53 protein-coding genes and 2 pseudogenes (1 of these 55 cut by a window edge) are annotated in these 55,931 nt (G+C 64.3%); 20 read left to right on the top strand and 35 right to left on the bottom strand.

What is annotated here, in order from left to right; all coding sequences use genetic code 11:
• Window positions 1-121: 121 nt before the first annotated feature.
• From ABLE85_RS01900 to ytfQ, 9 genes are all read right to left on the bottom strand, one after another.
• The gene (locus ABLE85_RS01900) at window positions 122-940 is read right to left on the bottom strand and encodes an ABC transporter permease (RefSeq protein WP_348790984.1); all 819 of its coding nucleotides are present in this window, start codon (window positions 938-940) and stop codon (window positions 122-124) included.
• Window positions 941-946: 6 nt separating this feature from the next.
• Entirely contained in the window at window positions 947-2,185 is a 1,239-nt protein-coding gene (locus tag ABLE85_RS01895) for an ABC transporter permease (protein ID WP_348790983.1), read from the bottom strand.
• Between the two features lie 3 nt (window positions 2,186-2,188).
• Entirely contained in the window at window positions 2,189-3,337 is a 1,149-nt protein-coding gene (locus tag ABLE85_RS01890) for an ABC transporter ATP-binding protein (RefSeq protein WP_348790982.1), read from the bottom strand.
• A gap of 112 nt (window positions 3,338-3,449) precedes the next feature.
• On the bottom strand, window positions 3,450-4,493 hold the full coding sequence (locus ABLE85_RS01885; RefSeq protein ID WP_348790981.1) for an ABC transporter substrate-binding protein: 1,044 nt from the start codon (window positions 4,491-4,493) through the stop codon (window positions 3,450-3,452).
• A 246-nt stretch (window positions 4,494-4,739) separates the two neighbouring features.
• Window positions 4,740-5,501, bottom strand: coding sequence for a FadR/GntR family transcriptional regulator (locus ABLE85_RS01880; RefSeq protein WP_348790980.1), 762 nt, complete (start codon window positions 5,499-5,501; stop codon window positions 4,740-4,742).
• Window positions 5,498-6,478, bottom strand: a complete 981-nt coding sequence (gene yjfF / locus ABLE85_RS01875; protein WP_348790979.1) for a galactofuranose ABC transporter, permease protein YjfF — start codon at window positions 6,476-6,478, stop codon at window positions 5,498-5,500. The genes ABLE85_RS01880 and yjfF overlap by 4 nt, the downstream gene beginning before the upstream one ends.
• Window positions 6,479-7,486 (bottom strand): ABC transporter permease, encoded by a 1,008-nt coding sequence (locus ABLE85_RS01870; RefSeq protein ID WP_348790978.1) that lies wholly within the window; start codon window positions 7,484-7,486, stop codon window positions 6,479-6,481. It abuts the gene before it with no gap.
• Entirely contained in the window at window positions 7,483-8,994 is a 1,512-nt protein-coding gene (gene ytfR, locus ABLE85_RS01865; RefSeq protein ID WP_348790977.1) for a galactofuranose ABC transporter, ATP-binding protein YtfR, read from the bottom strand. The genes ABLE85_RS01870 and ytfR overlap by 4 nt, the downstream gene beginning before the upstream one ends.
• Before the next feature lie 86 nt (window positions 8,995-9,080).
• Window positions 9,081-10,046 carry a galactofuranose ABC transporter, galactofuranose-binding protein YtfQ gene (gene ytfQ, locus ABLE85_RS01860; RefSeq protein ID WP_348790976.1) on the bottom strand — a complete coding sequence of 322 codons (966 nt, stop codon included), beginning with the start codon at window positions 10,044-10,046 and terminating at the stop codon, window positions 9,081-9,083.
• A 141-nt stretch (window positions 10,047-10,187) separates the two neighbouring features.
• Here ytfQ and ABLE85_RS01855 point away from each other — a divergent pair.
• Window positions 10,188-10,286: pseudogene (locus tag ABLE85_RS01855) on the top strand (IS6 family transposase); the annotation flags it as partial.
• A gap of 55 nt (window positions 10,287-10,341) precedes the next feature.
• On the opposite strand, the gene ABLE85_RS01850 reads toward ABLE85_RS01855, so the two are convergent.
• The 5 genes and pseudogenes from ABLE85_RS01850 to ABLE85_RS01830 form a co-directional block, all read right to left on the bottom strand.
• Entirely contained in the window at window positions 10,342-11,292 is a 951-nt protein-coding gene (locus tag ABLE85_RS01850) for a polysaccharide deacetylase (protein WP_348790975.1), read from the bottom strand.
• Between the two features lie 60 nt (window positions 11,293-11,352).
• Entirely contained in the window at window positions 11,353-12,450 is a 1,098-nt protein-coding gene (locus ABLE85_RS01845) for a hypothetical protein (RefSeq protein WP_348790974.1), read from the bottom strand.
• Between the two features lie 20 nt (window positions 12,451-12,470).
• Window positions 12,471-13,034: an Isoquinoline 1-oxidoreductase subunit gene (locus ABLE85_RS01840; protein WP_348791439.1), complete on the bottom strand. Its 564-nt coding sequence runs from the start codon at window positions 13,032-13,034 to the stop codon at window positions 12,471-12,473.
• Between the two features lie 57 nt (window positions 13,035-13,091).
• Complete coding sequence (locus ABLE85_RS01835) at window positions 13,092-13,607, bottom strand: 2Fe-2S iron-sulfur cluster-binding protein (protein WP_348790973.1); 516 nt, start codon at window positions 13,605-13,607, stop codon at window positions 13,092-13,094.
• Window positions 13,608-13,620: 13 nt separating this feature from the next.
• Window positions 13,621-16,396, bottom strand: a pseudogene (locus ABLE85_RS01830) (molybdopterin cofactor-binding domain-containing protein).
• Between the two features lie 450 nt (window positions 16,397-16,846).
• Between ABLE85_RS01830 and ABLE85_RS01825 the strand changes: the two are divergent.
• The 4 genes from ABLE85_RS01825 (at window position 16,847) to ABLE85_RS01810 (ending at window position 20,771) form a co-directional block, all read left to right on the top strand.
• Window positions 16,847-17,509, top strand: a complete 663-nt coding sequence (locus tag ABLE85_RS01825) for a response regulator transcription factor (protein ID WP_348790972.1) — start codon at window positions 16,847-16,849, stop codon at window positions 17,507-17,509.
• A gap of 66 nt (window positions 17,510-17,575) precedes the next feature.
• A complete protein-coding gene (locus ABLE85_RS01820) occupies window positions 17,576-18,082 on the top strand; it encodes a thioredoxin family protein (protein ID WP_348790971.1) in 507 nt (168 codons plus the stop codon).
• 76 nt (window positions 18,083-18,158) lie between these two features.
• Window positions 18,159-19,961, top strand: a complete 1,803-nt coding sequence (gene dsbD / locus ABLE85_RS01815; RefSeq protein WP_348790970.1) for a protein-disulfide reductase DsbD — start codon at window positions 18,159-18,161, stop codon at window positions 19,959-19,961.
• A 9-nt stretch (window positions 19,962-19,970) separates the two neighbouring features.
• Window positions 19,971-20,771 carry a TlpA disulfide reductase family protein gene (locus ABLE85_RS01810; protein WP_348790969.1) on the top strand — a complete coding sequence of 267 codons (801 nt, stop codon included), beginning with the start codon at window positions 19,971-19,973 and terminating at the stop codon, window positions 20,769-20,771.
• Between the two features lie 9 nt (window positions 20,772-20,780).
• Here the strand turns inward: ABLE85_RS01810 and ABLE85_RS01805 are convergent, their stop codons facing one another.
• Window positions 20,781-22,151: an ATP-binding protein gene (locus ABLE85_RS01805; RefSeq protein WP_348790968.1), complete on the bottom strand. Its 1,371-nt coding sequence runs from the start codon at window positions 22,149-22,151 to the stop codon at window positions 20,781-20,783.
• Between the two features lie 311 nt (window positions 22,152-22,462).
• On the opposite strand from ABLE85_RS01805, the gene ABLE85_RS01800 reads away from it, so the two are divergent.
• Window positions 22,463-23,083: a DsbA family protein gene (locus tag ABLE85_RS01800; protein WP_348791438.1), complete on the top strand. Its 621-nt coding sequence runs from the start codon at window positions 22,463-22,465 to the stop codon at window positions 23,081-23,083.
• Window positions 23,084-23,099: 16 nt separating this feature from the next.
• Window positions 23,100-23,810: a L,D-transpeptidase gene (locus ABLE85_RS01795; RefSeq protein ID WP_348790967.1), complete on the top strand. Its 711-nt coding sequence runs from the start codon at window positions 23,100-23,102 to the stop codon at window positions 23,808-23,810.
• 176 nt (window positions 23,811-23,986) lie between these two features.
• Here ABLE85_RS01795 and guaA read toward each other — a convergent pair whose 3' ends face one another.
• From guaA to ABLE85_RS01775, 4 genes are all read right to left on the bottom strand, one after another.
• Window positions 23,987-25,549: a glutamine-hydrolyzing GMP synthase gene (gene guaA / locus ABLE85_RS01790; protein WP_348791437.1), complete on the bottom strand. Its 1,563-nt coding sequence runs from the start codon at window positions 25,547-25,549 to the stop codon at window positions 23,987-23,989.
• Between the two features lie 112 nt (window positions 25,550-25,661).
• Window positions 25,662-26,294 carry a 5'-methylthioadenosine/S-adenosylhomocysteine nucleosidase gene (locus ABLE85_RS01785; protein WP_348790966.1) on the bottom strand — a complete coding sequence of 211 codons (633 nt, stop codon included), beginning with the start codon at window positions 26,292-26,294 and terminating at the stop codon, window positions 25,662-25,664.
• A 3-nt stretch (window positions 26,295-26,297) separates the two neighbouring features.
• Window positions 26,298-26,756 (bottom strand): PaaI family thioesterase, encoded by a 459-nt coding sequence (locus tag ABLE85_RS01780; protein ID WP_348791436.1) that lies wholly within the window; start codon window positions 26,754-26,756, stop codon window positions 26,298-26,300.
• A gap of 118 nt (window positions 26,757-26,874) precedes the next feature.
• A complete protein-coding gene (locus ABLE85_RS01775; protein WP_348790965.1) occupies window positions 26,875-28,164 on the bottom strand; it encodes an RsmB/NOP family class I SAM-dependent RNA methyltransferase in 1,290 nt (429 codons plus the stop codon).
• A gap of 623 nt (window positions 28,165-28,787) precedes the next feature.
• Here ABLE85_RS01775 and ABLE85_RS01770 point away from each other — a divergent pair.
• The gene (locus ABLE85_RS01770; RefSeq protein WP_348790964.1) at window positions 28,788-28,994 is read left to right on the top strand and encodes a hypothetical protein; all 207 of its coding nucleotides are present in this window, start codon (window positions 28,788-28,790) and stop codon (window positions 28,992-28,994) included.
• A 73-nt stretch (window positions 28,995-29,067) separates the two neighbouring features.
• Here the strand turns inward: ABLE85_RS01770 and ABLE85_RS01765 are convergent, their stop codons facing one another.
• The 6 genes from ABLE85_RS01765 to ABLE85_RS01740 all read right to left on the bottom strand — a co-directional run bounded on the left by ABLE85_RS01765 (window position 29,068) and on the right by ABLE85_RS01740 (window position 34,837).
• Complete coding sequence (locus ABLE85_RS01765) at window positions 29,068-29,817, bottom strand: hypothetical protein (protein ID WP_348790963.1); 750 nt, start codon at window positions 29,815-29,817, stop codon at window positions 29,068-29,070.
• A gap of 251 nt (window positions 29,818-30,068) precedes the next feature.
• Window positions 30,069-30,770, bottom strand: coding sequence for an ATP phosphoribosyltransferase (gene hisG / locus ABLE85_RS01760; protein WP_348790962.1), 702 nt, complete (start codon window positions 30,768-30,770; stop codon window positions 30,069-30,071).
• Window positions 30,767-31,888 (bottom strand): ATP phosphoribosyltransferase regulatory subunit, encoded by a 1,122-nt coding sequence (locus ABLE85_RS01755; RefSeq protein ID WP_348790961.1) that lies wholly within the window; start codon window positions 31,886-31,888, stop codon window positions 30,767-30,769. Before ABLE85_RS01755 ends, hisG begins: the two co-directional genes overlap by 4 nt.
• Window positions 31,889-31,895: 7 nt before the next feature.
• Window positions 31,896-33,401: a histidine--tRNA ligase gene (hisS, locus tag ABLE85_RS01750; protein ID WP_348790960.1), complete on the bottom strand. Its 1,506-nt coding sequence runs from the start codon at window positions 33,399-33,401 to the stop codon at window positions 31,896-31,898.
• 137 nt (window positions 33,402-33,538) lie between these two features.
• Window positions 33,539-34,105, bottom strand: a complete 567-nt coding sequence (locus ABLE85_RS01745; RefSeq protein ID WP_348790959.1) for a hypothetical protein — start codon at window positions 34,103-34,105, stop codon at window positions 33,539-33,541.
• A gap of 93 nt (window positions 34,106-34,198) precedes the next feature.
• Window positions 34,199-34,837: a DNA-3-methyladenine glycosylase I gene (locus tag ABLE85_RS01740; protein ID WP_348790958.1), complete on the bottom strand. Its 639-nt coding sequence runs from the start codon at window positions 34,835-34,837 to the stop codon at window positions 34,199-34,201.
• A 216-nt stretch (window positions 34,838-35,053) separates the two neighbouring features.
• Between ABLE85_RS01740 and ABLE85_RS01735 the strand changes: the two genes are divergently transcribed.
• Both ABLE85_RS01735 and ABLE85_RS01730 read left to right on the top strand, forming a co-directional pair.
• Window positions 35,054-35,860, top strand: a complete 807-nt coding sequence (locus ABLE85_RS01735) for a L,D-transpeptidase (RefSeq protein WP_348790957.1) — start codon at window positions 35,054-35,056, stop codon at window positions 35,858-35,860.
• Window positions 35,861-36,123: 263 nt separating this feature from the next.
• Complete coding sequence (locus tag ABLE85_RS01730) at window positions 36,124-37,047, top strand: bifunctional 5,10-methylenetetrahydrofolate dehydrogenase/5,10-methenyltetrahydrofolate cyclohydrolase (protein ID WP_348791435.1); 924 nt, start codon at window positions 36,124-36,126, stop codon at window positions 37,045-37,047.
• A 61-nt stretch (window positions 37,048-37,108) separates the two neighbouring features.
• On the opposite strand, the gene ABLE85_RS01725 is transcribed toward ABLE85_RS01730, so the two are convergent.
• The 5 genes from ABLE85_RS01725 to ABLE85_RS01705 all read right to left on the bottom strand — a co-directional run bounded on the left by ABLE85_RS01725 (window position 37,109) and on the right by ABLE85_RS01705 (window position 42,081).
• Entirely contained in the window at window positions 37,109-37,486 is a 378-nt protein-coding gene (locus ABLE85_RS01725) for a nuclear transport factor 2 family protein (protein ID WP_348790956.1), read from the bottom strand.
• 94 nt (window positions 37,487-37,580) lie between these two features.
• On the bottom strand, window positions 37,581-38,906 hold the full coding sequence (glcF, locus tag ABLE85_RS01720) for a glycolate oxidase subunit GlcF (RefSeq protein ID WP_348790955.1): 1,326 nt from the start codon (window positions 38,904-38,906) through the stop codon (window positions 37,581-37,583).
• Between the two features lie 13 nt (window positions 38,907-38,919).
• Window positions 38,920-39,300: a DUF4870 domain-containing protein gene (locus tag ABLE85_RS01715; protein WP_348790954.1), complete on the bottom strand. Its 381-nt coding sequence runs from the start codon at window positions 39,298-39,300 to the stop codon at window positions 38,920-38,922.
• Between the two features lie 30 nt (window positions 39,301-39,330).
• Complete coding sequence (locus ABLE85_RS01710; protein ID WP_348790953.1) at window positions 39,331-40,581, bottom strand: FAD-binding protein; 1,251 nt, start codon at window positions 40,579-40,581, stop codon at window positions 39,331-39,333.
• A 3-nt stretch (window positions 40,582-40,584) separates the two neighbouring features.
• Window positions 40,585-42,081 carry an FAD-linked oxidase C-terminal domain-containing protein gene (locus ABLE85_RS01705; protein WP_348790952.1) on the bottom strand — a complete coding sequence of 499 codons (1,497 nt, stop codon included), beginning with the start codon at window positions 42,079-42,081 and terminating at the stop codon, window positions 40,585-40,587.
• A gap of 196 nt (window positions 42,082-42,277) precedes the next feature.
• Between ABLE85_RS01705 and ABLE85_RS01700 the strand changes: the two genes are divergently transcribed.
• From ABLE85_RS01700 to ABLE85_RS01685, 4 genes are read left to right on the top strand one after another with little or no spacing between them, the layout of a single operon-like run.
• Window positions 42,278-43,084 (top strand): FCD domain-containing protein, encoded by an 807-nt coding sequence (locus tag ABLE85_RS01700; protein WP_348790951.1) that lies wholly within the window; start codon window positions 42,278-42,280, stop codon window positions 43,082-43,084.
• Window positions 43,085-43,105: 21 nt separating this feature from the next.
• Window positions 43,106-43,888 (top strand): (Fe-S)-binding protein, encoded by a 783-nt coding sequence (locus ABLE85_RS01695; RefSeq protein ID WP_348791434.1) that lies wholly within the window; start codon window positions 43,106-43,108, stop codon window positions 43,886-43,888.
• Window positions 43,889-43,936: 48 nt separating this feature from the next.
• Complete coding sequence (locus tag ABLE85_RS01690) at window positions 43,937-45,073, top strand: alpha-hydroxy acid oxidase (protein ID WP_348790950.1); 1,137 nt, start codon at window positions 43,937-43,939, stop codon at window positions 45,071-45,073.
• Window positions 45,074-45,110: 37 nt separating this feature from the next.
• Window positions 45,111-45,863: a metallophosphoesterase gene (locus ABLE85_RS01685; RefSeq protein WP_348791433.1), complete on the top strand. Its 753-nt coding sequence runs from the start codon at window positions 45,111-45,113 to the stop codon at window positions 45,861-45,863.
• Here ABLE85_RS01685 and ABLE85_RS01680 read toward each other — a convergent pair.
• The gene (locus ABLE85_RS01680) at window positions 45,857-45,991 is read right to left on the bottom strand and encodes a hypothetical protein (RefSeq protein ID WP_348790949.1); all 135 of its coding nucleotides are present in this window, start codon (window positions 45,989-45,991) and stop codon (window positions 45,857-45,859) included. The two genes, ABLE85_RS01685 and ABLE85_RS01680, sit on opposite strands and share 7 nt — an antisense overlap.
• 279 nt (window positions 45,992-46,270) lie before the next feature.
• Window positions 46,271-46,969, bottom strand: a complete 699-nt coding sequence (locus ABLE85_RS01675; RefSeq protein WP_348790948.1) for a type 1 glutamine amidotransferase — start codon at window positions 46,967-46,969, stop codon at window positions 46,271-46,273.
• A gap of 77 nt (window positions 46,970-47,046) precedes the next feature.
• On the opposite strand from ABLE85_RS01675, the gene ABLE85_RS01670 reads away from it, so the two are divergent.
• The 4 genes from ABLE85_RS01670 to ABLE85_RS01655 all read left to right on the top strand — a co-directional run bounded on the left by ABLE85_RS01670 (window position 47,047) and on the right by ABLE85_RS01655 (window position 50,898).
• Window positions 47,047-47,694, top strand: a complete 648-nt coding sequence (locus tag ABLE85_RS01670; RefSeq protein ID WP_348790947.1) for a hypothetical protein — start codon at window positions 47,047-47,049, stop codon at window positions 47,692-47,694.
• A gap of 32 nt (window positions 47,695-47,726) precedes the next feature.
• A complete protein-coding gene (locus tag ABLE85_RS01665) occupies window positions 47,727-48,461 on the top strand; it encodes a 16S rRNA (uracil(1498)-N(3))-methyltransferase (RefSeq protein WP_348791432.1) in 735 nt (244 codons plus the stop codon).
• Window positions 48,462-48,583: 122 nt separating this feature from the next.
• Window positions 48,584-49,957 (top strand): glutamate--cysteine ligase, encoded by a 1,374-nt coding sequence (locus ABLE85_RS01660; protein WP_348790946.1) that lies wholly within the window; start codon window positions 48,584-48,586, stop codon window positions 49,955-49,957.
• 107 nt (window positions 49,958-50,064) lie between these two features.
• Window positions 50,065-50,898 carry a DUF937 domain-containing protein gene (locus ABLE85_RS01655; RefSeq protein WP_348790945.1) on the top strand — a complete coding sequence of 278 codons (834 nt, stop codon included), beginning with the start codon at window positions 50,065-50,067 and terminating at the stop codon, window positions 50,896-50,898.
• A gap of 85 nt (window positions 50,899-50,983) precedes the next feature.
• Here the strand turns inward: ABLE85_RS01655 and ABLE85_RS01650 are convergent, their stop codons facing one another.
• On the bottom strand, window positions 50,984-51,277 hold the full coding sequence (locus tag ABLE85_RS01650) for a DUF1127 domain-containing protein (protein WP_348790944.1): 294 nt from the start codon (window positions 51,275-51,277) through the stop codon (window positions 50,984-50,986).
• A gap of 188 nt (window positions 51,278-51,465) precedes the next feature.
• Between ABLE85_RS01650 and ABLE85_RS01645 the strand changes: the two genes are divergently transcribed.
• A complete protein-coding gene (locus tag ABLE85_RS01645; protein WP_348790943.1) occupies window positions 51,466-52,422 on the top strand; it encodes a LysR substrate-binding domain-containing protein in 957 nt (318 codons plus the stop codon).
• A gap of 15 nt (window positions 52,423-52,437) precedes the next feature.
• Here ABLE85_RS01645 and ABLE85_RS01640 read toward each other — a convergent pair whose 3' ends face one another.
• Window positions 52,438-53,475 carry a zinc-dependent alcohol dehydrogenase family protein gene (locus tag ABLE85_RS01640; RefSeq protein ID WP_348790942.1) on the bottom strand — a complete coding sequence of 346 codons (1,038 nt, stop codon included), beginning with the start codon at window positions 53,473-53,475 and terminating at the stop codon, window positions 52,438-52,440.
• 42 nt (window positions 53,476-53,517) lie between these two features.
• Window positions 53,518-54,462, bottom strand: a complete 945-nt coding sequence (locus tag ABLE85_RS01635; protein ID WP_348790941.1) for a DMT family transporter — start codon at window positions 54,460-54,462, stop codon at window positions 53,518-53,520.
• A 123-nt stretch (window positions 54,463-54,585) separates the two neighbouring features.
• On the opposite strand from ABLE85_RS01635, the gene xseA reads away from it, so the two are divergent.
• Window positions 54,586-55,931 carry the 5' portion of an exodeoxyribonuclease VII large subunit gene (xseA, locus tag ABLE85_RS01630; RefSeq protein WP_348790940.1) on the top strand. 220 nt of this gene lie beyond the right edge of the window, so only the first 1,346 of its 1,566 coding nucleotides appear in the window; the start codon lies at window positions 54,586-54,588; the stop codon falls past the right edge of the window.

Genomic DNA, 55,931 nt, shown 5'->3' with positions numbered 1-55,931 from the left:
ACCACGGTTGCGGCAAAGCAACTGATGGACGCGCCGTATTGGCGCGCCGATCTCGCTCTCAACGTGCCTCCGGCCCTTTGATTTCCAACCACGACAATAGCCGCCGTTGACCATCACCAGGCTATCTCGACACCGCTCGCCCGCGCCGCGTTAGCAGCGCCACCACGCCGAAAAGCAGGATCGAGAGGGCCAACAGCAGTGTGGCCGCTGCCATGATGGTCGGATTGATCTGGTCACGGATGCCGGAGAACATCTGCACTGGCAGGGTTCGCTGCTCGGCTCCAGTCATGAACAGCGCCACGACCACTTCGTCGAACGAGATGGCGAAGGCGAATATGCCACCAGAGACGACGCCGGGCAGGATGTTGGGCAGCGCCACCCGGAAGAAGGCGGAGAACGGCGAAGCGCCAAGGCTGAGGGCGGCACGCGTCAGATTGGTGTCATAGGTCGAAAGCGTGGCCGTGACGGTAACAACCACGAAGGGCGTGGCCAGCGCGGTGTGAGCCAGCACCAGCCCTGTCCGGGTGTTGGTGAGGCCGACCTGCCCGAAGAAGAGGTAGCTGCCCACCGCGACGATCATGACGGGCACGATCATGGGCGATATGAGCAGCGCCATGATCAACCGGCGCGCCGGGAAATCTGGCCGCGAAATACCGAGCGCGGCCATGGTGCCGAGCGTCGTGGCCAGGATCGTCGTCAGCAGCGCGGCAACGACGCTGTTGAACACGCCGGAAATCCAGCGGTCGTTGCCGAAGAAGTCCAGATACCAGCGCAGCGAGTAGCTCTGCACCGGCAAGGTGAAGAACGGGTCGTTGGAAAACGACAGCGGCACGATGATGAAGAGCGGTGCCACGAGGAACACCAGCACGGCCGCGGCGAATGCGACGACCAGTGTCCGCACCAGACGTTCCGAAGGCGTTGAATAGGAAGGCAGCCACATTGCGCTTCAGCCCAGCTTGATCTTGTCGGCGCCGACCAGGCGCAGGAACAGGAGATAGATGGCGAGCGTGACCACAAGCAGCGCGACGCCAAGCCCCGCCGCTAGCCCCCAGTTCAGGTCGCGGTTGATGTAGACGGAGATGAAATTGGAGATCATCTGGTCGCGCGGTCCGCCGACGAGGGCCGGCGTGATGTAGTAGCCGAGCGACAGGATGAAGGTCATCAGGCAGCCGGCCACCACGCCCGGCAGCGTCTGCGGCGCATAGACCCGCCAGAATGCGGAAAGCGGCGTCGCCCCCAGCGAGCGGGCAGCCCGCAACTGGGTGGCCGGGATGGCGCGCATGACGCTGTAGATCGGGAGGATGGTGAATGGCAGCTGGATGTGGGTCATCGCCGTCACCGTACCGATGCGCGTGAAGATGAGCTGCAGCTTCTCGCTGGTCAGATGCAAGGCCATCAGAACGTCGTTGATGACACCGTCGGACTGCAGCAGAACCACCCAGGCCGTGGTTCGCACCAGAAGCGAGGTCCACAGCGGCAGAAGCACCATCAGCATCATCACGCTCGCAACCGCGGCCGGCGCGATCGTCAGCACATAGGCCACCGGATAGCCCAGGATCAGTGTCGCCAGCGTCACGATGCCGGCAACGAAGAGGGTGCGGCCGAGCACGCCGAGGAAGATCGCCTGGTCGCCCTCGACACGGCTGATCGAGCCGTCGCCCGCCTGCTTCAGGTCAACCGAGGTGAGGAGATGATAGGGCGTGAGCGACGAGCCGTTGCGCTTGATGATCGACCAGATTTCGGGCGAGCCCCAGTCCTTGTGCAGCCCCAGGAATTTTTCGCGATAGGGGCCGGCCTCCAGCGGCTCCGCCATGCGCGCCGCGGCCACGATGCGGCTGCGCATGCCCGAGATCTCGTAGTTGAGCCGCTTGCCGAGAAGTGCTGCGGTGTTGTTTTCCTTCGCCGTCTTCAGGTCGGCCGCGAGTGCCGCGAAGACCGGCTCATCGGGAACCGACGTTCCATCCCACCCATCGAGTGCCGCGAGAGTATGCGGCAGCACCGTGCGCGTCTCCGGGTTTTCCACCGCCGTCTTGAGCAGGTAGAGGATCGGGGCGACGAAGACTACGAGCAGGAATGCGACGAGTGGCAGCGCAAGCGCGAACGCCGCCCGCCTCGCGGGCCGCTGGGCGCGGCGCACGGCTAGGAAAACGTTGACGCGGTCCATATCCACGGCGGTGGCGGTCATGGCTCACCCCTCCAGCAGTCGACACTCGTCGACATGGCACTCGAGCGCGACCTGTTCGCCAGGCTCGAAATGGCGAGCCTGCCGCGCCGGAATTCGCGCCGTGAGCTTCTGGCCGCCGAAGGCTTCGACGCAGAGCCGCATATGGTCACCCAGAAAGAATACCTCCCGCACCGTGCCGGTGATCCTGTTGACGTCCGGCCGGAGGGTATCCGCGGCAAGACCTAGGCTCTCGGGGCGTATCGACAGGGTCAGCTCGCCGCTTGCCTGGGAGGCCGGCGCATTGGAGGTTCGCAGCAGGGTCCCGTCGGCAACCCGGACCTGCGCGCCTTCCAGCTCCCTGCCGGCATAGGTGCAGGGCACCGTGTTGTTCTCGCCGATGAACTCGGCGACGAAACGGTTCTGCGGCCTGTTGTAGAGCGTTTCGGAATCGGCGAGCTGCTGGATCCTGCCGTCATGGAAGACGGCGATCCGGTCCGACATGGTGAGAGCTTCGCCCTGGTCGTGGGTTACATAGACCATGGTGATCCCCAGCGCGGTCTGGAGCTGCTTGATCTCGATCTGCATGCGTTCGCGCAATTGTTTGTCCAGCGCGCCCAGCGGTTCGTCCATCAGCACCAGCGACGGCTCGAAGACCAGCGCGCGAGCCAGCGCCACGCGCTGCTGCTGGCCGCCCGAAAGCTGCGAAGGACGCCTGTCTTCCAGTGCTTCCAGGCTGACGCGCCCCAGCGCCTGCCGGACCCGCTCAGTCGCCTGCCGGCCTTTGATGCCGCGATAGCGCAGGGGGAATGCAACGTTCTCGGCAACGGTCATGTGCGGAAACAGCGCGTAGTTCTGGAACACGAAGCCGATGTTGCGCCGCTCCGGCGGCAGCCGCTCGACGGGCTTTCCATCCAGCAGGATGCTGCCGAGCGTTGGCCTCTCGAAGCCGCCGAGCATCATCAGCGTGGTCGTCTTGCCGGAGCCGGAAGGGCCGAGCATGGTCAGGAATTCGCCGCGGCGAACCGCCAGGTTGAGATCCTTCACCACGAAGTTGATGCCGTCGTAGGACTTCTTGACCTGTTCGAAGCGCACGAGTGCATCATTCTCGTTCGCCACCCTGTCGTGCGTCGATCGCACCGCTGGAGCGGAAGACCATGCATGGCTGCCGTTCATTGCTCATCTCTCGTCATGGGGAAGGCTCGGGCGAGATTACTCCCGCCCGAAGATCACTAGAGGACCTGACGTACCCGGCTTGCTTGTGGGCAAGCCGAGCTCTCAAGTCCGGCTATTGCGCCAGCCAGGTGGTGAAGCGTTTGCGGATTTCGTCGCCGTGATCGGCCCAGAACCCGTTGTCGAGCGTGAGAGAGACGGTCATGTTCTGCGGGCTGGTGGGCAAGTTGGCCGCGTCTTCCGGGGCCACGAACTCGGCGGCCGTTTTGCGCACCGGGCCGTAAGGGATGTATTTGGTGGTGCCCGCAAGAGCCTTCGGCTCGACGGCAAACTTGATGAATTCAAGAGAGGCGTCGACATGCTTGGCGCCCTTGGGGATCGTCCAGTAGTTGGAGTCGAGGATCTGGTTGTCCCACACGATCCTGAAGTCCTTGCCTTCCTTGTTCGCGTTGTAGATGCGGCCGTTCCAGGCAGTCGTCATCGCCACCTCGCCCGAGGCGAGCAGTTGCGGCGCCTGGGCGCCCGCTTCCCACCACACGATGCTGTCCTTGATGGTGTCGAGCTTGGCGAAGGCGCGGTCCACACCTTCCGGCGTAGCGAGCGTCTCATAGACCTCAGTGGGAGAGACGCCATCCGCCAGCAGCGCGAATTCGAGGTTGGTGGCGGGGTTCTTCCACAAGCCGCGCTTGCCCGGGAATTTCGCGGTGTCGAACAGGTCGGCGATCGTCTTGGGGCCGTCCGCTATCTTGGCGCCGTCATAGGCGAGGATCGTGGCATAGACGATGGTACCGACGCCGCAGGGTGAGGTCGTGCCCTCAATCCACTCGTCCTTCGGGCCGATCTTCGACCAGTCGATTTCCTCGAAGATGCCTTCGTCACAGCCCTGCAGCAGCGTCGGCGCATCGACATCTACCACGTCGAGCGTGGTGTTTCCGGATTCGATCATCGCCTTGATCTTGGCGATCTCGCCGCCATACTCCTGCTCGACGACCTTGACGCCCGACTGGGCGGCGTAAGGTTCGAACACGGCCCTGCGCTGGGCTTCCTGATAGGCGCCGCCAAAGCTCATGACTGAGAGCGTATCCTGCGCGAACGCTCCCGACGAGGACAGATATGCGGCGAGCGCGGCGACTGAAGCCAGGGTACGACTGACTGACATTTTTTCCTCCGTTATGTCCCTTCAGCTCTGCCCGCTTGTCTCTTTTTGGTTGCGGCAGATGGCGAAAAGCTATCCAGCCACCGTCGATGCAGCAAATAAGTAGCTGTCATGCGCCCATCAGGGACGCTTATCGGGCGGCTGTCGGGGTTTTCAGAGGAACGTGGGCGGAAAAAGAAAATCTAGTACGTTGTTTTAGCTGTCTTTTTGACCGCAATGGCAATCAAGACCCTGTCGGAAGCAGTTCGCCTACGCGCCCAAATCCGTAAGGGGGTGTTTGCCCGTCACTTCGGAAACGCGGCCGATGCCTTCCAGGATGACCGTACGCATTGCGCTTCTGGCTGCGACCGGATCCTTGTTCTTTATGGCCTCGGCTATTGCCCTGTGCCGCTCTACGTTGAGCTTGTGCTTTTCCGTATTGGGGATCGGCGAACTGACTGTGAACGTCGCGCCGAGCGCTACCTCGATAAGCGCGCTGATGGCGCGCATGAAGGGGTTTTGCGAGGCCTCGGCCACGCTGATGTGGAAACGCAGATCATATTCGACGAACTCGGCGCCTGTGATGGTCATGTCTCCCATGCGTCCGACCCAGCGGAACAACTCCGCAACCTGTGCATCCGTCCGCCGAAGCGCCGCGAGTGCCGCCGCCTCCGGCTCCAGCGCCAGCCGCATTTCCTGCAGGCTGAACAGGAACCCGGCATCGATGGCGCCGGCTTCGGCGTGCCATTGCAGAATGTCCGGATCGAAGAGATTCCAGCCTTCCCTTGCCAGTACCCTGGTTCCGATCTTCGCCTTCGGCTGGATCATGCCCTTGGCGGCAAGCGTCTTCAGTGCCTCGCGAAGCACCGTGCGCGACACGCCAAAACGTTCCTGCAACTCGGCATCGCGCGGCAGCAGCGAGTTTTCCGGATAGGCGCCGCTGACTATGCTGCGGCCAAGCTCGGTTATGACGTGGCCGTGGAATCCTTTCGGCTGCTGCTTGCGGTGCAATCCGGGCTGAAGGCTGTTCATGTAGGCGCATTCCTCAATAACCGCTTGCGGTCAGACAGAACCACCAATAGCCGTTGTAGGGCGATGAAAGCAAAGAGTAGCAGGCCGACGACGATCTTCGTCCACCAGCTCGACAATGTGCCGTCGAAGACGATGTAGGTCTGGATCAGCCCCTGGATGATCACGCCGACGAATGTGCCCGCCACCAGACCGACGCCGCCAGTCAACAGCGTGCCGCCGATGACGACGGCGGCGATCGTGTCGAGTTCCACGCCGACCGCCGAGAGCGAATAGCCGGCCGAGGTGTAGAGCGAGAAGACGACGCCCGCGAGGCCTGCAAGGAAGCCCGACAGCGCATAGATGCCGATTGTCGTGCGCGCCACCGGAACGCCCATGAGTTCGGCCGAGGTCTTGTTGCCGCCGAGCGCGTACACGTAGGACCCGAAGCGCGTGAAGTGCGCGAGCACGATGCCGAAGGCAAACACCAGCAGCATCAACCCGCCGACAAAGGTAAAGCGCCCGCCCCCCGGCAACCGGAGGTAAAGGCCTTGCAGCATTGTGTAGAACTCGTGACTGATAGGGATCGAGTCCGTCGTGATGACAAAGGCCATGCCGCGCGCCAGGAACATGCCGGCGAGCGTCACGATGAAGGCCGGGACGTCGAGATAGTGGATGACGACGCCCATCGCCGCGCCAAAGGCGGTGGAAACGGCCAGAGCTACCGCAAAGGCCAGCAGCGGGTGCAAGCCGTACCATGAGATCAGCACGGCGATCAGGACAGTGGTGAAGCCGATGACGGCGCCGACCGAAAGGTCGATGCCGCCGGACAGAATGACGAAGGTCATGCCGACCGCCACGATGCCGAGAAAGGCATTGTCGGTCAGCAGGTTTCCAGCCACGCGCGTCGACAGCATGTTGGGGAACTGGAACACGCATATCCCATAGGCGAGAAGGAAAATCGCCAGCGTGGCATAGAACGGCAGGAGCCGGGACGACATCTACGCCTCCTTCGACTTTGCCGCCGGCGCCCGGCGGGGTAGCCAGCCGGCGCCCAGCGAGGCCGATTGGGCAAGCAGAATCATGATGATCACGCAGGCCTTGACCACAAGGTTGTATTCGGGCGGGAAGCCGGAAATCAGGATGCCGGTGTTCATGGCCTGAATGATGATGGCGCCGAGGACCGACATCAGAATGGAAAAACGGCCGCCCAGAAGGGACGTGCCGCCGATGACGACGGCAAGGATCGCGTCGAGTTCAAGCCACAGCCCGGCATTGTTGGCGTCCGCGCCACGGATGTCGGCGGCTGCGATGATGCCGGCGAGCGCGGCGCAAAAGCCGCTGAAGGCGTAGATCATGACGATTAGCAGACGGCTGTTGATGCCGGCATAGGTCGAGGCACTGCGGTTCACGCCGATGGATTCGATGAGCATGCCGAGCGCGGTACGCCTGACGACGAGCACGGCGACGAGAGCAAGCACTGCTGCAAGCACCACCGGCATCGGCAGGCCGATGAAGGAGCCGGTTCCAACGAAGATCAGGCCGGGATCGTTGAAAGTGACGATGACGCCCTCGGTGATGAGCTGTGCGATACCGCGCCCGGCCACCATGAGGATCAGCGTCGCGACGATTGGCTGCAGTTCCAGCACCGCCACCAAGAGACCGTTGAGCAGGCCGCAGGCAACGCCGACTGCGAGCGCCGAAAGCAGCACGATGGGGAGCGGATGATCCGCCACCGTCATCGTTGCCGCCACCGCGCCGGCCATTGCCATGACCGCACCGACGGAAAGGTCGACGCCCTTGGAGGCGATGACGGCGGTCATGCCAATTGCCAGTATCGCAACCGGAGCGCCTCGGTTCAGCACGTCGATCAGGCTGCCGAAGAGGCGGCCGTCCTGGATGCGCAGATCGAAGAAGCCGGGAAACGCCAGCCAGTTGAAGAACAGGATGACGCCTAGGCAAACGAGCTGCGGCGCGGCCTTGCGCAATCCGGGAACGAGTCTTCTCATTTCACCCCTCCCGGATCGGCGGCGATGGCCTGCATGATGCTGCCGGTGGAAATCTCCGCGCCCGTCAGTTCTCCGACATGCAGACGGTCACGCAGGACACGAACCCGGGTCGAATAGGCCACGATTTCCTCAAGCTCGGAGGAAATGACGAGCAGCGCCAGACCCTCGTCGCAAAGCTTGTTGATGAGTTCGATGATCTCGGCATGCGCGCCGACATCGATGCCGCGCGTCGGCTCGTCGAGGATCAGGAAGCGCGGCGAGGTCGCCAGCCAGCGCGCCAGGATGACCTTCTGCTGATTGCCGCCTGAAAGCAGCTTTACCGGCTTTTCGATATCGGTCGTGCGGATGTCAAGCGCCTTGACGAAACGCTCCGCAAGCTCGGTCTGGTCGCGCGTCGACATGCGCCGGAGCCAGCCGCGCCGCGCCTGAAGGGCGAGCGCTATGTTCTCGCGAACCGACAGGTCGCCGATGATGCCATCGGCCTTGCGGTCTTCCGGGCAGAGGCCGAAACCAAGCCGCACGGCATCGCGAGGCGAAGCGATCCTCACCGGCTTGCCGTCGATGCTGACCCTGCCTGCGTCGGCAAGGTCGATCCCGAACATCAGCCGCGCGGTCTCCGTGCGCCCCGATCCCAGAAGGCCGGCAACGCCGACAACCTCGCCGGCGTGAATGGTCATGTCAAAGGGCGCGATCGAACGGTCGCGGCCGAAATCGGAGAAAGTGATCCTGCGCGAGGAATGCGGCAGCGCATCGCGGCGGCCGTGCTCGGTCGCGGCGGCCAAAGTGCGCCCCAGCATCATCGACACCAGCTCGACGCGCCGCAGCGACGCCGTCTCGCGCGTGCCGACCAGCCGCCCATTGCGCAGCACCGTGATGCGGTCACTGATCGCGTAGACCTGGTCCAGGAAGTGGGTGATGAAGACGATCCCGAGCCCCCGGTCGCGCAGCTTGCGCAGCACGCCGAACAGAAGCTCCACCTCATGCCGGTCGAGGCTTGCGGTCGGCTCGTCGAGGATCAATACCGAACCTGACATGTCGACGGCCCTGGCGATGGCGACCAGCTGCTGAACCGCAACGGAAAAGCTGGAGAGCTGCGCGCCGACATCGATGTCGATGTCGTAGTCGGCCAGCAAAGCGCGCGCCGACTTCTGCATGGCGCGGGTGTCGACCAGTCCGAACCGTTTGGGCTGCCTTCCGATATAGAGGTTCTCCGCCACGGTCAGGTTCGGCAGAAGGTTGACCTCCTGGTAGACCGTGCCGATGCCGAGTTGCTGGGCATGCAGCGTGTCACGCACGGATATTGGGCTGCCGTTCAGCTCGATGACGCCGCTGTCGGCCCTCAGAACCCCCGTCAGCACCTTGATAAGCGTCGACTTGCCGGCGCCGTTCTCGCCAAGCAGCGCATGGATCTCGCCAGAGCGCACGGAGAAGTCGACGCCGTCCAGCGCCTTGAAACCCACGAAGGACTTGCGGATGTCCCTGGCCGTGAGCAAATCGGGATTGCTCAATGTCTATCCTCCGCCCGTGCAGATAGCTCCGTTGTCGGTCTGCCGGCCGGATGCAGGTGCTTCCGGCCGGCAGTCTGGGGAGGATATTAGTAGCCGAGGCCCTTCTTTTCCTCATAGACCTTCATCGGGTCGTCAGCCTGGGTATAGAGCTTGGACTCGGTGATGATCTGCTTGGGCGGCAGGGTGCCGTCGGCCTTGAACTTTTCGAGCGCGTCAAAAGCGGGGCCGGCCATGTTCGGGGTCAATTCGACCGTAGCGTTGGCTTCGCCGTCAGCCATCGCCTTGAAGATGTCCGGCACAGCGTCGATCGATACGACCTTGATGTCGGTGCCTGGCTTCAGCCCCGCTTCCTTGATTGCCTGGATGGCACCGACCGCCATGTCGTCGTTATGGGCATAGAGCGCGCAGATGTTCTTGCCGCCGTTTTCGGCCTTGAGGAAGCCCTCCATGACTTCCTTGCCCTTGGCGCGGGTGAAGTCGCCGGTCTGGCTGCGGATGATCTTGATGGTGGGGGCGCCGGCAATCGCCTCCTCAAAGCCCTTCTTGCGGTTGATAGCCGGCGAAGAACCAGTTGTGCCCTGAAGCTCGACCACCTTGCATTCCTTGCCGGCAGCGTCCTTCACCAGCCACTCGCCGGCTACCTTGCCTTCAAGCACCTGATCGGAGGCAACCATGGTCATGTAAAGGTCGGGTGAGCCGTCGATCCCGCGATCAAGCAGGATGACGGGAATGTCGGCATCCTTGGCTTCCTGCAGCACGGCTTCCCAGCCGGTGGCCACAACCGGCGCCACGAGGATGGCGTCGACACCCTGCGCGATGAAGCCGCGGATCGCCTTGATCTGGTTCTCCTGCTTCTGCTGCGCGTCGGCGAATTTGAGATCTACGCCGCGCTTTTCGGCCTGCTGTTTGGTGACGCTGGTCTCGGCGGCGCGCCATCCGGATTCCGAGCCGATTTGCGAAAAGCCGACCGTCAGGCTCGCGGCGCTGACCGAACCAGCGAGAGCAACTGCGATTGTTGAACCAAGAACAATGGACTTCAGAACATTGATCATAAGCAACCTCCCAGAAACAAAGACCGACCGAGGCTCCTCCACGACGGCCATAAAGTCGTATACTAATATAGTATGACTTATTCAAGGACGTGCGAGCACCCAAATTGCCAATGTGAATGTCACACCGCGCGATTGGACTTCGGTGTCGAGATGGTACACATGATGCGCAAACGACAGGCGAGATGCGCCTGCAATCCCGCACCACCACTTGCCGAGCAGTTCGAAATCTTGGCTGCCTGAATGTGGCGCGCGAAGGTTTTCAGCGTCCCGGCTAGCAGTCGCGACACAGCCGAACCTAGAGGGACTGTCCGGCGGCGCGTAATATCGCCTCCACATCCGTCAGCCAGACGAGATCGTCTGCTTTAAGGCTTTGCAAGACGCGCCGCAGCGCAGCAGCCCCCCCCGGGGTTCCGACGACAAAAGGATGAATGCCGATGGCGACCACTGTCGCTGGCCTCTTGGGGTCGGCAGCGGCCTCGCGCGCAAGTTCGCGCACATAGTCGATCCACAGCCGCTCGAGATCATCCGCCTCCTTGAAGCGGGAGAGGTACTGCCCCATGTCGACGACGCTTGGCGGGTAAGGCACCAGCACCAGCGGCACCGGCTTTGTGTCGAGCCGCGAAAGCACATCCGAATCCATGCCGTCGAGGGTGTAGCGGATGCCTTCCGCAGCAGTTGCTTGAAAGGTTTCCGCATTGGGATAGACGCTCGGGCTCGACCAGCCGATGCTGCGGACGCCGGTGCTCGCCTCGATCATGTCGAGCGTCTTGCGGATATAGGCGCGCTGTGCCGCCGGCCCTTCGGACAAAGGCAGAAGATCGGTGGAATTGTTGAGCCCGTGGGCGATGATCGGCGCCGTGGGCACGAGCGCGCGGAGCGCTTGCCATGTTTCCGGCTCGGCCAGCGGGAACTCGGCATTCAGCGCCAGGCTGAGAGGGACGCCCATCTCCTTGAACAGCCGGCCCGTGCGCGGCAGGCCGAAATTGATCGCATACTGTCGAAATCCCTCGTCGACGAGATCGGGCGTACGCCCGGTCATGTCGGGGCGGAAGTTGGGACCGTGTCCGTGCCCCCACACTTCGACATAGAGGACGAAGGCCACGGCGACCTTCTTGCCTCCAGGCCACGATGCGACAGGGATGTTCTGCCGTGGCAGGCCGGTGATCCAGTCCATGCCGGACCGCGCCGTCACAGGGGCGAGTGCGAGACTGGCGGCAAGGAGAAAGGCGAAAATCGGCTTACGCATGGCCCACCTGCGTGCTTGCGAGGCCCCCGGACGCAGACCTCCTGCGTCCGGGATCGCGGCTCAGTGAAGGTCGTCGAGAGATGCAGCGCCTGCCCCGCCGGAGATGAGCGCCGGCCACTGATTGGAGCCGAACGGCACCTGAGGGGGCAGGAACGGATCCTTTCCGCGCTTCTTCATTTCCGAGATGATGGTTTTGCGCGCATCGCCCCCCATCAGCTCATAGTCCATCAAATGATAGTTGTTGAAGAACAGCCCCCCGACCGATCGGTCGGAGATGATGCGCACCAAGGACGTGAGCATGTCGTCGGGCGTGGTGGTGAACGAGATGGTCTCGATGAGCACCAGCCGGTCATTGATCGCTTCCGGGCCGAAATATTGCGCGAGCACGCTGAACAATACGTTGTTCTGGCGCGCCACATAGATCGTGTTGCTGGCCCCGTAGGCCTGATCGAAGCTGCCGCCCAGCTCCTGCTTCCAGCTATCGAGCACGCTCATCCAGTGCTTCACCTGGGTCTCCGCCGCCCAGGCGATCGCGAGGCGCAGAACGGGCGCCTGCTTCTTGGCGAACGCCTGGACCGCATCGAGACTGATCACGCCCTTTGCGAGGCAATCCTCCATGAAGGCGACGTTGTTCTCCAGGATGGCGCGCGAGTTCGGCCGCCATTCATCAGGCATTTCCGCCGAGCCGATCCCGTCCAGGGCGCTCTTCATCTCCGTCAGATAGGCGCGCATGGGGGCGACCCAGGACTTGTCGCCGGGGTTGTCCACATAGGGCAGAACCACTTCCGATATGGCCATGGTGCTGTGTCCAAGCGACTTCATCACCTGGTAGACCCTGGGAACGGAAGGCGCCTCAAGTGGCGGCTGGCCGGGCCGGTAGAGGATCATGCGCCCGCCCGCGCCGGAGAACAGCGCGAGGATGACCGGGTGCTTTGCGAGAATGTTCTGGCGGAAGGTCTCCCCCGCATTCTCGTAGAGCGAAAACATGGTCGTGTTGAGCTGCAGGACGTCGCGGGTAGCGAGGTCCTGCGCAGACGGTGAGTGCGGTGGCCCGGAAATGGGGTTCAGATAGTCCGGCAATTCTGCCGCGGTGGCGCCGGACAAAACCGATGCAGCGATCGCCGCAGCCAGAGCGAGACCGACAGACGCATGCCTCATCGCTTCCTCCTTTGTTGTGATCAGTTCGGGCAGTCGGCCCCGGTCTCTATCCATGCCTGGAGGAGAGCCTTCGCCGCCTGTTGCGTTCCGGGCGCCGGCGTACGATTTCCACCCGGGTGCCATGCCCAGCCGACCAGCGTGTCATCGCCGATATGGTGGACGAGATCGTCGAGTGAACGCCCACCGTTGCGCGCGGGATCCTTGATCTGGGCACAAATCTCGCGCGGCGTCTTGCCTTCCCAGGCCATTTCGGCAGGCGCGAGATGCCAGGCCGGATTTCCCGGCACGCCGGCAGGCTCGAAATTTGCACTGCGGTGGCAGCTGGAGCACCGCATGCTCGCGAGCCCAAAGCCGTCCGGTCCTCGGAAGACGGGTGGCTGATGAGGACGCGCCGCATCCCCTTGCCGAGGTCGATCGGAGGCGGGGTGGCAATTGGTGCAGCGCGGATTGGTCAGGACCTTGCTGAGCTCGGTGAAGTAGGCGGCCGAGCGCTCGGCCGGGTCGGTTATGGACGCGAAGGTCTCCGGCGCGGCAAGGGTGCCGCCGAGGGCTGAGAGGGCAAAGCTCGCCGCCGCGGGGAGCATGCTGGCCGCAGCGAGGATTATCATGAGACGCCTGTCCATTGACATTGCTGGCCCCCGTCAGGTCAGGAAGCGGTGGGGGTCGGCGAGCACGACATCCCGCACGGCCTGATGGTACTTCACATAACCCGAGCAGCGGCACAGATGGCCGTCGAGGGCCTCGGCGATGGTGCCTTCGAGCTCCGCGCGCGGGATCGGCGATTTTTCGAGGCGCTCCAGCAGCACCTGGCCCTCATTGAGGAAGCCGGGCGTGCAATAGCCGCACTGGAAGGCGAAATGGGCGATGAAGCTCTTCTGCAGCGGCGTCAACTCGCCGTTCTTGGCGTGCCCCTCCACGGTGCGGATATTGAGCTTGTCGAACTCGGTCGCCGCCACGATGCAGGTGGGCATGGTGGAGCTCGTGCCGTCCGCGTGATCGACGATCACCGCACAGCTCAGGCATTGGGCGGCGCCGCAGCCGAACTTCGTTCCCGTCATGCCCAGCACCTCCCGAAGGAAGTCGTTCATGGTGAGGTCCTCGCGCACCTCGATGGGACCATGAGCGCGGCCGTTTATCGTCAGCGAGATAGCGGGCACGGCAGGTCTCCCCTCACAAAACACGCCGGACATCGTCCGGCGTGACCGGCAAGGCCCGGAAACGATGGCCGGTGGCATCGTGGATGGCGTTGAGAATGGCCGGCACCACCGGGATCATGACCACTTCGGCCATGCCCTTCGGCGGCTCATTGGGCGCCACCGGCGGCAACACCTCCACCTCCAAGGCGTGGATCGGCAGATCGGAGGCGCGCGCGACCACATAGTCGCCGAGGTTCCAACGCCCGTTGCCCGGGCCGTCCTCGAATGGCGGCAAGTTCTCCAGAAGCGTGTAGCCGACGCCCATGGCGAAGCCGCCCTGGGCCTGGCCCAGCACCACCTGCCTGCGGGGACAGCACCTGCCCGCACTCCAGCACGCTGTAGGCCCGCGTAACGCGCACCGCGCCGCTTGCCTTGTCGACCTCGACCCGCACGAGCGTGCCGCAGCTCGACGTGAATGAGGTGCCGATGCGGTTGTAGCTGGCCGGTGGGTACGCGATGAAGGTGCGGTCGAGCAGCTTGAAGGACCCTTCACCGCGCCGCACCGCGAGCGCGTCGATGTCGGCGGCCCAGTCGAGGCCATCCAGGGGGAAGGCTGCCTGCGCCCAGGCCCAGCGCGAAAACGCGTGGGCCATGGCTCCCGTGAGAGCGCCCATGGCATGGGCCTTGGCGGCCACCTCCTCCTGGGCAAGCGGCGGCAAACCGGACAGGATGAGCATCCCGTCCTGCCAGAAGGCCTCGTCCCAGAGAAAGTGGCGCGGATCGTCCTGGCCGATGCCCCACAGGGCGAGTGCCGCCGGCCACATGCCGAAACGCAGGATGATGCGCGCCGCCTCGGCTGCCGCATGGGTTCCGACATGGGCGCCGATGGAGGCGCTGGTGGCCGAGCTGACGGCCGGCACCCAGCGCGGGTTGCGGGACGCCGTTTCCTGCTCCTCCTGCGTGATGACATAAGGATCGCCCGATGTGACGAGACCCAGAGCATCGAAAGCGTCGATGCGGGCGACGGACACCTCGTCGGCCATCCGCCCGAGGAACTGCGCCACGCGATTTGCCACCGCGGTGCCGATGCCGTTACCCATCTCCACCGCGTCGCAGAAGATCCGGATGCGCCCCCTGGGGTCCACCTCCACCCGGCCGAGGCCGCAGTCGGCGCCGGTGCCGTAGTCCTTGGCGCACACAGCAAGGCCGGTGCCGACCAGCGTGCCAGCGTAGGCTGCCTTTTGCGCCAGCGCGCGCTCCCGCCAGAGCGCGTGGCCTTCGAGCTTGTCGAGGATCTCCGGCGTGCGCACCGACACGGTCCAGGGGTTGCCGGTCATGGTAAGGCCGCCGGCCTTCAGGAGGTTGCGCCGTCGCAGCGTGATCGGATCCAGGCCGATGGCCTCGGCCGCCTCGTCCACCAGCGTCTCCAACGCGGCCGTGGTTTGGAGGACGCCGTAGCCGCGCATGGAGCCCGCCGTCACGCCGCGCGAGTGTTCGGCGAGGGTCGTCACGTCGACTTTTGGAATGTCGTAAATGCCGACAGCGGAGGTTGCGGAGACCGCGGTCACGCTGGCCGAGTAGTTGGCGAGCCCGCCGCCGTCGAGGACGTGGTCGGCGGCGAAGGCGCGCATCCGCCCCGAGGCACGGTCAATCGCCACCTGCGACCGCATCTGGAAGGCATGGCGCTTGATGCCACCCTGGAACTGCTGGAAACGGTCATGCGCAAGCCGGATGGGCCGGCCCGGCAGGAACATGGCAGCCAGCGCCACATAGAGCGGGAAAGGGGTGTGGTCGCGCCCGCCGAACCCGCCGCCCAGATGCGCGAAGTGGGTCTCGATGCGCTCCGGCCGCAACGCGGGCGCCGCCTCCCCGAGCAGGTGGCCGAGCGCCTCGCTGGCCTCGAGCGGCGACTGCACGCCGAGCACGAGTTGGAGCGCCTTCGCCTTGGGATCGTACCAGCCGAGACCGCACTCCGGTTCCAGGAACATGGGGTCCACGGACTGGGTGCGGAAGCTGCGGTCGAGCACCAGCGTGCCCGGGTCGTTGGCGGCAATGAAGGCGCGGATCTCCTCGCCATAGGTGGCGCCCTTCTTGTATTGGCCGCCTTCCGGGGTGGGCAGTGGTTGCCAGATGGGCCGCCCGCCCGCCTCGAAGAAGCCGGGGCTGATCCAGCCTTCCATGAGCGGGGAATAGACATCCGGTGCGCCAGGCGCATCGCCCGCGACGCGGGTGAAGCGCAGGGCGGCGTAATTTGGCTGCGCCAAAGGCCCGGTCTCGGCGCCGAGCTTGACCGGGCTCGTCTGGCGCAGGCGGACACGGGCGCGGTCGTAGGCGTCAAAGCTCTCGAAAAGGAGCAGCGCCACGGGGTGACCCAGATAGAGCGGCGTCTTCCCCACGGGGCACAACAGGTCGCCCGCATAGAAGGGAGGCACGCGGGTTCCGGCTCGCGCGAGGTCTTCCGCCGTCACGATCTTGGTTGGCTGCGCGCCGGCGTCGAGGGCTGAAAGATCCAGGCCGGCGTAGACGTGGGCCGCGTCAGAGGCGCGTAGGAGAAGGGCATGGGCAGTGGTGGGCGGCCAGCCATCCATGTCCGCTGCGCGGAAGTCGGATGTATAGAGCTTGGCCCCGGTGACCTTGGCGACGGCGTCGATCCGCCCGGTCGCGCCGTGCGCAGGACGGGGAGCTGCGGTGCCGGGAAGTATCTGGGTCTCGTCGAACCGAGCCGCCTGCGCTGCCCGCAGTCGGGTCATGGCCAGCGTGATCCCGCTGGCCGCGGCCCAGGTTACAAACTCACGCCGCGAGAGACGCATGTCATCGCACTCCTCACGAAAGTACAATGTATAAGCCGAGTACCTCAGGACAAGCTGCGGAAGGCTTCTCTATTCGAACGAAACCCTCCCGGTCGTTGATGAATGCGACCCTCTCATTTGGCGTCGGCGCGCAACGCTTTCGCCTTCTTCCCCTTGTTGCCCTAATTCATTGATTCTACTTGGGCAGGCATCCGATGATCCGGAGTGGTAACAATTGCAACACAATCCTTACGTGTCAATTCGAAATGATATATACTATCTTTGGTTGCATGTCACATATAGGCTCGCGAACCCGTCCCTAGTCTCTCCCGACCCCGAGTTCCATCAACGGCAACACAGCCGATACACCGGTGGTGATGCCGGAATTGCGAGACAGACATACCATTGCCTCTTAAGGCTGCCTTAAGGAGGAATCGCAATGCGCGCCCCGACCAAAACGGAAACAGGACGATGCGAATACTGATCGTCGAGGATGACGATATCCTTCGCGACGGGCTGAAGGTCGGTCTGTCGCTTGCTGGCTTCACCGCCGATGCAGTTGCCACCTGCGAAAGTGCGTTGGCTGCGCTGGCGGCAGGCAGTTTCGATGCCGTCGTGCTCGACCTGATGCTGCCTGACGGCTCCGGGCTCGACGTGCTGAAATCTTTGCGGGCAGCTCGGGACGAGATGCCGGTGCTGCTGCTCACCGCCCGAGATCGCGTGGCCGACCGCATCGCCGGCCTTGACAGCGGCGCCGACGACTATCTGGGCAAGCCGTTTGATCTCGACGAGGTCGCCGCGCGTCTGCGCGCGCTCACCCGTCGCTCCAACGGTCGATCAAACGCCGAATTGCAATGGCGCGACATCAGGCTGGTGCCCGCTAGCCAGCTGGTGGAGCGAGCCGGCAGGCAAATGCGCCTGTCTCGGCGGGAGTTTGCAACCCTGCAGGTGCTGATGAGTTATCCAGGTAGGATCTTCTCCAAGGCCCAGCTGGAAGACAAGCTCTATGGTTGGCAGGAGGAGGTGGAAAGCAACGCCGTGGAGGTTCACATTCATCACCTGCGCGCCAAGCTGGGCCCCGGCCTCATCGAGACCGTGCGGGGCCTCGGCTATCGGCTCGGCACCGAATCTTGAGGCTCTTAAGCCTGGCTTAAGCTTGGGAAACGAGGTCGGTGCCAATCGCAACGGAGCAGCACGACGATGCAGGACAGTCGACCATCCCCTCGCCTTTCTCCCGGTGGCGGCCACGAAGAGTGCTCATTCCGCCTCCGCCGGGCGCTGGTACTGGGGCTGCCGGTCATGGCCGGCGCATCGCTTCTTGCTCGCCCGGTATGGCCGGCCGTCTCCGCGCCCGTGGTTACAAGCCTGGCCGAATATCGTGCGGCTCTTGACGCGCTTGCCCCGCACAAGACAGCCGCCCTGGTCGACATCGGCGCCAAATGGTGCGCCTTTTGCAGAACCATCGATACCAAAATCCTGCCTGACCGACAGGTCATGCGTCTGTTGGAGCATGTGGGCCTGATCAAGGTAGACGTGACCGCAATGGACGACGCCAACCGCGAACTGCTGCGCCATCTGCGTGCCGACGGACCGCCGACGCTGTTCATCGTGCAGACCGCGACCGGACAGGAATATCGCAACACGCGCTCGGTCGGCTCCTTCCGCACCGGCAATCTCGTCGCCCGCCTGCAGCCCTTCGCCAGTTAGCGCAGGCTGCCCGGCCACCCCACAACGGGCCCCAGGCCGGCCAGCATCGGCGCCGCTCTTCCAACAGGTTCGAGACATGACCAGATTCCTTGCCGCATTCCTCATCCTCCTCGGAGGCATCGTTTCGGCCGCTGCCCAGCAGCCCAACCTGCTGCAACCGGACGAAGCATTCAGGCTGACGGCCGCCCATGCTCCCGATGGCGGCATGACCTTCGAATGGGCAATTGCCGATGGCTACTACCTCTATCGCGATCATATCGAGGCGAAGAACTCCGCCGGCGGAGCGGCGCTGAAGCTCGAGACCAGCGAAGGAACCAGGGAAGACGATCCGAACTTCGGCGTCTCGGAAGTCTATTACGGCTCGGCCTCGGCGCATCTGCCGGAGGGAACCCCCGCTGAAATCCTGCTGACCTATCAGGGTTGCAAGAAGGATTCGATCTGCTATCCGCCCCAGACGCGCTCGGTGAAAATCGCGACGCTCGAGATCGAGCCGGTTGTCGTAGGCTTCGGCCCCGCGCCGCAAACGCCCTCGGACGAGGGTGCAGGCGCACCAGATTTCCACCTGTCGCAAGACGCGGCCTCCGGCGGAATGGTCGCCTCGCTATTGGCCGACGGCGGATCGCTCTGGGTAGTGGCAAGCTTCCTTGTCTTCGGGCTGCTGCTTGCCTTCACGCCCTGCGTGCTCCCAATGTTCCCGATCCTCGGCGCCACCCTGGCGCGCTCGGGCGAAACGCTGACCCCGCGCCGGGGTTTTGTCCTGTCGCTTACCTATGTCCTGGCCATGGCTAGCGCCTTCGGGTTGCTTGGCATTGCCGCCGCATGGTCCGGCCAAAACCTGCAGATCGTGCTGCAGTCGCCCTTTGCCGTCGGCACGGTGGCGGCGATCTTCTTTGTCCTCGCCCTCTCCATGTTCGGCCTGTTCGAAATCCAGCTTCCATCGGCCTGGGTCAACCGCATCGCCGGCGGCCAGAGCGGCCGGCGCGGATCGATAGCTGGCGCTGCCGCCATCGGCTTCACCTCGGCGCTGATCGTAGGTCCCTGCGTGACCGCTCCGCTGGCGGCCGCCTTGCTCTACATCGCCCAGACCGGCGACGCCTGGCTCGGCGCAGCGGCCCTGTTCGGACTCGGCTTCGGCCAGGGCATACCGCTCATCGCCTTCGGCACGCTCGGCAGCCGCGCTCTGCCGAAAGCCGGCGGCTGGATGGAGGATGTCAAACATGTCTTCGGTTTCGTGCTGCTCGGCATGGCGGTGTGGATGGCAGCGCGCCTGCTGCCGCCACCGGCGACGCTCGCGTTGTGGGCTGCACTGGCGATGACCGCCTCCGTGTTCGTCGGCGCCTTCGACGCGCCGGGCAGCGACGCCACAGCCGCGCGCAGACTGCGCAAAGGCGCCGGCATGGGGCTCGCACTCTATGCGCTGATCCTCGGCATCGGCGCTGCCTCCGGCGGCAGCGATCCGCTGCGTCCGTTGGCGCATCTCACCCTGTCTCAGGCGCCCGCCGCCAGCAGCCCCTCGCTCGACTTTGCCAAGGTCTCGTCCTCAGCCGAACTGCACAGCGCTATTGCCACCGCTGCTGCCGATGGCAGGCCAACGCTGGTCTACTTCACCGCCGACTGGTGCGTCACCTGTGCAGCCATCGAGCGCGACGTGTTGTCGGCGCGACAAGTGGCCGACAGCCTTTCCGGATTTCGGCGCGTCAAGGTCGACCTGTCGCGGCTCGATGATGCGAACCGGAGCCTGATGAAGGAACTTGCCGTGGTCGGGCCACCGACAATGATCTTCTTCACCCCTGACGCCGTCGAGGCCGACCGCACGCGCCTTGTCGGAGAGGTGAGTGCCGATGCGCTCGTCGCCTCTGCAGCACAGGCGAAACGCTAGGCGAAGATCATGCGTGCCTTTTCCATCGGCCCTCTGATGTTCTCTCCGGACCGTTTCGCGGCCGTGCTTGCCATCGGCATCTTCCTTGCCGGAGCCGAACTTCTGGTCCGCTACGTTGATGCACGTTTTTCCGGTTGGTCGTGGAGGGCCGGGCTGGCCTTCCTCATCGGCGCTAGGCTCGGCCATGTCGCCAGGCATTTCGACAGTTTTAGTGCCGAACCGATGCGGACGCTGGCAGTGTGGCAGGGCGGTTTCTCGATCCCCGCCGGCATCGCTGCCGCCCTGGCGATCACGCTCATCTACCTGCGCCGGCAGCCGCGCCTGCTGATTTGGACATCGGTGCCCGCGGCCGCCGCCGCCTTCACCGCCATGCTCGTCATCCAGCTCACGGCGGGTGTGCCGCCCACACCGTTGCCTTCCGGGACGTACCAGGCCCTTGATGGAAGCGCCGTCACGCCGACGTCGCTGACCGGCAAGCCGATGGTGGTCAATCTCTGGGCATCCTGGTGTCCGCCCTGCCGGCGCGAAATGCCGATGATGGCCGATGTCGCTGCCACCAATGACGAGGCGACCTTCCTGTTCGTGAATCAGGGCGAGGACGAAGCGGCGGTCAGATCCTACCTCGAAGCCGAAGGCCTCGCCCTCGACACCGTTCTGCTCGATGGGCTTGGCCGATTCTCGCGCCACTATACGACGCCCGGCCTGCCCGCCACGCTGTTCATCGGAGCTGATGGCAGGCTTCGCTCCATCCATATGGGCGAGATTTCCCGCGAGGCCCTGTCGGCCGGCATCGCAGAACTGCAAGAGTAGCCGGGCTGCTCAGGTGGCCGCGGCTTGCCGTGCCACCCTGTCGTCGGCGATGACAATGCCGACGGCGAGCCCGCCTTCCGGCCGGTTGCGCATCTCAAGACGCGCGCCGCCATGGTCGAGCGCCATCTCGACAATGCTGAGCCCGAGGCCGCTGCCGACTGCGGACCTGAAGCGTCCCCGGAAGAAGCGTTCCGTCACCCGCGCTAGCTCCTCATCCGGGATGCCCGGGCCTTCGTCCTCGATCCAGATCGCCACGCTGGCCCCGCCTTCGGCAAGCCGGCAGGATACATGCCCGCCCTGTGGCGAATGATGCAACGCATTCTCTATCAGGTTGCGTGCGGCAAGCCTGAAGAGCTCCGGCGACATGCGCAGTTCGAGCGCCGAGAGGTCGGCATCGAAGGCAATGTTGGCAGTCCCGCCCGTATTAGCAACGAGCTCGCCAGCGATAATCTCCAGCTGCCTGCCGGCATTGAAATGCTCGTCGGTCGCCGTCTCGGCGCCGGAATCGAGCGATGCGATATCCAGCAATTGCCGCACCAAGCGGCCGGTCCGGTCAACGCCAACCACGATCTGGGCAAGCGCCTTTTCCCGGATCGCGGGATCGTTGCTGGCCAACGCGATCTGCGCCTGCGTTTTGAGGCCGGACATCGGCGTTCGCAGTTCGTGCGCGGCAAAAGCGGTGAAGTCGCGCTCGCGGTCGCGCGCCTGCGAGACACGCTGGAACAGCACGTTGATCGCCTTCAGCACCGGCTGCAATTCGCTTGCCGTGCTTACGTCCTCGATAGGGCTGAGATCGGAAGCTTGCCGCACCGACAGTTCCTTTGCGATGCGGCTGAGCGGCATCAGCCCGCGCCCGACGCTCAGCCAGATCAACCCGGCCAGCACCGGCAGGATGAGCAGCGCCGGCAACAAAACGCCGGCAGTGACATTGTTCACCAGATGGTTGCGGAAATAGATTCGATCCCCCACCATCACCCGAACCCCAGCCTCCGGGTTGTCCACGGTGTAGACGCGCCAGGTTTCGCCGTTGATGACCGTATTGGAAAAGCCTTGCTGACGTTCTGAGAGCTTCGCTTCCGGCGCGCCTTCGGACTGGCTGACCAGCGCCCCGTTCAGCGACCAGATCTGACATGAAAGCTGGCGATCGTAGGCTGAATGCGGCTCTGTCGCGATGGGAGGCAAGACGGCCCCCTCGCCGGTTCCTAGCGCGCGCCGCGTCACCATGGAGTTGACCATGCGGGCCGCCTCCATGAGCCTGGCATCCAGTACGCGCTCAAGCTGCGAGCCGGTACTGAAGAATACCCACGCAACAGCCGAAAGCCACACCAGCCCCGTGGTCAGGATCAGAATCACGAACAGCCGGGTTCGCATAGAATGCATCGGTTCACCTTCGCTTCGCAGCGCCCTCAGGTCGGCGCGATGGCACCGCTGCCTTCCTGATGCCGGCGCCTTAAGGCAAACTTAAGAAAGCGTGCGCAAGACGCCGCAACGGCATCTGTGCGGCTTGTGCAACACATTGTTTCTTTTGGCACGTGCGGATTTTCTTTTGCTCTTAAGCCTGCCTTAAGGTGCACCGGACCTTCTCGGCCCCAATTCCAGAAATCGAGGCCGCTCCCATGTCGACCACCCCTCCCCGGATCACGCCCGTGATTGCAAAAACCGGCCCTGTCGAAACCCATGGCGCCGCGCGTATTCCCCGCCGCTCCGCGCTGGCCATGTTGGCCTCGCTCGCCGCTGTGGGCTTTGTGCCGCAAGCGTACGCCAAGGACGATGGTCTCTCGACCGAGATGATCCTCAACGATCCCGCGGACCCCAAGGCGGGCAATGCCAAGGGCGACGTCACCATCGTCTATTTCTTCGACTACAACTGTCCCTACTGCAAAAGGACGATGGCGCCGCTCGACAAGGTCGTGCGCGCCGACGGCAAGGTCCGCCTCGTCTACAAGGACTGGCCGATCCTCAGCACAGCCTCAATCTATGGCGCGCGGCTGGCGCTGGCCGCCCACTATCAGGGCAAGTACCAAGAAGTTCACCACGCGCTGATGTCCATTCCGGGCGGCAAGGTGTCCGAGGACAGGATGCGCAAGGCGGTCGCTGCCGCTGGCGTGGACATGGCGCGGCTGGACCGCGACAGCAAGGACAAGGACGGCGACATCACTGAACTGATGCGCCGCCACGGCGCCCAAGCCGACGCGCTCGGCCTCGTCGGCACGCCCGTTTTCCTCATCGGCCCCTTCCTCGTCGCCTCGGCGCTGGACGAAGCCGGCTTCAAGCAAGTGATTTCCGACGCGCGGGCGCGCGGCAATAAGTAACTCGAAGGACATACGAATGATCGACGAAATGGACGGCCAGGCACGAAGTGTGCTCACGGCGCTGGCCCTGCTGGCATGCATGGGGCTTGGCGCCTGCACCACCAGCGCTTCCAATGTGGCGCTCCTGTCGCCTCAGCCGGCAGCGCCCGAGTCGCTGCCTGCGGTGGTCGAGGAGCCGTCCGCTTCGGCCACGCCGCCGCGCTACGGACCGCGACAGAACGAGCGCTTCCCAGTGCCAGTGGAAGACCTGGCGGGCATCCCGCAGAAATACCAGCGCCAACTCGTCGACTATCCCACCGACCATGCCCCGGGCACCCTTGTCGTCGATCCGAACAACCGCTTCCTCTACCTGGTCCAGACCGACGGCAAGGCGCTGCGCTACGGCGTCGGCGTCGGCGCCGCGGGGCGCGGCTTCAGCGGCACGGCCGACGTCGCCTACAAGCAGGAGTGGCCGCGCTGGCGGCCGACCGACAGCATGATCGCCCGCGCGCCGGAGCGTTACAAAAAGCATGAGAACGGTGTCGAGGGCGGTCCCGGCAACCCGCTCGGCGCCCGAGCCCTCTACCTCTTCAAGGACGGCCAGGATACCTACTACCGGATCCACGGCACCAACCAGCCGGACAGCATCGGCAAGGCCGTCTCCGCCGGCTGCATCCGCATGCTGAACAACGACGTCATCGACCTCTACGAACGGGTGCGCAAGGGAGCGAAGGTCGTCGTCCTGTAGCGGCCCGGTCGATCCACGTGTCCCTCTTCATCGGTTGGGCCAGTTTGGCGCGTGAACTGACGTAGTCAGAGCCCATCGCTTCCAGGCGCGGGGCTCTGATCGGAGACAAAAGATTAAAAATCAGGTGCTTATGCTATTGTGCCGATAGCTCGCGAAACGCCGCAAGCTATATCATTTCATTCCCACTCGATTGTGCCGGGCGGCTTCGAGGTCACGTCGTAGACGACGCGGTTGATACCGCGCACTTCGTTGATGATGCGGGTTGCCGCGCGGCCGAGGAATTCCATGTCGTAGTGGTAGAAGTCGGCGGTCATGCCGTCGATGGAGGTGACGGCGCGCAGCGCGCAGACGAATTCGTAGGTTCGGCCGTCGCCCATCACGCCCACGGTCTGCACCGGCAGCAGCACCGCGAAGGCCTGCCAGATTGCGTCGTAGAGACCGGCCTTGCGGATCTCGTCGAGATAGATCGCGTCGGCCTCGCGCAGGATCTCGAGCTTCTCACGCGTGATGCCGCCTGGGCAGCGGATCGCCAGGCCAGGTCCGGGGAACGGATGGCGGCCGATGAAGTGCTCGGGCAGGCCGAGTTCCTTGCCGAGCGCGCGGACTTCGTCCTTGAACAGCTCGCGCAGCGGCTCTACCAGCTTCATGTTCATGCGCTCGGGCAGACCGCCGACATTGTGGTGCGACTTGATCGTCACCGACGGGCCGCCGGTGAAGGAGACGCTTTCGATGACGTCTGGATAGAGCGTGCCCTGCGCCAGGAAATCGGCGCCGCCGAGCTTCTTGGCCTCTTCCTCGAACACCTCGATGAACAGGCGGCCGATAGTCTTGCGCTTCTTTTCTGGGTCGGTCTCGCCCTCGAGGGCCGAGATGAAGCGATCCGAAGCGTCGACCAGGATCAGCGGCAGGTTGTAGTGTTCGCGGAACATGGCGACCACGTCCGCCGCCTCGTTCTTCCGCATCAGCCCGTGGTCGACGAGGATGCAGGTGAGTTGCTCGCCGACGGCCTCGTGGATCAGCAAGGCAGCCACGGAGGAGTCGACGCCGCCCGAGAGCGCGCAGATCACCTTGCCCTTGCCCACCTGATCGCGGATGGCTTCCACCGCGTGCTCACGATAGGCGCGCATGGTCCAGTCGCCCTCGATGCCGGCGATGTTGTGCACGAAATTGGCGAGCAGCTTGGCGCCGTCCGGCGTGTGCACCACTTCGGGGTGGAACTGCACGGCGTAGAATTTTCGCGTTTCGTCGGCGATGGCCGCGAAGGGCGCGCCCGCCGATGTGCCGATGACGCGGAAGCCAGCCGGGATTTCGGTGACCCGGTCGCCATGGCTCATCCACACCTGATGGCGCGTGCCCTTGGCCCAGATGCCGTCGAACAGCGCGCTGTCTTCCTCGATCTCGAGGAATGCGCGGCCGAATTCGCGATGATGGCCAGCTTCGACCTTGCCGCCCAGCTGGGCGCACATGGTCTGCTCGCCATAGCAAATGCCAAGCACTGGCACGCCAGCGGTGAAGACTGCCTCGGGCGCGCGCGGGCTGCCGATGTCGATGGTGGAATGCGGGCTGCCCGAAAGGATCACCGCCTTGGGCTGGATGCGCTGGAACGCCTCCCCTGCGGACTGGAACGGGACGATTTCGGAATAGACCCCGGCCTCGCGAATGCGGCGCGCAATGAGCTGCGTCACCTGGCTGCCGAAGTCGACGATAAGGACGGTGTCGGGATGATGGCTGGTTGTCATGGCGAGCATTTAGAGAAAACTGAGAGTCGGCGCAATGGGCTGCGACGCTTCATCGACAGGTCGATTTGATCGACTTTGGCCCTGCTACGCCCCGTTCGCACAAAAACCGAGGTCAAAGCTGCAAGATGCCGTCCGACAAGGCCTCGGCGAGCCTGGTCACCGCAAGCGCCAGCTTCTCGTCGATGACATGCAGGTATTCCGTCCAGTTGCCGACATGCTTCAGTTCGGCGGCCCCATCGGAAATGCCGCGCAGGCCGATCAGCGGCAGGCCAAAGAGCTGGCAGACTCGCAGCACCGCGAAGGTCTCCATGTCGACCATGTCGGCCTCGATGGCATCGTAGGCCGCGCCGGAAATGATCGCGGCCCCAGTAGACAGCGTCGCCTCCCTGACGCCCGGAACCCGGAGCGGCAATGGCACAGTCACGGGCAGGTCGAGAAAGGGCGTAGCTCCCTTGGCAAAACCGAGCGCGGACGCATCCATGTCGCGATACGACACGGAGACCGCCTGATAGATTTCGGTCTGCTCGAGGGTGCGGCTGCCGGCCGAGCCCAGCGACACGACCAGATCGGGCAAAGTGCCCTGCCCTTTCAGCCGCGCAAGCTCGGCACCGAGCGTGACGCCGGCCTCGACCGGGCCCACTCCCGTCATGAAAGGCACAAACAGTCTCTGCAGATGCGGACCGTATTCGGGATCGGCGGCCATGACAAAGAGCACCGCCTTGCCGCCGAGCACGGTCAGCGTCATCGCTCAGCCCTCGATGCCGTCGCGGCCGGCCACGGCCATGATCGTGCCGGTCATGGTGGCGATGAGCTTGGCCTCCCCGTCGGTTGCGAAGGCATAGGCCTGTCCGTCGGCCACCACGATGGTGCGGCCGGGCTTCGTCACCGTGCCGCGAAACAGGAAGCGCTCGCCCTTGCCGGGCGCCAGCAGGTTGACCTTGAATTCGATGGTGAGCACGCCGGCGTCCTCCGGCACCACCGAATAGGCGGCATAGCCGCAGGCCGAATCCAGCGCGGCCGAAATGATGCCGGCATGCAGGAAGCCGTGCTGCTGGGTCAGCGCGTCCGAAAAGGGCATCTCGATCTCCACCGTGCCCGGCCGCACCAGCGTCAGAACCGCCCCCATGGTGGTCATGACCTTCTGGCGGGCGAAGGATGTCCTCACCCGTTCCTCGTAGTTCGGCGAGGGTTCTATGCGTGCAACCATCATCCGTGCCCTGCTTGACGTCAGCAGCTTATCGCAAAGGGTTGACGTTGAGGCAATCGGCAATGCTGCAGTGCGGCAAGCCCAGCGTAGGATTCAATTGAGCCACCGGCCGAGGCAGCTATCGAGTCCGGCGAAGCGCGGCGAAGAAGAAGCCATCCGTGCCGCTGCGCGCCGGCGTCAGCGAGATGCCGCGTGCCGGATCGATCCGGGCGGCATCGGCCTTACCGGGGAAATGCTTTTCCCACAGCGCCGCGTGATCGACCGGCTCGAAGCCGGTCTCGCGCTGCAGGAACGCCTCGATCTGGTCGCGGTTTTCGGCGTCGAAGACCGAACAGGTAACGTAGACGAGCAGCCCGCCGGGCTTCACATTGACCTTGGCGGCGTCCAGGATCGCGGCCTGTTCGCTCCTGCGCACGTCGAGCTGTTTCTGCGTGAGCCGCCACTTGGCGTCGGGGCGGCGCCGCCACGTGCCGCTGCCGGTACAGGGCGCGTCGATCAGCACGAGGTCCATGTGGCCGGATAGCCCTGCAAGCTCTGCCTGCTTGGCAACGACCTGGACGTTGCGGTTGTCCGACCTGCGGATGCGATCGAAGATCGGCGCCAGGCGGCCCTTCTCCGCGTCATGGGCGAATATCTGGCCGCGATTTTCCATAGCTGCCGAAAGCGCAAGCGTCTTGCCGCCCGCACCGGCGCAGTAATCCAGCACCTGCATGCCCGGCTGGGCTCCTGCCAGTTCGGCGGCGATCTGCGAGCCCTCGTCCTGAACCTCGAACCAGCCCTTCTGGAAGGCCGGCTCGGCCTGGACATTGGGATGACGGCCGCTGCCGTCGATCGGCGGAATCCGGATGCCGTTGGCAGAAAACGGCGACGGCGCCGCCCCCATCTCGGCCAGTTCGGCAAGCACGCGCTCGCGTTGCGCCTTCAGCGTATTGACACGCAAATCGAGCGGCGGCCTCAAGGCAAGGGCCGCGCCTTCTTCGACCCAGTCGTCACCAAAGGCACGCTGCAGAAGCGGCACGCACCAGTCGGGGCAATCGGCCCGGACCGCATCCGGCGCTTGCGACAGGTCTCGTGCCGAAATCGCGGCCAGTTCGTCCGCATCGAGCGGCGCAGGCGCAAACTTGTCGCCCTCCAGCGTCGCGCTCAGCGTCTCGACCGTCTCATGCCATTCGAGCAGCAGCGCGCCGAAGCCCACGGCGCGGGGCGTGTCTGCGCCGATCAGCCAGCCGGCGGAGCGCTTGCGGCGCAGTCCGTCATAGACGATGTTGCCGATCGCGGCACGGTCGCCGGCCCCTGCGAAACGGTGCGAGAGGCCCCAGTCCTTCAGCGCATCGGCCGCGGGGCGATGCCGCCGCTCGATGTCTTCAAGCACTTCAATGGCCGCAGCCAGCCTACCGCCCAGTCGCATATCGGTGATCCCTATTTCGGCTTACCCGAGAGAGGGTCTGACTAACGCTCGCAGCCGCCGCGCACAAGCGCCGTTTCAAATTATTCGGGGGACGCCGACGGGTACAAATCTAAACATTCCGTGAGCTTGGAACAGCCGCAGCCTCCGGCGGTTATTCGGCTTGTTTAAGCGATTGAGGCACAAGAAATGAAAAACCTGGCCCTTGCTTCCATAATAGCCATAACCGCCGTCCTCCCGTTCGGCGCCCCGGTCCAGGCAGCAGACGCGACACGCAACGACGTAGAGTACGTGTTTCCCGGCTGGCTTTACCGGCCGTATTACGGGCCGCTTTTTTACGGGTTTGGTCCGTATTACCGCTACAGGCTTTGCCATTTCGAGGTGGTCCGCCAGCATCGCGACGGTCTGTGGTGGGCCGAGCGGGTCAGGGTCTGTCCATAAGCTCCCGGCTTTGCCATGCGCTCCGGCTGACGAAAGCCCGCCGGGGCGCATTTCACGGGTCCCATCACGCACAATAATGTTTGATCCGCACCGCCAATGTGCGCGAATCTAAACATTGTGTAATCTCGGAACGCTGCCCCTCATCCGGAGTTGTATGGCTGGTTGACTCCATCGAGGCCAAGAATATGAAAGCCTTTCTTCTCGCCTCCATCCTGGCCGCCACCGCAGCATCTTCTTTCGGCGCCCCGGCCCAGGCCGCCGCGACCGTGGCGACATATCACAGACATTATCACCCGCGACCGTATCATGTTCGGCCGCACTGCTACGTCAAGACGATCAAGCATTATCGCCATGGCCGGGTCTGGTACGAAAAGGTCAGGGTCTGCCGCTAACCTCCAGTGCCCGCAAACCCGACCGACCCAAATCGGCCGGGTCGAGGCCGCCGTCCCTGGTGCGAGCCATCATTCAGAACGAGCGCTTGTATCCGAGCGAGAAGTTGATCTTGTCTCCCGCCAGTGCGTTATAGGGCGGTGTGCTCGTGTCGAGCTTTTTCCATGCGTAGCCGACGTTCAGGAAGACGGCATTGTCACTGTCGAAATCATAGGTCAGGCCGGTCGCCACTTTTGGTGTCACCCATGTCGCGTTGAAGCCGTTGCGGTAGCGGAGATTGAAGGCATTCCAGGTCAGTTTGGACGTGACCTTCAGATCACCGGCCAGATAGATGACGTAGTATCCGATACTGGCGTTGGTGTTTGCGCCCTTGATGATCCCTGTATCGTCCCAGGTATAGCCAGGCCCTATGCTCGGCGTCAGGGTGAAATTGTCGTTCACCTTGAATTTATAGCCGAGCGTGGCCTCCGCATAAAACTGCATCCCGCCGCCATTCTTGAACGAATGCTGGAACGACACACCGCCCAGGAAATTGTCGGTGAAGCGATAGGACAGCCCTGCTTTGTAGTAGATGTTATTCAGGTTTCCGGCCCGGTTGCTGCCATTGTCGATCGCATAGATTTCCGGGGTACCGTCGATACTGAATGTCCAGGCTGGCGTCTTCGCCTTCTCGGATGAGGTCTTCTCGGATGAGGAAGTCTTCGACGAAGAGACATCGGCAGCAAGAGCCGGCGCCATCCCCAGCAAGAGGACGCTCACCAGTAACGAAGCTCTTGTCGTATACTCGTGTATCGAGACCCCGCCCCACATATCGCCGTCATACATGCGAATCCCCCACCACAGCGGCACAAGCAGTTTCCGTTTCCTCTGCATTTCGAGCAGAGTTTTCGGCAACCCTAATACACTCCGTGTTGCGATGTTTGCTTGGGGATTGGCCCGTTGGCAAATGATTTTCGTTGAGCAGCAAATGCGGCTCGCCGGCACCCGATCATCTTCACCTTAACGTGGGGGGACTGCGTGAGATGTGACTGCTTCGCAGGTCCCGGCGCGAGGTGTTGTCCGAGCCCGCCAGGCCTTCAGCGCGTGGCAGCCGCCACGGCTTCCGCGATCGACACCAGCGCCCCTTCGTCATTGACGCTGCGCGACTTACGCGAGGCGACGAGGCAGGCCTGCGAGCGCAGGATGACGCCGTCGTTCAGGATCTTCAGATGATTGGCACGCAGCGTCGAGCCGGTGGTGGTGATGTCGACGATCACGTCGGCCGAGCCGGCGGCCGGCGCACCCTCGGTCGCGCCGAGGCTTTCCACGATGCGATAGACCTGGATGCCGTGCTTCTGCGAGAAGAACTGCTGGGTCAGGCGCCAGTATTTCGTTGCGATCCGCAGGCGGCGCCCATGGCGCTGGCGGAAATCCGCCGCGACGTCATCGAGGTCGGTCATGGTGTCGACGTCGAGCCAGACTTCCGGCACCGCCACCACCACGTCGGCATGGCCGAAGCCCAGCCGCGCCACGATCTCGGCGCGCATCTCCCAGTCGACCAGCGTCTCGCGCAGAAGGTCCTCGCCGGTGATGCCGAGGTCCACCGACCCCTGCCCGATCTCGCCGGCGATTTCCGAGGCCGACAGGAACGCCACCTCGATGTCGTCGCGTCCCTCGATGCGGGCGCGATATTTGCGGTCGTCTTCCGGCAGACTGACAACGAGCCCGGAGCGGGCAAGAACGTCCAGCGCCTGTTCCTTCAGTCGTCCCTTGGACGGGATGGCCAGCGTGATGGTCATTGCGAGCCCTTCCGCAGATATTCGATGCGATCGAGCCAGACCGAGAAGCCGACCCCGGGGATCGCCTCCTTGGCCCCGAGCAGCGTCAGCAGCCGGTCATAGCGTCCGCCGCCGACCAGCGGCCGTCCGTCGTCGCGCACCGCGATCTCGAAGGCCATGCCGGTATAGTAGTCCAGCGGACGTCCGAACGCCGCGTCGTAGCGCACCACATCGGCCGGTAGGCCGTGGCTTTCCAGTGCGGCTGCCCGCGCGGTGAACTTGTCGAGTGCTGCCCCGAGCGACAGCGAGGCGTCGGCAGCAAAGCCGCGCAAGGCATCGGTCGCCTCGGAAATCGGCACGTTGATTGCCAGGAACGCCTTCAGCGCGTCGAAAGCCTCGTTGGAAAGGCGCACGCTGCGCAGTTCGGCCTTTTCGATCAGCCGGCGGGCAATGTCACCCGGCGTGCGGCCGGCCGAAGGCGACAGGCCTGCCTCCTCCATGCCGCGCGCGACATGGGCCGAAAGGCCTTCGAAATCGCCATCCGCCACCAGCGAGGCGGCAGGCTCGGCCAGCGCCCCGTTGCGCGGCGGCGTGGCAAGATCGGCAAGGGCCGAGGCAAGCATCTCGGCCGAGCCGAAGGCGCGAGCGAGACGCAGGCGCCATCCGCGCGGCAGGCCGAGGGCCGCCAGCACCGCCTCGAAGACCGAATGATCGCCCATGACCACAGAAAGAGCGGTGCCGGGCAGCGCCAGCTCGAGCATGGCGTGGGCGTCGGCGATCGACCGGGCGTCGGCACGGGCAGTGTCGGTGTCGCCCAGATCCTCGATGCCCGCCTGGAAGAATTCGTTGCTGTCGTCGCGGCGTTGGCGAAACACCTCGCCGAGATAGCAATAGCGGCGCGGCGTGCCGGACTGACTGCGAATGTGGTCGATGCAGACCGGAATGGTGAATTCGGGCCGCAGGCACAGCGACTCGCCGGTCTCGCTTTCGGTCAGGAAGATGCGCCGGCGCAGATCCTCGCCCGCCATGTCCAGAAACGGGTCGGCCGGCTGCAGCACCGCCACGTCGACGCGATCGGCCTCCTTGGCCGCAAAAAGCTTCAGTATATCGGGCGCGCTGCTCGGATAGCGGGAGTTCACTTTCCTCTCACCCCTTCGCACGGTCCTCGGCCTGCGCCGCCAGAATCTTCTTCACCTCCGACACGAGGTCGGCCTCGGCAACTGTAATCTGCGCCGGCCTTGCGGCACGCCATTCGGCATTGTCGGAAATCTCGGCCGACATCCGGGCGCCCTCGATCAGATCCTTGATCTGCACTTCGCCCTTCGCGCGCTCATCGCCGCCCTGGATGATGGCAACGGGGCTGCCACGGCGGTCGGCATATTTGAGCTGTGCCTTCATGCCGGCGCCGCCGAGATAGAGCTCGGCGCGGACGCCCGCCTGGCGCAGCGACGAAACCATCTTCTGGTAGCGGCCGAGGCTTTCGGTGTCCTTGTCCATGACCAGCACCACCACCGGCGCGACCACGTCCGACGTGTCGAGCTTGCCCAGGTTCTTCAGCGCCGTCATCAGGCGCGAGACGCCGATGGAGAAACCGGTCGCGGGAACCGGCTCGCCGCGGAAGCGCGAGACGAGACCGTCATAGCGTCCGCCGCCGCCAACCGAGCCGAAGCGGACGATCTGGCCGTCGTCGTTGGGGATTTCGGCCAGCAGCTCGGCCTCGTAGACAGGCCCGGTGTAATATTCGAGGCCGCGCACGACGGAGGGGTCGATCTTCACGCGGCCGTCGTCATAACCGGCGGCTGCGACCAGCTCTGCGATCTGCGCCAGTTCTTCCACACCTTCGCTGCCGCGCTGGTTTTCGGCGACGATTGCCCGCAGGTTGGCGATGGTTTCGGATGCATCGGCTGAGCCGGCTTCCGTGAAGGCGATGACCTTGGCGATTGCCGCCTCGCCCAGCCCCGCGCCCCTGGTGAAGTCGCCGCTCTCATCCTTCCGCCCCTCGCCCAGAAGCTGGCGAACGCCCTCGGCACCGAATTTGTCCAGCTTGTCGATGGCGCGCAGCACCACGAGCCGGCGGCCCGCGTTCTTCTCGCCGCCAAGGCCGATCGCCTCGAGCACGCCGTCGAGCACCTTGCGGTTGTTGACGCGCACGACATAGTCGCCGCGTTTGATGCCCAGCGCTTCCATCACGTCGGCCATCATCATGGTGATTTCGGCATCGGCCGCCACGCCCGGCGTGCCGACCGTGTCGGCATCGAACTGCATGAACTGGCGGAAGCGGCCCGGCCCCGGCTTCTCGTTGCGGAACACCCAGCCCGAGCGATAGCTGCGATAGGGTTTCGGCAGCTTCTCGAAATTCTCCGCCACATAGCGCGCCATCGGCGCGGTCAGGTCATAGCGCAGCGACAGCCACTGATCGTCTTCGTCCTGAAACGAGAACACGCCCTCGTTGGGACGATCCTGGTCGGGCAGGAATTTGCCCAGCGCGTCGGTGTATTCGATCATCGGCTGGTCGACCGGCTCGAAACCGTAGAGCTCGTAGACCTCGCGGATCTTCGTCATCATCCTCTCGACGGCGCGGATGTCATCAGGCGTGCGATCGACAAAGCCGCGCGGCAAACGTGCCTTCATCTTTTCCGATTTGTCAGCCATGTCGTATCGCTCTTGTCGTTCGTGAAGCGCAAAGCCAAAGGAAGCGGCAGCGCTGGCCCGGCGCCTGGAGGAGTCGCGGTGTCCTAACTTATGTCAACCGGAGCGGCAAGGGTTGGGCCGGTCACGACGGCCGGCTTTTATTCCTGCAATGGAATCAGTTCGGAAAAGCGAAGATCCCGGACCTCGCTGATCACGGATTCATCGGCTTTGTAATTCACCATCAGCACGACCCGGACCGACTTGGTGCCGGGGCGAAACTGGTTGTGGGCTTCATCACCCTCACCGGTGATGATTCCGCTGAGCATCTTCCAGCCATCATCAGAGCTGATCCCTATGTTCGACGCTCCAGCAAAGCGGTGCGGGCCAATGCCGGAGGTCAGCACCTTGCCCTCCTCGTCCAAGGTTTCCACCCCCAGATACACTCTGGACGTCTGGGGCGAGCCATCCGACTTGGGCAGGACGCGGACAGCGACACGCAGCCGGTACTCGCGACTGGTGTCAACCGGAATACGCCGCGAATAGAATGGTTTGTATCCGACGAACTGCTGCGGAGGATCGATGAAGAAGACCTGCTTCACCGACGGCATTTCCGGCTCGAACCAGCCCATCCGGACGCCGACCAGCGCAAACAGGCCGATGACTGCCAGCACGCAGATCGCAACCCGCAGATAAAGCGCGCCGACTTCGGCGATGACCTTTTTCATGCATCCCCCTTGGGCCGCCCTCGCGGCCCTTGATATCAGCCAGCATTAGCCGGCCGGGCGCGCCCTCCGCAACCCGTCAACGCCTCGCAAGCGTCAGACCGGCCGGACGAACGCGGCGCGCTCCCGCTCCACCGACGTCCGGCAGGCGCAGCCTTCGATATGGTCGTTGACCAGGCCCATGGCTTGCATGAAGGCATAGACCGTGGTCGGCCCGACGAATGTCCAGCCGCGCTTCTTCAAATCCTTCGATATCCGCGTGGAGACCGCCGTTGTTGGATTGGCGCGAAGGTGTGCCAAGTCGACGACCGTCGGCCGCTCTTCAGCACCCGGCTCGAACGACCAGAAATAGGCAGCAAGCGATCCCTTTTCGGCCACCAGTTCGCGGGCGCGCCTGGCATTGTTGATGGTCGAGACGATCTTGCCGCGATGGCGCACGATGCCGGCATTGCCAAGCAGACGCTCCACGTCGGCATCGGTGAATTCAGCGACGCGCTCGAAGTGGAAATCCGCGAAGGCCTCGCGGAAAGCCTCCCGCTTGCGCAGGATCGTCAGCCACGACAGGCCAGACTGGAACCCCTCAAGACAGATCTTCTCGAACAGCCGACGGTCGTCGGCGACGGGCCGGCCCCACTCATGGTCGTGGTAGTGCAGATAGTCGGGCAGGTTGCCGTGCCAGGAGCAGCGAACCACGCCATCCGCCCCCTCGATCAGGCCGGTCTTCTCGATTTCCATAGGCAAATTCCAATTCCTGACTTCGCTGCCCGGCAGATTTTACGCAGCCTTTACCAGATTCCTGAACCGGCCGGTAACCACATCGAAAGGTTTAGATCAAGATTCGCATTTTACGCATTCCGATTCACGACTTGGTTTCTTCCTGCGCACCAGCATGCGGCGAGAAGCGAGGAAGTGTCCCTCGCCTGAGCGACGAACAAGTTGAGGGTGTGTGCGATGAAACATGTCTTTCTGGCGGGGGCCGCGGCGTTTGCCGCCTGCATTGCCTCGCCGGCAGCGGCGAACGACCGCTATATGGAACGGCCTCCCGTGCTTGTAAGCCCTGATCTCGCCGCGCCCTGGGTCCTGCAACTCGGTCATGTGCCGGGCCAGGTGGTGGTCCGGGAAACCCGGCAGGGGCAGGCTGAACCGGCCGCCGTGCAGGTTCAGCCCTATTCCGCCGAGCAGCGCTTCGACTATCGTTACGGCGAGCCTGCGCGCAAGCAGCGCCAGCCGCTTGAGCAAGCCCAGCGCATGGCGGGCATCGCTCCCGCGCCGGCGAAGAAGGCTGAACCGAAGCGCCAGCTCGATCCGGTCTACCTGCCGCAGGAAGTCGCCTATGACGGGCCGCACAAGGCAGGCACCATCATCATCGATACCAAGCAGAACTTCCTCTATCTCGTGGAAGACGGCGGCCAGGCACGCCGCTACGGCGTCGGCACCGGCAAGCCCGGCTTCGAGTGGGCCGGCACCCACAAGATCACCCAGAAGCGCGAATGGCCGGACTGGCGTCCGCCGTCCGAGATGATTGCCCGTGAGCGGGTCAAGGGGCGCGTCCTGCCCGTCCACATGGAGGGCGGTCTCGACAATCCGCTCGGCGCCAGGGCGATGTATCTCGGCTCGACACTCTATCGCATCCACGGCACCAACCAGCCCTGGACCATCGGCGGCGCGGTTTCCTCGGGCTGCATCCGCATGCGCAACGAAGACGTGATCGACCTCTACGAGCGGGTGAAGGTCGGGACGACTGTGGTCGTCAGCTGACGAATCTCCGGGGAGGCGGAGTCGGCGGCACGGCCGCCGCAGCAAGGGTGGCGCGGCCGATATCGCGCCACCCTTTCCTTTCTTGAAACTATTATTCTTTAGGGTAATGTTGGTGCGTCGCTTTTTCCAATATCGTCGCGGCGCAAATGCCACGATCATCTTGGAAATCGTGCTAAGGGGGACCGACTCCGTCGGATTCGAACGACGAGCAGCCGCCGCCCAAGGCGCCCCTTGATCCTATGCAACCTCCCTGGCGAAGGAGAATCGCAATGCCCCTCGACGACACCCGCTACCTGAAAGGAGCGCCGGTTGCCGCCCGCATCATGGCCGAAGTGCGGGCCGCCGCTGAAAAAGCGACGGAGGAGGGTTTTCCGCCAAGGCTGGTTTCAATCACCGTCGGCGACGTCGACGCCGTGGATGTCTATGTCCGCAATCAGCGCAACAAGGCCAAGCAGGCCGGCATCGATTTCGAGGAACGGCGCCTGCCAGCCGAGACGACCGCCAAGGAACTGGAAGCAGCCATCCATGGCATGAACGCCGACCCGCGGGTGACCGGCATCATCATCCAGCGCCCCGTGCCGGCGCATATCCCGATCAAGGCGATCCAGGCCGCCATTCATCCGCTGAAGGACGTGGAAGGCATGCACCCGTCTTCCATCGGCAACATCGTCTACAACCAGCTCGATCTTGCCCCCTGCACGGCCGCGGCCTCCGTCGAGCTGCTGAAGGAGACCGGACTCGACCTGAAGGGGCTCGAGGTCGTCGTCGTCGGTCATTCCGAAATCGTCGGCAAGCCGATCGCCTTCCTGCTGATGAGTGAAGGTGCGACCGTGACCGTCTGCCACCACATGACCCGATCCGTGGCGGCCCATGCCCGCCGCGCCGACGCGCTGTTTGTGGCCGTCGGCAAGCCGCGCCTCATCAAGGCCGATATGGTCAAGCCCGGCGCGGCCGTCATCGACATCGGCATCAATTCCGAGACCCTGCCGGACGGCACGACGCGCATCGTCGGCGATGTCGACACCGACAGCGTGAAGGAAGTCGCTTCCTGGATCACGCCGGTTCCCGGCGGCGTCGGCCCTGTGACGGTCTCGATCCTGCTGCGCAACACGATGGTGGCGCTGAACCGCCAGCGCGCGCTGTATGAATCGACCTACGCGACCTCGACCAGGGTCGCGGCTGAGTAGAGCACTCATCGCACCAGACACGAAGCCGGATACGACTCTTCGCGGGCGTACCGGCTGGCGTTCAAGCCGGGTCGGTGTGCCTGCCCGGCGGGACGTCGTGAGGAACCGACCAGCCGAAATAGACCTCTACCTCGACGATTTGGCCGTCCCGGCACGTCATGACTTCGGTGTTTCTGACCCTCTTCCCGGACCGGAAGCGGCCCACATATGTGACGACCGCTTTGTCCTCTGCGGCCAGCAGATGCTCGATGTCGTAGCCTTCGATGATTTTGCTGTTGGGCCAGCAAATGCTGAAATAGCTTGCTCGGTCCAGCCGGTTGTCCAAGGGGCTTGAAAAATGGAAGTCGGCTGCGATCAGCCGCTCCGCCGCTTCTCGGTCCGAAGCCGCATAGGCATCCAGAATGGCCCTGGCCAAGTCCGTCGTACGGGTATCGCTCATCGCGTCCTCCCTGAATCCAGACCGGGTACATGTAGGCCAATCCTGCAGCCTGCAAGGATGAGCCTCTCTGCTTATCCTAAAAGTCGAAGGCCGATTACTCCGCCGCTAGCGCCTTGCCCTCCGGCACGCCTGCCGGCTTCTTGCCGCCATAGGCCCAGTCGAGCAATTCGACCGTGTGCACGACCGGCATCTTCGCCGACGATGCGATCTGGGTGATGCAGCCGATATTGCCGGTGGCGACGACCGCGGCTCCCGTCGCCTCGATGTTCTTCACCTTGCGGTCGCGCAGCTTTGCCGAAATCTCGGGCTGCAGGACGTTGTAGGTGCCGGCCGAGCCGCAGCACAGATGCCCTTCCCTCGGCTCGCGCACGACGAAGCCGGCGCGCGCCAGAAGTTCCTTCGGCTGGCGCGTGATCCTCTGGCCATGTTGCATCGAGCAGGCGGAGTGATAGGCGACGGTCAAACCCGTTGTGACGGCCGGCGGCGGCAGATCGAGGGTCGCGAGATATTCGGTGATGTCCTTGGCGAGCGCCGAAACCCGCGCCGCCTTCTCCGCATAGGCCGGATCGAGGCGCAGCATGAAGCCATAATCCTTGACCGTCGTGCCGCAGCCGGAAGCGGTGATGATGATGGCGTCGAGCCCGCCCTGATCGGCGAGCTTCGTCCAGGCATCGATGTTGCGGCGCGCCGAGGCGAGTGCCTGCTTCTCGCGCCCCATATGGTGGACGAGCGCCCCGCAGCAGCCCTCTCCTTCAGGCACCACCACCTCGACGCCGAGCCGCGTCAGCAGCGAGATAGTCGCATCGTTGATGGCAGGATCGAGCACGGACTGGGCGCAGCCGCTGAGGATCGCGACGCGGCCGCGCTTTTCCCCGGCGGGCGCGTGACGGCCAGCCGCCGCCATGGGCGAAGCCAGCGGAACCACATCCGGCGCGAGCTTGAGCATGGCTGACAGAGGCCGAAGCCCCGGCACCGCGTCGAACAACGCGGAAAACAGTCGGCCGAACTTCGCCAGCTTCAACGCCGCCCGGAACCGCGACGGATAAGGCAGAACGAAAGCGAGCAGCGCGCGGACCGCACGGTCGCTCAGCGGCCGCTTGTATGTCTGCTCGATGTGGACGCGGGCATGGTCGACCAGATGCATGTAGTTCACGCCCGATGGGCAGGTCGTCATGCAGGCGAGACAGGACAGGCAGCGGTCGATGTGCAGAACCGTCTCCCGGTCGGCCGGGCGGCCGTTCTCCAGCATGTCCTTGATCAGGTAGATGCGCCCGCGCGGCGAATCCAGCTCGTTGCCGAGGGTCACATAGGTCGGGCAGGTCGCCGTACAGAAGCCGCAATGCACGCATTTGCGCAGGATCTTTTCCGATTCCGCAACATGCGGATTGGCAAGCTGGGCGGGCGTGAAATTGGTCTGCATGGCGTTGCCGTCCTTAGATGAACCAGCTCTTCGGGTTCTTGATCGACTCGCCGCGGCCAGCGGCCTGCAGGCCGATGATGCAGCGAGCGATGTACCAGACGGCAACGGCAAACAGCAGGAAGACGCCGATGACCACGAAGATCAGCACGCAGGAGATCAGCCCGTAGAGCAGGCCGATCCAGAAGGTGCGTATCGCCCAGGTGTAATGCGTCGCGACCCAGGGCTCGGCCTTGCCGCGATTGATATAGGCCAGCACCAGGCCGATCAGTCCGGTGATGCCGACGACGAGGCCGGCGAGATAGAGAATATAGACGATCTGCGCATTGGTCGGACCTGGCTCCAGCCAGCGGTCGGTCTGGCGCGGCGCTGCTGGCCCATTGTCGATTTCGCTCATCAATCCCCTCCTGTCGTTTTCCAGCAAGATTCAGGCTGCCGTGTCGACATTAGCAGACCGGTCAGCCAGCGTCATACGGCCGGGATTGAGAATGCCCTTGGGGTCGAACTCATGCTTCAGCCGAGACGAGAGCGCGGCAAGCGCGGGCGGCTGGGGCTCGAAGACAGGCAGCGCCGCACGCCACGCGGGGCTGGCGCGCACCAGCGTGGCATGGCCGCCGCCGAATGCCCGCACAAGGTGCCGCACCAGCGCGGCCTCCGGGTCGGCTTCCAGCCGCAGCCACACCAGGCCGCCCTGCCAGTCGTAGAAGACATCGGCCGCAGCTTCCATGCGTAGCGCCAGCACCATGCGATGGGCTTCGGCCGGCGCCATCGATATGCGCCACACGGGCCGCTCGGTGCCGTCGGTGAAGGGCGCGCAGTCGCGAATGCCGCGCCAGATCGCCTGCGAGGCCTCGCCTGCGATCTCGTCGATTGTGCCGGCATTCCTGAAAAGCCGCTTCAGGTGTTCGACCCGGTAAGCAACGGAAGGCGCGAACCCTTCGACACGCAGCAAGGTAGCCGAGTCGCCCGCCAACGCGCCGCCTGCGATCGAACGCGACAGGTTCTGCGGCAGGTGCGCGGCGCTCGACACCTCCGCGCTGCAACCAAGCGCCATGGCCATGGCTGCCGCGGCGTCCTCGTCATAGAGGCCGCGCAAGGCCAGCGTCGTTTCGGTTTCGGCGGCGGGCAGCGCCTTGAAGGTGACGTCGGTCAGCACGGCAAGCGTGCCCCACGATCCCGCCATGGCCTTGGAGAGATCATAGCCGGTGACGTTCTTCACCACCCGCCCGCCCGACTTGAACAACTCGCCGCGCCCGGAAACGGCGCTGATGCCGAGAATGTGGTCGCGCGCCGCCCCTGCCTTCAGCCGGCGGGGGCCGGACAGATTGGCCGCCAGCACGCCCCCAATCGTACCGCGTCCGGCCGGCTCCCCAAGAAGCGGGCCGTAGTCCATCGGCTCGAAGGCCAACTGCTGGCCGCGTGCGGCGAGCATCGCCTCGATTTCGACAAGCGGCGTGCCGGCCTTGGCCGAAAACACCAGTTCCTCGGGCTCATAGAGCGTCACGCCGGCAAGGCCGGAGAGGTCGAGCGTGGGCGCGGCCTGCACCGGATGGCCGATTGCCCGCTTGGAGCCATGCCCGACAATCTCGAGCGACGCCTCGTTGGCCAGCGCCCATTGGACGGCGGATTGGACATCTTCGGAAGTGGTCGGAGCCAGGTACTGCAATGTTTGCCCCATCCCTCAAAACCTCGGAATGTCCGGGAACGGCAGCTTGCCGGCATGGACATGCATGCGCCCCAACTCTGCGCAGCGGCGAAGCTGCGGGAACATCTTGCCCGGGTTGAGCAGGTGGTTCGGGTCGAAGGCGCATTTGACCCGCATCTGCTGGTCGAGGTCGATCTGGTTGAACATTTCCGGCATCAGGTCGCGCTTTTCCACGCCCACGCCATGCTCGCCGGTGAGCACGCCGCCCACCCTCACGCACAGCCGCAATATGTCGGCGCCGAACTGTTCGGCCTTGTGCAACTCGCCCGGCACGTTGGCGTCGTAGAGGATCAGCGGGTGCAGGTTGCCGTCGCCGGCATGGAAGACATTGGCCACCGCCAGCCCATATTTTTCGGAGAGCTCGCGCATGCCGTGCAGCACCTTCGGCAGTTCCTTGCGCGGGATGGTGCCGTCCATGCAGTAATAGTCCGGCGATATGCGGCCCACGGCGGGGAAAGCCGCCTTGCGGCCGGCCCAGAAAGTCAGCCGCTCCTCTTCGGACTGCGAGATGCGGCAGGTGGTCGAGCTGTTCTTCACGGCGATTGCCTCGATCCGGCCGATGAGATGGTCGACCTCCACCGCCGGCCCGTCGAGCTCGACGATCAGCAGCGCCTCGCATTCCAGCGGATAGCCGGCATGGACGAAATCCTCCGCCGCATGGATCGCCGGGCGGTCCATCATCTCCATGCCGCCGGGGATGATGCCCGCGCCGATGATGTCGGCCACGCACTGGCCGGCCTGTTCGCTGGTGGGGAAGCCGATCAGCAGCGCGCGTGCCGATTCCGGCTTCTTCAGGATGCGCACGGTGACCTCGGTGACGACGCCCAGCAGGCCTTCCGAACCGGTCATCAGGCCAAGCAGGTCGTAGCCCTCGCCATCCAGGTGCTTGCCGCCTAGGCGTACCACCTCGCCGTTCATCAGCACCATTTCGATGCCGAGAACGTTGTTGGCGGTGAGCCCGTATTTCAGGCAGTGCACGCCGCCCGAATTTTCCGCGACATTGCCGCCGATCGAGCAGGCGATCTGCGACGACGGGTCGGGCGCATAGTAAAAACCCTCGGCCTCGACCGCGTTACTGATGCCAAGATTGGTGACGCCGGGCTGCGCGACGACCACCCTGTTGGGATAGTCGATCTGGAGAATGCGGTTGAAGCGGCTCATCACCAGCAGCACCGCATCCTCCAGCGGCAGGGCCCCGCCGGACAGCGATGTGCCCGCGCCGCGCGGCACGACCCTGATATTGCGTTCCTCGCAATATTTCAGGATACGGGACACCTGCGCGACCGTCTCCGGCAGCACGACCACCAGCGGCAGCTGGCGGTAGGCGGTGAGCCCGTCGCTCTCGAAGACGCGCATTTCGTTGACCGTGTCGACCACGCCCTCGTCCGGCACGATGATGCGCATGTCGGCGACGATCTCGGCGCGGCGGCGCATCGTGTCTTCGTCGGGCTTCGGCATGGCCAGGCCGGACATCATCGCTCCTTCAACAAGATAGCTGGTAAAAAGCTTTTACCAGTTTGTCGCGGCCGCTGTAAACGGCTCGGGCGCTTGTGCCTGTGCCCGCATACACAAATGCGGCGCCTCCAAGCTGTGAGTGGATAAATAATTTGACCACTTTTTCGGAAACCCGTAATTCTTGACCGCGACAAAGGCCCAACGGACGAAACGGTTGAGCGAAATCTTCTCCAGAATCGAGCATTCGCGCACCGCCGACGAGGTGGTGCAGCAGATCGAGAGCCTGATTCTCGAGGGCGTGCTGCGCGTGTCCGACCGGCTGCCCGGCGAGCGCGAGCTGGCGCGCCAGTTCGACGTGTCACGGCCGATCCTGCGCGAGGCGCTGAAGACGCTGGAGGAGCGCGGGTTGATCGTGGCCCGCCATGGCGGCGGCACCTACGTCGCCGACATGATCGGACAGGTCTTCACCCAGCCGATGCGCGAACTGATCGGCTCGCATCCCAAGGCTTGTGCGGACTATCTGGAATATCGCCGCGAGATCGAAGGCGTCGCCGCCGAATATGCCGCACGCCGCGCCACCGCCGACGACCTCGCCCTGCTCGACCGGATCATGAACCGCATGACCGCCGCGCATGAACGCGGCGACTTCGACGAGGAAGCGCAGGCCGACGTCGAATTCCACCACGCCATCGGCGAGTGCGCGCACAACATCATCCTTCTGCACACACTGCGCTCCTGCTACCGGCTGCTTTCCGACGGCGTCTTCCAGGCCCGCATGCAGGTCTTCAACCTGCCCGGCGCGCGCGAGGAACTGCTTGCCCAGCATCGCGCCATCCACGTCGCGGTCGCGGGCGGCAAGCCGGCGGAAGCGCGCAAAGCTGCCATGGACCACATCACCTATGTCGAACGCTCGATGGCCGAGGTCGAGCGTACCGGCAACTGGCAGAGAGTATCGAGACTGAGGCTGCGCCAGCGCTCCGAGGCCGGAGACGGCTCCCGGCGTAGCGGAACAGAGAAATAGCCGGAAAGAAACGTGCCCAGCATCGAGCGAAAAGATACGGAGCCCCGGGTCGGGCTGTTCGTGACCTGCCTGGTCGACCTGTTCCGGCCGACGATCGGCTTTGCGGCGCTGAAACTCCTAGAGGAGGCCGGCTGCACGGTCGAGGTGCCGGTGGCGCAGACCTGTTGCGGCCAGCCGGCCCATGCGTCGGGCGAGCGGGCCGAGGCCAGGGCCGCTGCCGAGACCACCATCGAAACCTTCGAGGAGTTCGATTTCGTCGTCGCGCCCTCCGGCTCCTGCGCCGCCATGCTGAAGACGCACTACCCTTCCCTCTTCGCAGGCGACCCGAGATGGGAGGCGCGCGCCGCGTCCTTTGCGGCCAAGGTGCACGAATTGACCAGCTTCCTGGTCGACGTGCGCGGCATGCGCAGCCTTCGCACACGCCTCGACGCCTCGGTCACCTATCACGACGCCTGCTCAGGTTTGCGCGAATTGGGCGTCAAGGCTCAGCCCCGCGAACTTTTGAAATCGATCGAAGGCCTCGACCTGATCGAGATGCGCGCGCCGGAAATGTGCTGCGGCTCCTGCGTGCGGCATCCCGCATCTTCGGCACCCATCGCCAGAACCAAGACCGACGACGTCAAGTCTGCCGGCGTCACGACGCTGCTTGCCGGCGATCTCGGCTGCCTGATGGACATGGCCGGCAGGTTGAAGCGCGAGGGCTCCAACATCGAAGTGCGGCATGTCGCCGAAGTCCTGGCCGGCATGCTCGACGCGCCGCCGATCGGCAGAAGAAACGCAATTGCCCTTGAACGAAGTGTTTGAACCGTCCGGCGCGGACCGCCCGCCGAACCAAATTGAAAGAACGAACTGATGGCTGAAATCCTCGAGATAAACGACCTCAAGAATCTTGCCCGCCGGCGCGTGCCGACGATGTTCTTCGACTATGCCGATTCCGGCGCCTGGACGGAAAGCACCTACCGCGCCAACGAAGAGGACTTTTCAAAGATAAAGTTCCGCCAGCGCGTGCTGGTCGACATGACCAACCGCTCGCTCGAAAGCACCATGATCGGCGAGAAGGTGTCGATGCCTGTGGCGCTGGCGCCGACCGGCAGCGCCGGAATGCAACATGCCGACGGCGAGATCCTGGCGGCGCAAGCGGCGGAGGAATTCGGCGTTCCGTTCACGCTGTCCACGATGAGCATCTGCTCGATCGAAGACGTCGCCGCGAACACGAAGAAGCCGTTCTGGTTTCAGCTCTATGTGATGCGCGACAAGGATTTTGTCCTGAACCTGATCGACCGGGCCAAGGCGGCAAAGTGCTCGGCGCTGGTGCTGACACTCGACCTGCAAATCCTGGCGCAGCGCCACAAGGACATTCGCAACGGCCTGTCAGCCCCACCGAAGATGACGCCCAAGAACATCATCGACATGGCGATCCGGCCGCGCTGGTGCCTGGGCATGCTCGGCACGCAGCGCCGCACTTTCCGCAACATCGTCGGCCACGCCAAGAGCGTGGGCGACCTTGCCTCTCTGGCGTCCTGGACGACCGAACAGTTCGACCCGAAACTTTCGTGGCAGGACGTGGAATGGATCAAGGAGCGCTGGGGCGGCAAGCTGATCCTCAAGGGCATCCTCGACAAGGAGGATGCGATCATGGCCGCCAAGACCGGCGCCGATGCCATCATCGTTTCCAACCATGGCGGCCGCCAGTTGGACGGCGCTCCCTCCTCCATCTCCGTGCTGCCCGAGATCGTGGAAGCGGTGGGCGACAAGATCGAGGTGCACATGGACGGCGGCATACGCTCGGGCCAGGATGTGCTGAAGGCCCTGTGCCTCGGCGCCAAGGGCACCTATATCGGTAGGCCGTTCCTTTACGGACTGGGTGCGATGGGCAAGCAAGGCGTAACCAAGGCGCTGGAGATCATCCGAAAGGAAGCGGACGTCACGCTGGCGCTTTGCGGCAAGCGAACGATCGCGGATATCGGTCCGGACATGCTCTACCGCTGAGATCAGGCGCCAGCCCACAGGAAACAGGGTGGAGAGATTGGTAGACCAGGGCATCCATTTTCTCGACGCCGCCGGCCCGACCGGCATGCGCATCTACGCCGTAGGCGATGTGCATGGCCGGCTCGACCTGCTTGAGGGAATGCATGCGTACATCGAGACGGAACTCGCACAAGATCCACCGGACGACTGGCGCATCATCCATCTCGGCGACTACGTCGATCGCGGGCCGGATGCGAAGGGCGTTCTGGATATGCTCATCGAGGTCACCCGACGCGATCAACGGGTGATCACGTTGGCCGGCAACCATGATCGGGGCTTTCTCGATTTTCTGGACTTTCCGTCACCGGACGGCCTGTTTGCCAACAATGGCGGGGAAATGACGGCGCTTTCCTACGGCGTGGCGCTCGACTTCGACGATCCGGCAGCACTTGCGAGCGGCCATGCCGCGCTACGCCGCGCCGTGCCCCAGAGCCACATCGGCTTCCTGGACGGCCTCGACTATTCGGCGAGCTTCGGGGATTTCTTCTTCTGTCACGCCGGCATTCGCCCCGGCATTCCGCTGGAGCAACAGAACCCGCGCGACCTCTTGTGGATACGCAACGAGTTCCTGAACTATCCAGGCCTGCATCCGAAGGTGATCGTGCACGGCCACACGCCGCACGCCGAACCGGAGGTCATGGCGAACCGGGTGGACGTGGACACTTATGCTTGCAGGTCAGGTGTGCTCACCGCGCTGGTCATCGACGGCGCGCAAAAGGAGATCCTGTCGATCAGCGATAGAGGTCAGTGACGGACGACACCGTAGCCGTCGACCACCTCATGCCCGTTCGCCGCATCGGCGGCATAAATGCCAACGCCGCCGATCACGATGGCGGAGAGCATAGCAAAAGACAGAAGCGCGGCTTTCAAGGCAGTCATCTCGGGTTACGGCTTTCCGCAATTTGCACAGGAATCGTTACAAATGCGTTGCGTCTCGCAGGCGTGCCTGCGATCGTTCGAACCGCATTCGGTGAAGTCGGCGCCCTTCTAAGCGCAATGTTCCCGCGGCACTAGCTCCGATCGAACCAGCTCACCAGGAAGTTTTCCGACGTGCCATTTATGCCACGGAGAGGTAGCGCCCCGCTGTCTGGCGTCGAGATTGGAGCCTTTCACAACTTGCTGATCGGGGCCCCCTTTGCCACCGAAGGTTCGCCGCCGTCAGATGGTGGCCACCCAGGCGCGCGCAAGGGCACGCCCGACTTCGTCGGCCTTGTCGCCATGGGTAGCCGCCTCGTCCTCGAAGCGTTCCAGCCAGGCAGGCTGGCGCGCGCGCAGCACGTCGAGAAAGGCCACATTCCACTGACGCACCAGCGCCTGATCGGCCTCGAAGTGGAACTGAAAGGCATAGGCCGCGCGGCCGACGCGGAACGCCTGGTTGCGCGCGGCCGCGTTGCCAGCCAGATGCACCGCGCCTTCCGGCAGCGTGAAGGTATCGTCGTGCCACTGGAAGGTCGAAAAGTCCTTCGGCAGCGCGCCAAGCACGGCGTCGTTCTCGGCTTCCTCTGTAAGCGTGACCTGCCGCCAGCCGAATTCTGGAGCCGTGCCGATCAGGTTTTGGCCGCCGAAGGCGCGCGCCATGAGCTGGCTGCCCAGGCAGATGCCGAGCATCGAGCGATCCTTCGCCTCGAAGTCTCGCATGAGGTCGAGAAGTGCGGGAATGTAGGGATATTCGTCATCGGCCAGCGCGTTCTGCCCGCCGCCCAGCACGACGATCGCGTCATGTCCGTCGGCATCCTCCGGCAGGGCGTCGCCCAGATGCGCGTTACGCAGGTCGATCTCTGCGCCAGCCTCGGCCAGCGCGGCGCCGACCTGCCCAAGCCCGGTATTGTCGTAATTCTGGACGACCAGCACCCGCATGAAAAAGCCCTTCGCAGCATGACAGAACCGCTGCGAGCGTTATCATGCGAAGCACCTGCCTGAAAGCGAGATCGGATATGCCACTGCAGAACCGCGTCGATCCGTTCGGCGACATCCATGCCGTTGGAACACGCGGCCTGTTCACTGGCAACCGTGGCGTGATCCACGATCCGGACACGCGAACTCTGCTCAAGCGGCGCTGGACGACGAAGGCCTGGCTGATCTGCGACTGCGCGTTTCGCGGACGGCGGCGCGAGGTCATGGGCCGCAATGGACCGAACGGCAACGCCGGCTGGACCGAGCTCTTCTTCCTCGACGAGGTGACCGCGCTGGCCGCCGGTCATCGACCCTGCTTCTATTGTCGAAGGCAGCGGGCGCAGGATTTTGCCGCCCGCTTCGGCAAGACCTTCGCTATCCACGAGCCGAGGGTTCACGACATCGATTCACGACTGCACGCCGAGCGGCTGGCCTCGGGCGGACCGCTCGTCGCCTTGAACCCAGGCGAAGTCGACGGCCTGCCGGATGGTGCCATGGTATTCCAGGGCGAGCAGGTGTTCGCCAAGCGCGGCGACGAACTGCGGGCATGGACGTTTCGCGGCTATGGCGATGCCTGGAGCCCTCATGAACTCGCGCTCTACGATATTTGGCTGATCACTCCCCCGACCACTCTGGCCGTGCTGCGCGCAGGCTATGCTCCGGTCTGGCATCCCAGCATCGAGGCTTGACCGCGAGCGCCCGCTCCCGCATTCATCCGCCCATGCGCGCCAATTACAAAATGCAGCGGCTGTTCGTGCCGCAGGACCTCGGCTCGGATGCCGCCTTCGAGGCGAGCCCGGAACAGAGCCACTATCTCAGCCACGTGCTGCGCCTCAACGAGGGCGCGGAGATCCTGATCTTCAACGGCCGCGACGGCGAATGGCTGGCGCGAATCGAGGCCAAGACGAAGAAATCGGTTCGGCTACGCGCTATCGAGGAAACGCGGCCACAGCCGCCCCACCCCGATCTCGTCTATTGCTTTGCTCCCTTGAAGCAAGGCCGGCTCGACTATCTCGTGCAGAAGGCGGTCGAAATGGGCGCCGGCGTGTTGCAGCCGGTGGTCACCCAGCACACGCAGATCGCCAAACCCGGCATAGAGCGCCTGCGCGCAAATGTCGTGGAAGCGGCGGAGCAATGCGGTATTCTTGCGTTGCCGGAGGTGCGCGAGGCCCAGAAGTTCTCGAGCCTGCTGGCCGGCTGGGATAAGGAACGGCGGCTGATCTTCTGCGACGAGAGCGCGGAGACCAACAATCCGCTTTCCGCCTTGCAGGCCATACCCGAGCGCAAGCTCGGCCTGATCATCGGCCCCGAAGGCGGCTTTTCGGAAGACGAGCGCAAGCAGCTTTACGCCCTGCCCTTCGTGACCGCCATTCCGCTCGGCCCCCGCATCCTGCGCGCCGACACCGCGGCCGTGGCGGCGCTGGCGCTGGTGCAGGCGACCATCGGCGACTGGTAGACGACGGCCTGTCGGCAGGTGCAATTTGTCTTGATGATCGTGTCAGGATTTTTCGCTTGATCGCGCGATACAATTCCGTCCATCAAGCGCCGACGTTTTTCCGGGCGGCGAGAGGGTAGACTATGGCGCGCGACACCACCGATTTCCGGCCGATCGAAGGCATGGACGAACTCGTGGCCTATCTCGCCGAGGGCAACAAGCCACGCGACAAGTGGCGCATCGGCACCGAACACGAGAAGTTTCCATTCTATGTCGATGGCAACGCGCCGGTTCCCTATGGCGGCGACCGCGGCATCCGCGCCTTGCTCGAAGGCATGCAGCGCACGCTGGGCTGGGAGCCTATCCTCGACGAAGGCCGCATCATCGGCCTGGTCGAGCCGACCGGCCAGGGCGCGATCTCGCTTGAGCCCGGCGGACAGTTCGAGCTTTCCGGCGCGCCGTTGGAAACCATCCACCAGACCTGTCGTGAGGGCAACGCGCATCTCGCCCAGTTGCGCGAGATCGCCGAGCCGCTCGGCATCCGATTCCTCGGCCTCGGCGGAAGCCCGAAGTGGAAGCTTTCCGAAACGCCGCGCATGCCCAAGTCGCGCTACGAGATCATGACCGCCTACATGCCGAAGGTCGGCACCAAGGGCCTGGACATGATGTACCGCACCTGCACGATCCAGGTTAATCTCGACTTCTCGTCCGAGACCGACATGCGGCGCAAGATGCAGGTTTCATTGAAGCTGCAGCCGCTTTCCACTGCGCTGTTCGCCAACTCGCCCTTCACCGACGGCAAGCCGAACGGCCTGCAGAGCTGGCGCGGCGACATCTGGACCGACACCGACAACCAGCGCTCCGGCCTGCTGCCCTTCTGTTTCTCGCCCGAATTCGGCTTCGCCGACTATGTCGAATGGGCGCTCGACGTGCCGATGTATTTCGTCATTCGCGACGGCCGCTACCACGACATGACGCACATGACCTTCCGCCAGTTCATGGGCGGGGCCGCGCGCAATGAAGTGACCGACGGCATGCCGACCATCGGCGACTGGGCCAACCATCTTTCGACGCTTTTCCCCGACGTGCGCCTCAAGCGCTTCCTGGAAATGCGCGGGGCCGACGGCGGCCCGTGGCGGCGCATCTGCGCGCTGCCCGCCTTCTGGGTCGGCCTGCTCTACGACGATGAGGCGCTCGACGCCGCCGAGGCGCTGACCGCCAACTGGACCTACGAAGAAGTGCTGGCCATGCGCAACGCGGTGCCGGCCGAGGGCATCGCCGCCAACTTCCGCAACACCACGCTGCGCGATGTGGCGCGCGATGTGCTGGCGATTTCGCGCATGGGGTTGAAGAACCGCAACCGCCTGAACCGCGACGGCTTCGACGAAACCAACTTCCTGTCCACGCTCGACGAGGTCGTGGCGCGCGGTACCACCAGCGCGCAGGAGATGGTCAACGCCTATCACACCCGCTGGGGCGATTCGATCGAGCCGGTGTTCCTGGAATACGCGTATTGAGATCGGCTTCGCACTGACAGGGTCCGCTCCGGGAAAAACAATCCCGTAGGCGGACCGGGCGCTATGGTCTAGGCTCTCCTCGAAACGGCTTTCGAGGAGGATCGGCGATGCTTCCCTTGTTCGACATGCTGAACAATGCCCAGAACGGCAAGGGCATGGAGGCTCTGGCGCGGCAGTTCGACCTGTCGATGCAGCAGACGCAAGCCGCGGTGGAAGCGCTGCTGCCGGCCTTCTCGCAGGGGCTGAAACAGAATACCGCCGATCCCTACGGCGTCGGCGCGTTCCTCAACGCCATGGCAAGCGGCCAGCACGCCAAATATTTCGATGACCCGTCCAATGCGTTTTCGCCGGCCGGGATGGCCGAGGGCAACGGCATATTGGGGCACCTCTTCGGCTCCAAGGAGCTTTCCAAAGCGGTTGCCGATCAGGCGGCGGTCGCCAGCGGCGTCAGCCAGGAAGTGCTCAAGCAGATGCTGCCGGTGCTCGCCTCGATGATCATGGGCGGGCTGTCCCGACAGACCGCCGCGCAGTTCCAGGCCGGCAGTTCCGCCGTCAACAACCCGCTGGCCCTGATGTTCGAACAGATGATGCGTCAAGCCGGCACCATGCCCGGAGGCACTGCGCAGCCGTCGCAATCGACGGGGGCAACCGATAATCCATTCGGGCCAATGCTCCAGGCCATATTCGGCGGGGCGCAGCAGCCCGGGCCGGCGTCAAACGCGCCGATGGACAATCCGTGGGGGAAGTTCTTCGAGCAGATGTTTGGCGGCGCCCGGCCGGCGCCCGAACCGCCGACCAATCCCAGCGGCCGCCCGCGCACCCCCTATGACGACCTGTTCGGCAAGATGTTCGAGACCGGCGCCAGGCAGCGTGACGAGTACCAGAAGAGCATCGAAACGATCTTCGAGCAGTTCGCCAAGGACATGCACCGGTATCGCTAGTTAAAAAAAAGCCCGGTCACGAGGACCGGGCAATATGCAGGCGGCCGGGGGGATGACCGGCGGGAGTGGGGAAGCCTGCAGAAACTCAGCCGACGCGGCGAGCCAGTTCCTCGACCGATGCCTCGGTGCGCGCTCTTGCGATGGAGCCCAGGCGCCTCGTCGGATCGGCGCCGAAGGAAAGATCCACCACGACATGGAGGTCGGCACGGGTGAGGCCTATGTCGGCCAGCTCGGCATCCGACATCTCGCCAAGACGATAGAATTCGCGTCGATTCTTCCAGGCCCGATAAGTGTTGGAGATAGTGTTCACCACACGCACGGCGAATGCCGGCCGCGCGGCAAGCTGCATCGTCTTGGGGGCGTGTTCGAACGTAGCCATGACACTTCTCCGTCAAAAATCGGAGCATAGGAAACCGCCCGACGCGACGACGCATTGCGCGCATCGCCGCGTCTCGCCGGCGTTTTTCTATGCTTTCTGTGGACGCTTGTGAGTGTGCCTCGACTGCATTGATTAATCCAACGAATGTTTTTAATCTTTACCATCAAAGTCCATGATGGATGATCGCCATGTCCGCGCCGCTCGACCTCGACCAGTTGCAAACCTTCATCATGATTTCCGACACCGGAAGCTTCACCCGAGCGGCGGAGGAGGTGCACCGAACCCAGTCGGCGGTGTCGATGCAGATGCGCCGGCTGGAAGAGCGGATAGGCAAGCCGCTGTTCGAGAAGGACGGACGCAGCAACAGGCTCACCGAGGAAGGCGAGAGGCTGTTGTCCTATGCACGCCGGCTGATGCACCTGAACCGCGAAACACTGGCCGCCTTCGACGACCGGCGGCTGGAGGGCACCATCCGCATCGGCACGCCCGACGACTATGCCGACCGCTTCCTGCCCGAGATCATGGCCCGCTTCGCCCGCTCCAACCCGCGCGTCGAGCTGACGGTGATCTGCGAGCCGACCTTCAACCTGGTGGAGCACATCAAGCGCGGTCATCTCGACCTTGCCCTGGTCACGCATGACGACAGCAAGGGCCAGTCGGAGGTGGTGCGGCGCGAACCGCTGCTATGGGTAAGCTCGGCCAACCATGCCACGCACGAGCACGAAATCCTGCCGATGGCCTTCGGCCGCCCGACCTGCATCTGGCGGCGTTCGGCCACGGATGTGCTGGACCGTATGCAGCGCGACTACCGCATCCTGTTCTCGAGCTGGTCGGCGACCGTCATCGCGGCCGCAGTGCTTTCGGGGCTGGCGATCTCGGTGCTGCCCGAATGCGCGCTAAGGCCCGGCATGCGAGTGCTGGGCGAAGCCGACGGGTTTGGCGCCCTGCCCGACTGCAAGATCGGCATCATGCGCGCCCACACGGCCCGCGCCGACGTCGTGGAGGCACTGGCGCGCCACATCGCCGAGAGCCTCGACAACATCTCGGTGCCGGCGATCGAGGAAACCGGCACCTTCGATTTCGCCGCCCTCACCGCGCTGCGCGGCAAGCGCCTGCGGCCCGGCCACATCATGCCGGGCTGGTAAGCAGCCCTTCCGGAATCAGAAGCGGTCGATGACGCTGATGCCGAGGCCGTCGAAACGGTCCATCTGCATCAGCGCAACCGGCGCCTCCTCGAGGCTGATACGCTTGCCGATGAGTTTCTGCGGCGCCAGCTTGCCGGTCTCCAGCATGTCCATCAGCGCCTTGTAGCGGAAGGCCTGCATGCCGTGGCTGCCGATGATGTGCAGTTCGTGCGCGATCACCTTGTCCATCGGAATCTGCGGCGTGGCATGCTCTCCGAGCATCAGCCCCACCTGCACATGGCGGCCGCGCCGGCGCAGATTGGCGATGGAGTTGAAGCAGGTCGAGGGGTGGCCGAGTGCATCCAGCGAGACATGCGCGCCGCCCTTGGTGATCTCGCGCACCGCCGCCACAACGTCCTGCTGCGCACCGTTGACGGTGGCGACTGCCCCCAGTTCGCGGGCAAAGGCGAGTTTCTCTTCCGTGATGTCGATGGCGATGACGTTGGCGCCCATGGCGGTCGCGATCATGATCGCCGACAGGCCGACCCCGCCGCAGCCATGCACCGCCACCCACTCGCCCGGCAGCACCTTCGCCTGGTCGACGATCGCTCGGAACGAGGTCACGAAACGACAGCCGAGGCTGGCTGCGGTGACGAAATCCAGCGAATCGGGCAGGCGAACCAGGTTGGTGTCGGCGTAATCGACGGCCACATATTCCGCAAACGATCCCCAGGCGGTGAAGCCGGGCTGGAACTGCTGCTCGCAGACCTGGTGGTTGCCGGAATTGCATTCGTGGCAATGGCCGCAGCCGCCGACGAAGGGCACCGTGACCCGGTCGCCGACGCGCCACTGCGTGACCTGCCGGCCAATCGCCTGCACGGTTCCGGCCAGTTCATGGCCGGGCACATGCGGCAGCACAATGTCCGCGTCGTGCCCCATCCAGCCGTGCCAGTCGCTGCGGCAGAGCCCGGTCGCCTCGACCTTGATCACCACGCCGTCAGTCGACGGCGTGGGATCGGGCACGTTGCGTATGCTTGGTGGCTCGCGGAAATGTTCGAACAGAACGGCCTTCATCGATGATCCTCCCCCGAGATCTCAAATGACAATGGCCGCCAGCTAGCGCTTTCCGCCGCGAATGACCAGAACATTCCCGAGGGCCACCAGCACAAGGCCGATGATGGCATAGACAGTCCAGACATAGCCTTCGAGCGCGGTGGAGACCAGGAGCGCGAAGATCGGGAACATGACGGTGGCATAGCCCGCGCGTGCCGCGCCGATGCGGCCGAGCAGGGTGAGGTAGGCGGCGAACGCCATCACCGTCGAAATCACCGCCAGAAACACGAGCGAGCCGATATAGGGCACGGTCGGCGCGATGATGAAGGGCTTTCCCATCAAAAGCGCCAAAAACGCCGCCCACAGCGTGCCATAGAGCATGCCCCAGGCACTGGTGGGGATCAGCGGCAGGCCACGGCGCTGGTTGGCCGCCGAGACGAGATTTCCGAAGCAGAAACAGAGCGTTCCGCACACGCACAGCAGCAGGCCCGTCAGCGTGCCGCCGGAAAGGCCATGCGCGGCGATCTCCGGCGAGAACATCAGCGCGATGCCGCCGAAACCCAACAGCCCGCCCGCAAGGATCCTCGGCGCCGGGCGCTCGCGCATGACGATGGCGCCGAGCAGCATGTTGATGACGGACGCCAGCGAGAACACCACCGACAGTAGGCCGCTGACCATGTACAGAGCGCCGTAATAGAAGAACAGGAAGTTGGACGAGAAGATCAGCACGCCCAGAAGCGCGAACCGCAGATGATCGGCAAGCTCGAAGCGCAGCTGGCGGCGGCTGATGATTACCCAGACAAACATCAGCACCGTCGCGATGGCGAAGCGCCAGACGAGGTTGACCTCCGGCGACACTCCGGTCCCGACCTGCAGCGAGATGGCGAACCACGATACGCTCCACGAAAGCACGGTGATGGCGTAGAGTCCGTAGTCGAGCGGCTGGAACGGCCGGTCGACCGAGAGGACTTTGGGGGAGGATGCCAGGGTCTGTGTCTGTGTGCTCATGCGCCTGCCGTAAGCCCACGGCATGCCCGGCGTCTATCCAATTCTTCTGATCCATCCATGAGCGCCGGTGATAAGCGCGCCAACAGGCTTGACCCGGGACGGCATAAGCGCCCCAATCGCTAGATGAGCGACTTCTTCTCCGAATCGAAAAGCAACGTCATCGAATACACGGTGAGCGAGATTTCCGGCGCCCTCAAGCGCGCGGTCGAAGACCAGTTCGGCCATGTGCGCGTGCGCGGCGAAATCTCCGGCTATCGCGGCCCGCATTCCTCCGGCCACGCCTATTTCAGCCTCAAGGACGACCGCGCCCGGATCGAGGCCGTCGTGTGGAAAGGCACGATGAGCCGGCTGAAATTCCGCCCTGAGGAAGGGATGGAGGTCATCGCCACCGGAAAGCTCACCACCTATCCCGGCTCGTCGAAATACCAGATCGTCATCGACAATCTGGAGCCGGCAGGCGCCGGCGCGCTGATGGCTCTGTTGGAAGAGCGCAAGCGCAGGCTGGCCGCCGAGGGCGTGTTCGACAGCGAGCGCAAGCGGCCCCTGCCCTACATGCCGCTTGTGCTCGGCGTCATCACCTCGCCCACGGGTGCGGTGATCCGCGACATCATCCATCGCATCACCGACCGTTTCCCGCTGCATGTGGTGGTCTGGCCGGTGCGTGTGCAGGGCGAGACCTCCGGCGCGGAAGTGACCGCCGCCGTTCAGGGCTTCAACGCCCTACCACCGGACGGCCCCGTAGCGCGGCCGGACATCCTGATCGTCGCGCGCGGCGGCGGCAGCCTCGAGGATCTCTGGGGCTTCAACGACGAGGCGCTGGCGCGGGCCGTGGCGGCCTCCGACATTCCGGTGATTTCGGCCGTGGGCCACGAGACCGACTGGACCCTGGTGGATCTGGCGGCGGACGTTCGCGCACCGACCCCGACGGGAGCCGCCGAAATCGCGGTTCCGGTGAAGGCCGACCTGGAAGCCAACCTTGCCAGCCTTTCGGCGAGGCTGAAGGGCTGCATGTCGCGCCATTTCGAGCGCAAGCGGCAGGTCCTGCGCGCGGCTTCGCGGGCACTTCCCTCGCCCGACCAGCTGCTCGCCTTGCCGCGCCGCCATTTCGACGAGGTGACCAGCCGCCTGACACGCGCGCTTACCGTCAGCACCGAGCGCAAGCGCGCACGCCTGTCCGCGATCCGCCTCTCGCCGGCCACGCTCGACCGGAGAATTGCGGACGTAAGGCGCACGACCGACCGCGACCTGGCCCGAGCCTTTGCGGCACTGCGCGCCATGATGCGCGAGCAGCGCGTGCGGCTCGACCGTACCGCGCAGCGCATCGGCCCGCAGCCGCTGATGCGTCAGCACAAGCAGGCCGGCGAGCGTCTCGCCGCGCTAGAGCGGCGCCTCGACCAATCGACGGTCCTGCGGCTGGAGCGCCTGCGCGGCCGCGTGACCCAGGCCGACCGCCTGCTCTCGACGCTGTC

It is taken from the genome of Mesorhizobium sp. KR1-2 (genome assembly GCF_040045035.1).
In the GTDB taxonomy this organism is placed as follows: Bacteria; Pseudomonadota; Alphaproteobacteria; order Rhizobiales; family Rhizobiaceae; genus Pseudaminobacter.
This window is presented reverse-complemented; position numbering and strand designations above follow the sequence as displayed.

Excerpts from the sequence above, each read along its gene's own strand:
- ABLE85_RS01900 (WP_348790984.1), bottom strand. The coding sequence starts at position 940 with ATGTGGCTGCCTTCCTATTCAACGCCTTCGGAACGTCTGGTGCGGACA.
- ABLE85_RS01895 (WP_348790983.1), bottom strand. The coding sequence starts at position 2,185 with ATGACCGCCACCGCCGTGGATATGGACCGCGTCAACGTTTTCCTAGCC.
- ABLE85_RS01890 (WP_348790982.1), bottom strand. The coding sequence starts at position 3,337 with ATGAACGGCAGCCATGCATGGTCTTCCGCTCCAGCGGTGCGATCGACG.
- ABLE85_RS01885 (WP_348790981.1), bottom strand. The coding sequence starts at position 4,493 with ATGTCAGTCAGTCGTACCCTGGCTTCAGTCGCCGCGCTCGCCGCATAT.
- ABLE85_RS01880 (WP_348790980.1), bottom strand. The coding sequence starts at position 5,501 with ATGAACAGCCTTCAGCCCGGATTGCACCGCAAGCAGCAGCCGAAAGGA.
- yjfF (WP_348790979.1), bottom strand. The coding sequence starts at position 6,478 with ATGTCGTCCCGGCTCCTGCCGTTCTATGCCACGCTGGCGATTTTCCTT.
- ABLE85_RS01870 (WP_348790978.1), bottom strand. The coding sequence starts at position 7,486 with ATGAGAAGACTCGTTCCCGGATTGCGCAAGGCCGCGCCGCAGCTCGTT.
- ytfQ (WP_348790976.1), bottom strand. The coding sequence starts at position 10,046 with ATGATCAATGTTCTGAAGTCCATTGTTCTTGGTTCAACAATCGCAGTT.
- ABLE85_RS01850 (WP_348790975.1), bottom strand. The coding sequence starts at position 11,292 with ATGCGTAAGCCGATTTTCGCCTTTCTCCTTGCCGCCAGTCTCGCACTC.
- ABLE85_RS01845 (WP_348790974.1), bottom strand. The coding sequence starts at position 12,450 with ATGAGGCATGCGTCTGTCGGTCTCGCTCTGGCTGCGGCGATCGCTGCA.
- ABLE85_RS01840 (WP_348791439.1), bottom strand. The coding sequence starts at position 13,034 with ATGCTCCCCGCGGCGGCGAGCTTTGCCCTCTCAGCCCTCGGCGGCACC.
- ABLE85_RS01825 (WP_348790972.1), top strand. The coding sequence starts at position 16,847 with ATGCGAATACTGATCGTCGAGGATGACGATATCCTTCGCGACGGGCTG.
- ABLE85_RS01820 (WP_348790971.1), top strand. The coding sequence starts at position 17,576 with ATGCAGGACAGTCGACCATCCCCTCGCCTTTCTCCCGGTGGCGGCCAC.
- dsbD (WP_348790970.1), top strand. The coding sequence starts at position 18,159 with ATGACCAGATTCCTTGCCGCATTCCTCATCCTCCTCGGAGGCATCGTT.
- ABLE85_RS01810 (WP_348790969.1), top strand. The coding sequence starts at position 19,971 with ATGCGTGCCTTTTCCATCGGCCCTCTGATGTTCTCTCCGGACCGTTTC.
- ABLE85_RS01805 (WP_348790968.1), bottom strand. The coding sequence starts at position 22,151 with ATGCATTCTATGCGAACCCGGCTGTTCGTGATTCTGATCCTGACCACG.
- ABLE85_RS01795 (WP_348790967.1), top strand. The coding sequence starts at position 23,100 with ATGATCGACGAAATGGACGGCCAGGCACGAAGTGTGCTCACGGCGCTG.
- guaA (WP_348791437.1), bottom strand. The coding sequence starts at position 25,549 with ATGACAACCAGCCATCATCCCGACACCGTCCTTATCGTCGACTTCGGC.
- ABLE85_RS01785 (WP_348790966.1), bottom strand. The coding sequence starts at position 26,294 with ATGACGCTGACCGTGCTCGGCGGCAAGGCGGTGCTCTTTGTCATGGCC.
- ABLE85_RS01780 (WP_348791436.1), bottom strand. The coding sequence starts at position 26,756 with ATGGTTGCACGCATAGAACCCTCGCCGAACTACGAGGAACGGGTGAGG.
- ABLE85_RS01775 (WP_348790965.1), bottom strand. The coding sequence starts at position 28,164 with ATGCGACTGGGCGGTAGGCTGGCTGCGGCCATTGAAGTGCTTGAAGAC.
- ABLE85_RS01770 (WP_348790964.1), top strand. The coding sequence starts at position 28,788 with ATGAAAGCCTTTCTTCTCGCCTCCATCCTGGCCGCCACCGCAGCATCT.
- ABLE85_RS01765 (WP_348790963.1), bottom strand. The coding sequence starts at position 29,817 with ATGTATGACGGCGATATGTGGGGCGGGGTCTCGATACACGAGTATACG.
- hisG (WP_348790962.1), bottom strand. The coding sequence starts at position 30,770 with ATGACCATCACGCTGGCCATCCCGTCCAAGGGACGACTGAAGGAACAG.
- hisS (WP_348790960.1), bottom strand. The coding sequence starts at position 33,401 with ATGGCTGACAAATCGGAAAAGATGAAGGCACGTTTGCCGCGCGGCTTT.
- ABLE85_RS01745 (WP_348790959.1), bottom strand. The coding sequence starts at position 34,105 with ATGAAAAAGGTCATCGCCGAAGTCGGCGCGCTTTATCTGCGGGTTGCG.
- ABLE85_RS01740 (WP_348790958.1), bottom strand. The coding sequence starts at position 34,837 with ATGGAAATCGAGAAGACCGGCCTGATCGAGGGGGCGGATGGCGTGGTT.
- ABLE85_RS01735 (WP_348790957.1), top strand. The coding sequence starts at position 35,054 with ATGAAACATGTCTTTCTGGCGGGGGCCGCGGCGTTTGCCGCCTGCATT.
- ABLE85_RS01725 (WP_348790956.1), bottom strand. The coding sequence starts at position 37,486 with ATGAGCGATACCCGTACGACGGACTTGGCCAGGGCCATTCTGGATGCC.
- glcF (WP_348790955.1), bottom strand. The coding sequence starts at position 38,906 with ATGCAGACCAATTTCACGCCCGCCCAGCTTGCCAATCCGCATGTTGCG.
- ABLE85_RS01715 (WP_348790954.1), bottom strand. The coding sequence starts at position 39,300 with ATGAGCGAAATCGACAATGGGCCAGCAGCGCCGCGCCAGACCGACCGC.
- ABLE85_RS01710 (WP_348790953.1), bottom strand. The coding sequence starts at position 40,581 with ATGGGGCAAACATTGCAGTACCTGGCTCCGACCACTTCCGAAGATGTC.
- ABLE85_RS01705 (WP_348790952.1), bottom strand. The coding sequence starts at position 42,081 with ATGTCCGGCCTGGCCATGCCGAAGCCCGACGAAGACACGATGCGCCGC.
- ABLE85_RS01690 (WP_348790950.1), top strand. The coding sequence starts at position 43,937 with ATGGCTGAAATCCTCGAGATAAACGACCTCAAGAATCTTGCCCGCCGG.
- ABLE85_RS01680 (WP_348790949.1), bottom strand. The coding sequence starts at position 45,991 with ATGACTGCCTTGAAAGCCGCGCTTCTGTCTTTTGCTATGCTCTCCGCC.
- ABLE85_RS01675 (WP_348790948.1), bottom strand. The coding sequence starts at position 46,969 with ATGCGGGTGCTGGTCGTCCAGAATTACGACAATACCGGGCTTGGGCAG.
- ABLE85_RS01670 (WP_348790947.1), top strand. The coding sequence starts at position 47,047 with ATGCCACTGCAGAACCGCGTCGATCCGTTCGGCGACATCCATGCCGTT.
- ABLE85_RS01665 (WP_348791432.1), top strand. The coding sequence starts at position 47,727 with ATGCGCGCCAATTACAAAATGCAGCGGCTGTTCGTGCCGCAGGACCTC.
- ABLE85_RS01660 (WP_348790946.1), top strand. The coding sequence starts at position 48,584 with ATGGCGCGCGACACCACCGATTTCCGGCCGATCGAAGGCATGGACGAA.
- ABLE85_RS01655 (WP_348790945.1), top strand. The coding sequence starts at position 50,065 with ATGCTTCCCTTGTTCGACATGCTGAACAATGCCCAGAACGGCAAGGGC.
- ABLE85_RS01650 (WP_348790944.1), bottom strand. The coding sequence starts at position 51,277 with ATGGCTACGTTCGAACACGCCCCCAAGACGATGCAGCTTGCCGCGCGG.
- ABLE85_RS01645 (WP_348790943.1), top strand. The coding sequence starts at position 51,466 with ATGTCCGCGCCGCTCGACCTCGACCAGTTGCAAACCTTCATCATGATT.
- ABLE85_RS01640 (WP_348790942.1), bottom strand. The coding sequence starts at position 53,475 with ATGAAGGCCGTTCTGTTCGAACATTTCCGCGAGCCACCAAGCATACGC.
- ABLE85_RS01635 (WP_348790941.1), bottom strand. The coding sequence starts at position 54,462 with ATGAGCACACAGACACAGACCCTGGCATCCTCCCCCAAAGTCCTCTCG.